The organism is Corynebacterium gallinarum (assembly GCF_014837045.1).
GTDB classification, from domain to species: domain Bacteria; phylum Actinomycetota; class Actinomycetes; order Mycobacteriales; family Mycobacteriaceae; genus Corynebacterium; species Corynebacterium gallinarum.
In genome coordinates this window covers 1-57,671 of sequence record NZ_JACSPR010000001.1, presented here as the reverse complement: position 1 = coordinate 57,671, position 57,671 = coordinate 1, and the positions used below count along the sequence as shown (strand labels likewise).

Below are 57,671 nucleotides of genomic sequence, written 5' to 3'. Positions count from 1 at the left end.
TGCCCTGCGTGATGGTCACGTTCGACCCGCACCCGATCTCGGTGTTCCTCCCGGGCCGTCAGCCCACCCGGTTGGCGCCGCTGGACTACCGCATCACCCTTGCCGCCTCGCAGGGGGTGGAGGCGGTGCTGATCATCGACTTCACCCAGGAACTCGCCGGGTTGTCGCCTGAGGAGTATTTCCGCGTGATGGTCGTCGACGCACTGCGGGCCCGGAGTGTGGTGGTGGGGGAGAACTTCACCTTCGGCACCCACGGCGCCGGCACCGAGGCCACCATGCGTGAACTGGGTGAACAGCATGACGTGGATATCACCATCATGCCCCTGCTCCACGATGATGACCTCTGCATCTGTTCCACCCTGGTGCGCGAATTCCTCGTCGAGGGCGATGTGGCCCGTGCCAACTGGGCGCTGGGGCGTCGCTACTCCGTGCGCGGGGAGGTGGTGCGTGGGGCCGGCCGGGGAGGCAAGGAACTGGGGTACCCGACCGCGAACCTCTACCTCCCGGAGACCGTGGCGCTGCCGGCCGACGGGGTGTACGCCGGCTGGTTCACCATCACCGATGACCGCGCGATCGACAGGGAGATCTCCCGCGAGATCGACGGCGATATGGTTCCCGGTGTCCGCTATCCCACCGCGGTATCGGTGGGGACCAACCCCACCTTCGGTGATGAGCGGCGCAGCGTGGAGGCCTTTGTCCTGGACCGCGAGGCCGACCTGTACGGCCACCACGTCATGGTGGAGTTCGTCGACCGCCTGCGTCCCATGGTGAAATTCCACGGTGTGGAGGAACTCCTCGAGGCGATGGCCAACGATGTGACGCAGACGAGGGAGATCCTCGCCCGGGACAGGGAGCTTCTCGACGCACCACCCACCCCCGCTGATTAAGGCCCCGCCCACGGGCCTAGGATGGTTCCCCGAGAAGTGTTTCACCCCACCTGACGGAAAGGCATGTCCCACATGACCAAGAAGGCCATCCTGGACCTGGATACCGGCATCGATGATGCCCTCGCACTGGCCTACGCCCTGGGCTCCCCGGAGCTGGAGGTCATCGGCGTGACCTGCACCTACGGCAATGTCCTGCTGGAGACCGGTGCTGCGAACAACCTCGCGCTGCTGGAACTGTTCGGTGCCCCCGAGGTTCCGGTCTACCTCGGTGAGCCGCACGCGGTGAAGCGCGACGGGTTCGAGGTCCTGGAGATCTCCGCGTTCATCCACGGTGCCAACGGCATCGGCGAGGTCGCACTGGAGAAGGCCCGCGCCGAGGCCCGCGAAGGTGGTGTGGATTTCCTGATTGATTCCGTGCGTGAACACGGTGATGATCTGGTCATCATCGCCACCGGCCCGCTGACCAACATCGCGGCGGCGGCCGCCAAGGATTCAGCCTTCGCCGACAACGCCCACATCGTCATCATGGGTGGCGCGCTCACCGTCCCGGGCAATGTCAGCCCCTGGGCCGAGGCCAACATCAACCAGGACCCGGATGCCGCCAACGACGTCTTCCGTGCGGCTGCCGATGTGACCATGATCGGCCTCGATGTCACCCTGCAGACCCTGCTGACCACCAGGCACACCGCGCAGTGGCGTGAGCTGGGCACCCCGGCCGCCACCGCGCTGGCCGACATGACCGATTTCTACATCAAGGCCTACGAGACCACCGCCCCGCACCTGGGTGGCTGCGGTCTGCACGACCCCCTGGCCGTGGGTGTGGCCGTCGATCCGTCCCTGGTCACCCTGCTGCCGATCAACCTCAAGGTGGATGTGGAGGGCGAGACCCGTGGCCGCACCATCGGCGATGAGGTCCGCCTCAATGATCCAGTGCGCACCGCGCGTGCCGCCGTGGCCGTGGACGTCGAGCGGTTCCTGTCCGAGTTCATGACCCGCGTGGGGCGCGTGGCAGTGGGGAACTAGCCATTTGGGTGGTTCGGCCTGCCGGTGTTAAGCTGACGGACGGTTTTGTGACTGTGGTCCGCAACAGTTACAGAAAGTACATCACCTGCCTGCTTGCCAGGGGTGCGTGGTGAAAACACTTCATGCGGACTGAAATAACTAGGAGATATCCTCATGGCTCTCACTTCAGAGCAGAAGAAGTCCATCCTCGCCGAGTACGGTCTGCACGAGACCGACACCGGTTCCCCAGAGGCACAGATCGCGATGCTGACCAACCGCATCAACACCCTGACCGAGCACCTGAAGTTCCACAAGCACGATCACCACTCCCGTCGTGGTCTGCTGCTGCTCGTCGGTCGTCGTCGCGGCCTGCTGAAGTACCTGGCCGACAACAACGTCGACCGTTACCGCGACCTGATCGCACGCCTCGGCCTGCGTCGCTAATTCCCTCCTATTCCCGGCCCTTTGGCCGGGAATAGGAAGGCTCACCGCCCCGTTTCCCCGCCGTTATGGCAGGGAGGCGGGGTGGTTTTCGTGTTCCGCTACCCGGTTTTCGTGAATATAACACCATTGTCCACACTGAAAACTGGTACTGGGGTTATCTTGTTGGAGCTGGTAGAATTTCCAACGTTGTATGAAGACAGCATTAACGGTGGCACCGATGATCACCGAAAGAACTAAACATGAGGAGAACAACTCGCATATGAGCGAAGTTAAGTATTTCGAAGACACCGACTATGGCGTTATTGAAGCCATTGTCACCATCGACAACGGTGACTTCGGAACCCGCACCATCCGTTTCGAGACCGGCCAGCTGGCCCGCCAGGCAGATGGTGCTGTGACCACTTACCTCGACGATGAGACGATGCTGCTGGCCACCACCACCGCATCCAATCAGCCCCGTGAAGGCCTCGATTTCTTCCCGCTGACCGTGGACGTTGAAGAGCGCATGTACGCCGCCGGCCGCATCCCGGGGTCCTTCTTCCGTCGTGAGGGCCGCCCCTCCACGGAAGCCATCCTGGCCTGCCGCCTGATTGACCGCCCGCTGCGCCCGACCTTCGTCAAGGGCCTGCGCAACGAGGTCCAGGTCGTCATCACCGTCATGTCGGTCAGCCCCGAGGACAGCTACGATGTCGTGGCCATCAACGGTGCCTCCGCAGCCACCCGTATCTCCGGTCTGCCGGTCTCCGGTGCCGTCGGTGGTGTCCGCATGGCCCTGATCGCCGATGAGAACCACCCCGATGGTCAGTGGGTGGCCTTCCCAACCGCTGAGCAGCAGAAGGCCTCCGTCTTCGAGCTCGTCGTCGCCGGTCGTCTGGCTGAACGCAAGCGTGGAAACAAGACCTTCTCCGATGTCGCCGTGATGATGGTGGAGGCCGGTGCCTCCGAGAACGTCATCGAGCGCATCAAGGAGGGTGCTCCCGCCCCGACCGAGAAGACCGTTGCTGAAGGTCTCGAGGCCGCCAAGCCGTTCATCGATCTGCTGTGCCGTGCACAGGAGGGTCTGGCGGAGCGCGTGGCCAAGGAAGCCAAGCAATTCCCGCTGTTCCCCGCCTACTCCGATGAGGTGTACGCAGCGGTGGAGAAGCAGGCCTCCGCGAAGCTGACCCAGCTGATGACCATCAAGGGCAAGAACGAGCGCGAGAACGCCACCAACGATTTCATGGTTGAGGTCGAGGAGAAGCTGATCGGCCGTTTCGGGGATGACCTCGGTGCAGCTGTCGCCTCCAAGGAGATCCGCGCCGCCTACAACGCCCTGATGAAGAAGATCGTGCGCGGCAAGATCCTCTCCGAGGGTTTCCGCATCGACGGCCGCGGTGTCTCCGACATCCGTGACCTCGGCGTGGAGGTCGAGCTGATCCCACGTGCACACGGCTCCTCCCTCTTCGAGCGCGGCGAGACCCAGATCCTCGGTGTCACCACCCTGGACATGCTCAAGATGGAGCAGCACATCGATTCCCTGGCTCCGGTTGACACCAAGCGCTACATGCACCATTACAACTTCCCGCCGTACTCCACCGGTGAAACCGGTCGTGTGGGTTCCCCCAAGCGTCGCGAGATCGGCCACGGTGCTCTCGCCGAGCGCGCCGTGCTGCCGGTGATCCCGTCCCGCGAGGAGTTCCCGTACGCCATCCGCCAGGTCTCCGAGGCACTGGGGTCCAACGGTTCCACCTCCATGGGTTCCGTCTGCGCCTCCACGCTGTCCCTGTACAACGCAGGTGTGCCGCTGAAGGCACCGGTGGCCGGTATCGCCATGGGTCTGGTCTCCGATGAGGTTGACGGCAAGACCGAATACGTCGCCCTCACCGACATCCTCGGCGCCGAGGATGCCTTCGGTGACATGGACTTCAAGGTCGCAGGCACCGCGGAGTTCATCACTGCACTGCAGCTGGACACCAAGCTCGATGGCATCCCCTCCAATGTTCTCGCCGATGCTCTGGAGCAGGCCCGTGACGCCCGCACCGCCATCCTCGAGACCATGGCCGAGGTCATCAACGGCCCGGATGAGATGAGCCAGTTCGCCCCGCGCATCACCACCATCCAGATCCCGGTCTCCAAGATCGGTGAGCTGATCGGACCGAAGGGCAAGAACATCAACGCCCTGACCGAGGAGACCGGCGCGAACATCTCCATCGAGGATGACGGCACCGTGTTCATCTCCGCGTCCAGCGGTGAGGCTGCCGAGGCTGCGATCGAGAAGATCAACGCCCTGGCCAACCCACAGCTGCCGAAGGTCGGCGAGCGTTTCCTGGGCACCGTGGTCAAGACCACCGCCTTCGGTGCGTTCGTGTCCCTGCTGCCGGGCCGTGACGGCCTGGTCCACATCTCCAAGCTGGGCAACGGCAAGCGCGTGGAGAAGGTCGAGGACGTGGTCACCGTCGGTGAGAAGCTCCAGGTGGAGATCGCCGACATCGACAACCGCGGCAAGATCTCGCTCGTTCCGGTTGTTGAAGAGGATTAATTTTCTCCTTGAACGGAACTGACGGTGGCCCCCGGGGATAGATATCCCGGGGGCCACCGTTGTACTGCTTCCAGCGTTATCTCAGTGCATCAGGTGTGTCAGTGCATGAGGTCCACCACCACGCGGGTTGGTTCCTGCAACAGCGTGACGGAATAGTTGCGGGGTGGTCCAGACATACCGATGAAGAACTGGGCACGGGCCTCGAAGATGGTGGTGAGTACGACCTCATCCACGATGCCGCCGCCGCCGAAGGAACCGAATTCCACCCCGGGGACCGCGGCATCCGGTGGGAGGGCGATGCCATCGAGACTGATCTCGAGGAAGGAGTCGCCGGCGACCTCCACGGGCAGGCCAGAGGCCTGTTGTGCCGGCTGGGCGCTGTAGTTCGTCCACCAGCCGGGCATCCCGGTGCCACTGAAGTCGAAGACCACACGGGTGAAGGTGTCATGTTCCGCCATGCGCACATTGGTGACCGACAGGTCATAGGCACCCTCCGGGTACCGTATCTTCCGTTCCATGTCCGGATTTCCCAGCGGTTGGGTGGCAGGTGGGGTGGGGTCAGGCTTGTCGACGCTCGTCCCCGGCGTCTGTGTCGCCGTCACCATGCTGGTGGTTGTGGTCACCGACGGGGACTCGGATGGCGTTGTCGGTGAGGGGGCCGCCACGGTGCTGGTCGGGGCCGTGGTGGTGATCGTCGTCGGCCCGGTTGAGCCACCATCACCGCTGCAGCCGGCCACGCCGGACAGCAGGGCGGTGGTGAACAGTGCAAGGGTTATGGTTTTGGTATTCATAACCTAACCCTATGCTTTTTATGAGGCGTTAAAAAGGGTGTGGCCTCAACTGTTGAGGAATTGTTAGGTAGGCGCAGTGGTGGGGTCACTGCCACTGTCGGATGCCGTGGCGCTCGCCGGGGCGGTTGGGCCACCGGTCTAGACTGGTGGGGATAAACCACACAACGAGAAGGAGTTTTCATGGCAATCAAGGTTGGCGTCCTGGGCGCGAAGGGCCGCGTGGGTCAGACCATCGTGGCTGCGGTTAATGACACCGATGATCTCGAACTGGTGGCAGAGGTCGATCACGACGATGATCTTTCCATCCTGGTGGACAACGGTGCCCAGGTGGTGGTCGATTTCACCACGCCGAACGCGGTGATGGGCAACCTTGAATTCTGCATCAACAACGGCATCTCCGCGGTGGTCGGGACCACCGGTTTCGACGAGGAGCGACTCGCGCAGGTCCGTTCCTGGTGTTCGGCTAACGAGGGCGTCGGCGTGCTCATCGCCCCGAACTTCGCGATCTCCGCGGTCCTGACCATGGTCTTCGCGCGACAGGCCGCCCGCTTCTTCGAATCCGCCGAGGTCATCGAGCTGCACCACCCGAACAAGCTGGATGCACCCTCCGGTACCGCCATCCACACCGCGCAGGGCATCGCCGAGGCACGCCGTGAGGCCGGTATGGCTGACCAGCCGGACGCCACGGAACAGGCGCTGGACGGCTCCCGCGGGGCCGATGTTGACGGCATCCCGGTTCATGCCGTGCGCATGAGCGGCATGGTCGCCCACGAGGCCGTCATCTTCGGCACCCAGGGACAGACCCTGACCATCAAGCAGGACTCCTACGACCGCAACTCCTTCGCACCCGGTGTGCTGGTGGGTATCCGCAACATCGCCCAGCACCCGGGGCTGACCGTCGGCCTGGAACACTACCTGGATCTCTAAACCGGTCCGCCCATCACCACACACTGGATTTTCCCGAGAATCAAGGAGTCGAACAAGCGTGGCCGAACCGGTCGAACTGTCAGTTGAGCTCATCGCCTGCTCATCGTTCACCCCACCCGTTTCCGTGGTGTGGGACACGGACACAGACGGGGCGGAGGCACTCGTGGAGTTCGCGGGCAGGGCCTGTTACGAGACCTTCGACAAGCCCAACCCCCGGACCGCAACCAACGCGGCCTACCTCCGCCACATCATGGAGGTCGGGCACACGGCACTTTTGGAGCATGCCAGTGCGACGATGTACATCCGGGGCATCTCCCGCTCCGCCACCCACGAACTGGTGCGGCACCGCCATTTCTCCTTCTCTCAGCTCTCTCAACGCTTTGTGCATGAAGGTGAGCAGGAGGTGATCGTCCCGGACCTCATCAACGAGGATCCACAGCTGCGTTCCCTGTTCCTCCGTGCGATGGATGAGAACCGGTTCGTTTACAATGAGCTGCTCACCGCCCTCGAAGAGAAACTCGAGGGTGAGCCCAACGCGCTGCTGCGAAAGAAGCAGGCTCGACAGGCCGCCCGGGCGGTGTTGCCGAATGCGACCGAGTCGCGCATCGTGGTCACCGGAAATTTCCGATCCTGGCGTCATTTCCTGGGCATGCGCGCCAGCGAGCACGCCGACGTGGAGATCCGCGCGGTGGCGGTAGCGTGCCTGGAGAAACTGAAGGGACAGGCCCCGACGGTGTTCGGCGATTTCCAGGTGGAAACGCTTGCCGACGGAACCCAGATGGCCACCAGCCCCTACGTGACCGATTTCTAGATCCCGGTTCCTCCCGGGCGGCGGGTATCATTCCAGGTAACGCAGTCCGGCCGGAACCGGGGAGTGCCCCCGCCCGCCCGTGGGGGACAATATTTTTACAAACAGTACAAGAATTACGGGGTTGGTGAACCCCAACATTAGAGAAGAAGGTAACCTTGGTGTCCATGAGCACAGGTTTAACAGCGAAAACCGGAGTTGAGCATTTCGGTACGGTCGGAGTGGCCATGGTCACCCCGTTCACTGAATCCGGCGACCTTGATGTCGCCGCGGGCCGCGAGGTTGCGGCACACCTGGTGGACAACGGGGTGGATGCCCTGATCCTGGCCGGAACCACCGGCGAATCCCCGACCGTCACCACCGCTGAGAAACTTGCCCTGCTCAAGGCCGTCCGCGAGGAGGTGGGTGACCGCGCCAAGCTCATCGCGGGTGCCGGCACCAACAACACACGCTCATCCATTGAGCTCGCTGAGGTCTTCGCCGAGGGTGGCGCAGACGGCCTTCTGGTGGTCACACCCTACTACTCCAAGCCGAGTCAGGAGGGTCTGGTCCGTCATTTCACGGAAATCGCACAGGCCACTGATCTGCCGATCTGCCTCTATGACATTCCAGGACGTTCAGGTATTCCCATTGAGTCTGATACCATCAGACGTCTCAGTGAATTACCGACGATCCTCGCAATGAAAGATGCGAAGGGTGATGTCGTTGCAGCTGCGCCTCTGATTGAGGAAACCGGTCTCGCCTGGTATTCGGGTGATGATCCGCTCAATCTCGTGTGGCTGGCCCTGGGAGGGTCCGGCTTCATCTCCGTCATCGGACATGCCGCCCCCAATGCTCTGCGTGAGCTGTACACAAGCTTCGAGGAAGGCGACCTCGCCCGTGCGCGGGAAATCAACGCCACACTATCCCCGCTGGTAGCTGCCCAGGCCCGCCTGGGTGGTGTCAGCATGGCAAAAGCCGCCCTGCGTCTGCAGGGCATCAACGTAGGGGATCCCCGACTTCCGATTGTTGCTCCCACTGAGCAGGAACTCGAGGATCTCCGTGCAGATATGAAAAAAGCTGGAGTTCTATAAATATGAATGAATCCCGAAACCGCCCTCGGAAGGTCACCCGCAAGGCGGGCCCGCCGGAGGCAGGCCAGGAAGCCGTCGCGGAAACCCCCGTATTCCAGGCGCCTGAAGCATCAAACAGCCAGACCGCCCAGAAGGAACAGCCCACCGGTAAAGAGGACCGGGAATCCACCGGATCCGACTCGTCGAACAGGGGTGGCAACAACTCCGGACGGGGACGCTCGTCGTCCAACAGCCGTGGTGGCCGTAGCCGCCGTGGTGGCAATCAGGGCCAGGAGGGCCAGGGTAACCGCGGTAACCAGGGTGGACGCGGTCAGCGGAACCAGGGCGGACGTCGTAACGTGGTCAAGTCCATGCAGGGCGCTGACCTGACGCAACGACTGCCTGAACCCCCGAAGGCACCCGCCAACGGCCTGCGCATCTACGCACTGGGTGGCATCTCCGAGATCGGTCGCAACATGACCGTGTTCGAGTACAACAACCGCCTGCTCATCGTCGACTGTGGCGTGCTGTTCCCCTCCTCCGGTGAGCCGGGCGTGGATCTGATCCTCCCGGACTTCGGACCGATCGAAAACCACCTGGACCGCGTGGAGGCCCTCGTGGTCACCCACGGCCATGAGGACCACATCGGTGCCATCCCGTGGCTGCTCAAGCTGCGCCATGACATCCCCGTCATCGGATCCCGCTTCACGCTGGCGCTCATCGCCGCGAAGTGCAAGGAACACCGCCTGCGCCCGAAGCTCATCGAGGTCAATGAGCAGTCCAATGAGAACCGCGGACCGTTCAACATCCGCTTCTGGGCTGTCAACCATTCCATCCCAGACTGCCTGGGCCTGGCCATCAAGACCCCTGCGGGTCTGGTCATCCACACCGGTGACATCAAGCTGGATCAGACCCCGACCGATGGTCGCCCCACCGACCTGCCGGCTCTGTCCCGCTTCGGTGATGAGGGTGTCGATCTCATGCTCTGCGACTCCACCAACGCCACCACCCCGGGTGTGTCCGGTTCCGAGGCGGAGATCGCCCCGACCCTGAAGCGTCTGGTCAGTGAGGCCAAGCAGCGCGTCATCCTCGCCTCCTTCGCCTCCAACGTCTACCGCGTCCAGGCAGCTGTCGACGCCGCGGTCGCCGCGAACCGCAAGGTTGCCTTCAACGGTCGATCGATGATCCGCAACATGGAGATCGCGGAGAAGATGGGCTACCTCAAGGCTCCCCGCGGAACGATCATCTCCATGGATGATGCCTCCCGCATGGCGCCACACAAGGTCATGCTCATCACCACCGGTACCCAGGGCGAGCCGATGGCGGCACTGTCGCGCATGGCACGTCGTGAGCACCGCCAGATCACCGTGCGTGACGGTGACCTGATCATCCTGTCCTCCTCGCTCGTCCCGGGCAATGAGGAAGCTGTCTTCGGTGTGATCAACATGCTGGCCCAGATCGGTGCCACCGTGATCACCGGACGTGACGCCAAGGTGCACACCTCCGGCCACGGCTACTCCGGCGAGCTGCTCTTCCTGTACAACGCAGCGCGTCCGAAGAACGCCATGCCGGTCCACGGCGAGTGGCGCCACCTGCGCGCCAACAAGGAACTGGCCATCTCCACGGGTGTCGATCGTGACAACGTGGTGCTGGCACAGAATGGTGTGGTTGTTGACCTGGTCAACGGTCAGGCCAAGGTTGTGGGCCAGATTCCAGTCGGTAACCTTTACGTCGACGGTGTCACCATGGGTGACATCGACGCCGATATCCTCGCCGACCGCACCTCCCTCGGGGAGGGTGGACTGATCTCGATCACCTGTGTCATCGACAACCGCACCGGCCGTCTGCTGGAGCGCCCGAAGGTGGAGACCACCGGTTTCTCGGAAGATTCCAAGGCCATGATGCCTGAGGTCGCCGAGCTCGCGGAAACCACCATGAATGACCTGGCCGCCGAAGGGGAGAATGATCCCTACCGCATGGTTCAGCAGATGCGTCGCAGGCTCTCACGCTTCGTGGAGCAGAAGTGGAAGCGTCAGCCGGTCATCATGCCGACCGTCATCCCGATGACCTCGGATAATGTCGTCGTCGACGACAACGATGTCCTCGCCTCACGCGAATCCCTCTGATCCCGCGTCTGACGTAACCGTCTGACCCCAGCCTGGTGCCCGAAAAGCACCTAGGCTGGGGTCATGACTTTTTCCAGCAGTGAACGTTCAGCGCTTGCACAGACTCTCCTTGATAAGGGACCGGATGCGCCGACCCTGTGCGGGGACTGGACGACCAGGGATCTCGCGGTGCATCTGTGGATCCGGGAGAACAGGCCCCTCGCGCAGGTGAAAACCATGCTGCCGGTTGGTGGGGACGCTGTGGAGGCGGAGACCGAGAAGGCCCTGACGCGCCCCTATGAGGAGACAGTCCGGAAGTGGGCAGAGGGTCCACGGGCGTTGAGTCCATGGAAGATCCTTGACCCGGTGGCCAACGGGGTGGAGCATTTTGTCCACCACGAGGATGTCCTGCGGGGACATCTCAGCCCGGGTGACCCGGTGGAGGAACGCGACCTCGAGCCCGAGCACCGCGCATATCTCCACCGCGCGATCAAACTCGTGGCCGGGCGCGCAATCAAGGCTGATCGCCCCGTGATCATCGATCCCGATGGTTTCAGCCGAATAGTCATCAACGACAAACCGGGTGTCTCGCCCGACGGTGAGGCGGTTGTCCGGATCTCCGGTGGGGTGGGGGAGATCGTGATGTGGCTCCTCGGCCGCGACGTGGTGAACCTGACCATCTCCGGTGACGATTCCTCGGTGGAACGCCTCAACATATAACCGTGGCTGAGGCGGGGAAGCACAGAATTTCCCCACCGAGGGTGTGGTGCAGCTGTGATACGTGTGGTTGATGCGACTACTCTTAGGGCCATGACTGTCAGAAACGGCGCACCCAAGCGGGGCAGCTCACGATCAACGGGGAAGTCAACAGGACCGAAGACCACCACGACGACCCGGAGAACCAAGCCAGCCCAGAGAACGGACAGGGCCGACACCACGGCCCTCACGACCTCGATGACCGCTCGTCGCGCTGCCGAGACCTCTGATGAGAGGACCGGCAGCGCCTTTCGTGCTGTGGGCACCGGCATCGGCAGCCTGTTTTCCGCCACGGCGAACGGCCTGGGGAAGATGACCCGGTCCATCGGGGATCTCGCCCGTCGCCGGGATGATGATGACGACTTTGATGATTTCGACGATTTTGAGGAGGAGATCTCTACGAAGCCCAAGGCTCGCGCAAGCAGCAGGCGGACCACCAGGGCGGCCACCGAGGATGTGTATGAGGAGGGCGAGGCGGATTCCTCGCCCCGCACCTCCTCCTGGGGACGTGCCGGAACATTCATGGATGAGCACGCCGACGGCATTGCGCTGACCCTGGTGGGTATCGCGATCGTTCTCGGCGCGGCGGTCTGGCTCGGTGTCGGAGGTCCCGTGGGTACCTTCATCGCCGATATCGTCCACCTGACCATCGGTGCCGGTGCGTGGGTCCTCCCGGTCGCGCTCATCGCCGCGGCGGTGGCACTCATGCTCAACTACACCCCCAATCCGGAATCCCGCACCCGGGTCGGCATCGGGGGCAGCATCATCCTGCTCTGCATGCTCGGCCTGATCCATCTGTTCGCCGGTAACCCCTCGGAATGGGCGGGCAGGAAAAATGCCGGTGGTGCCATCGGTGCCTGGGTGGGAACCCCACTGGAACTGGGTTTCAGCGTGTATCTGGCCGTCCCGATCCTCCTTCTTATCCTCTTCTACGGCGCCCTGAAGACCACAGGCATCACCATCCGCGAATTCGGTGGATTTGTCACCGGATTCTTCGGCTTCGGTAACCGAGCCGAGGATGATGACGAGGATGACGATGATCTCTACGGCCATGTGGACCGCGAGATCGAGACCAGGGCTTCCGGGCGGTCCCTGCCGCCTGCAGAGCCCCGTCCCACGCGGGTCACGCCCCGACGTACCACCTCCTCGACTCCCCGGCGCGCCGCGGCGTCGTTGGACAGGTACCCGGCGGATGAGTCGGCCACCCCGGCCGGCCCCCCACCCAGCGTGGCACCCACCGGGTCGCGTGAGCGGAAGCAGACGGAGGCGTCGACAAGCACCGAGTCCGCCCTGTTCCCCGAGCCGGAACGCCGTACACCGTCGGTGAGTGAAACCGATGAATTCCCGGCGGTCAAGACCCCGGAGAAGCCTGCGGCCGAAGCTCCGGCTCCGGCGAAGGAATCCGCCAGGGATGCCGTGGCGGCATCGCGGGAGAACCTCCGCCAGGCCATGATCCAGCGATCCGGCATGGATCCACAGGGGCCGCCGAAGGAGGAACCGGAGGTCAACCCCGGTGTGGTGGTCAGCGACGGCGACAGCACCTATGTGCTGCCGAGCGCGGATCTGCTGATCCCGGGAGCCCCGGCCAAGACACATTCGGAAACCAATGACCGCATCATCGAGGCGATCACCGATGTGTTCCGCGAATTCAATGTCGATGCCGCGGTGATGGGGTATTCCCGTGGGCCGACGGTGACCCGTTATGAGATCGAGTTGGGGCCTGGTGTGAAGGTCTCCAAGATCACCAACCTGCAGTCCAACATCGCCTACGCCGTGGCCACCGAGAATGTTCGACTGCTGACCCCGATCCCCGGTAAATCCGCCGTGGGTATCGAGGTACCCAACGCCGACCGTGAGATGGTCCGCCTGGGCGATGTGCTCAATGCACCGGCCACCGTGGACAACCTAGATCCGATGCTGGTCGGTCTGGGTAAGGACATCGAGGGTGATTTCGTGTCCTATTCCGTGCAGAAGATGCCCCACCTGCTCGTGGCGGGCTCCACCGGTTCGGGTAAATCCGCCTTCGTCAACTCGCTGCTGGTTTCCCTGCTGACCCGTGCGACCCCGGAGGAGGTGCGCCTGATCCTCGTTGACCCGAAGATGGTGGAGCTGACCCCCTACGAGGGCATCCCGCACCTGATCACCCCGATCATCACCCAGCCGAAGAAGGCCGCCGCGGCACTGCAGTGGCTGGTGGAGGAGATGGAACAGCGCTACATGGACATGAAGCAGACCCGTGTGCGCCACATCAAGGACTTCAACCGCAAGATCAAGTCCGGGGAGATCGAGACCCCATTGGGATCCAAGCGTGAGTACCGGGCCTACCCGTACATCATCTGTGTGGTCGATGAGCTCGCCGATCTCATGATGACCGCGCCGAAGGAGATCGAGGAGTCGATCGTGCGCATCACGCAGAAGGCGCGTGCCGCCGGTATCCACCTGGTACTGGCCACCCAGCGACCTTCTGTGGACGTGGTCACCGGTCTGATCAAGACCAACGTGCCCTCCAGGCTGGCATTCGCAACCTCCTCGCTGACCGACTCCCGCGTCATCCTCGACCAGGGCGGTGCGGAGAAGCTCATCGGCATGGGTGATGCACTGTTCATCCCACAGGGTGCGGGTAAACCACAGCGCATCCAGGGAGCCTTTGTCACCGATGAGGAGATCCAGGCTGTTGTGGAGGCATCGAAGGTCCAGGGTGAACCCGACTACACCGACGGTGTGACCGAGGACAAGGCCGGGGAATCCAAGAAGATCGACGCTGACATCGGTGATGATCTCGAGGACCTCCTGGAGGCCGTTGAACTGGTGGTCACCTCCCAGATCGGTTCCACCTCCATGCTGCAGCGCAAGCTGCGCATCGGTTTCGCCAAGGCCGGTCGCCTCATGGATCTGATGGAGACCCGCGGGGTGGTGGGCCCCTCTGAGGGATCCAAGGCCCGTGAGGTACTGGTCAAGCCCGAGGAACTGGACACCATCCTCTGGATGCTTAAGGGCGCTGACCCCGCCGATGCCCCGAAAGAGGAACAGTGGGGCGATGACGGCTATGCCGAGCCGGTGGGCGGGGCATCCGGGGACGGAAGCGACGGTTCCGCCTCCGGTTCGGACGGCACCACCGTTGTCCGCGCTAATCCCTCGGGTGGGGTGTTCTGACCGGGATGTAGTGACCCGGGGCTGACGGACGGGGTCCGACGGGCAGGGTCCGGCGGGCAGGGTCCGGCGGGCACAACCGGAATGAAATGGGGCTGAAAACCACAGTAATATGTGGTTCTCAGCCCCATCGTTATTTGAAACGGAGATAACCAGAAGTATGTTGCTAGCGTTTTGCCAGCGTCGAGGCTGGCGGTTAGGGAAGGATTAGGTTATAGTTTCCTTTCGTAATGGAGGGGAGTACCCCGTTCACGGCATTGATCGTCAACACGGCAATCAACATCTGGTTCACCTGTAGTGGCCGGATGGATGGTTCCCGGTCATGCCGGCCCACCGGAAACGCGGGTGGGGGAGACCTCCGGTTCTTAAACCTCAACCAAGAACCGGAGGTTCTTTTTCTATGGAAGTAAATCTGACAGTGTGGTTGATCACCGGCGCGGTGATCCTAGGCTTCTTCATCTTCGACTTCTACTCCCACGTGCGCACCCCGCATGAACCAACCATGAAGGAATCAGCGTGGTGGAGCCTGTTCTACGTGGCCCTCGCGTGTGTGTTCGGTGTGTTCCTCTGGTTCACCTGGGGTGAGCCGGGCAACCCGCACCAGCACGGCATTGAGTTCTTCACCGGTTATGTCACCGAGAAGGCGCTCAGCGTGGATAACCTGTTCATCTTCGCGCTGATCATGAGCTCCTTCAAGATCCCGAGGAAGTACCAGCAGAAGGTGCTGCTCATCGGTATCGCCATGGCGTTGGTCTTCCGTCTGGTGTTCATCCTCCTGGGTGCCGCAGTCATCGAGGCCTGGTCCGATGTCTTCTACATCTTCTCCATCTGGTTGATCTACACCGCGGTGAAGCTTCTGTGGGACGAGATCCGGGAGACCCCGGATACCGACCCGAACGACATGTTCATCATCAAGTTGCTGCGCAAGGTCATTCCGGTCACCTCCGGGTACCACGGTGACAAGCTGACCCACCGTGTCGGTGGCAAACTCAGTCTGACCCCGCTGTTCGTGGCGATCATCTCCATCGGCATGGTCGACTTGATGTTCGCCCTCGATTCGATCCCGGCGATCTACGGTATTACCACCGAGCCGTACATCGTCTTCACCACCAACGCCTTCGCGCTGCTGGGCCTGCGACAGATGTACTTCCTGCTCGACGGACTGCTCGACCGCCTGGTCTACCTGCCCTACGGTCTGGGACTCATCCTGGCCTTCATCGGCGTCAAGCTGGGCCTGCACGCCCTCCACGAGAACAACCTGCCGTTCATCAACGGCGGTGAGAACGTCGCAGTGCCTGAGGTGGAGACCACCTTCTCCCTGGTGTTCATCCTGGGTGTCCTGGTGATCACCGTTATCGCCTCCATCATCAAGAACAAGCGCGACGAGAACATGGGTGGTGTGCCACCGAAGTGGAACACCGCCAAGTACCTCGGTGACACCTGGCCCACCGGCGAGAACGGTAACGGCAACGGAGCCACAGGCACCGCCGATTCCGCACATACCGCAGGCACCCCAGCGGATGGGGAGACCCCCACCGGTACCTCCACCCGCGTTGATCTCTCCGGGGACCAGAACGACAGGACCTAGGCTTTTCAGTTCCTCACTCCTGGTAACAGGGTGTGACACAGTATGACAAAGGGCGGCTGCTTCCCATCATGGGGAGCAGCCGCCCTTTTTGATGATTCCCGGCTGATGAGTGAGGCGGGGTTGCTATCCGCCGAAGGTGCTGATGACGGGGTTCCACTGGCGGATGGAGCGACCGTCCAGGACACCCCCGGTGTGGAAGGGATCCTGATTCATGATCTGTTCGGCATCGGCGAGGGTGGAGCCATCCTCTAATTCGATGACGATCAGTGCGCCACCCTCACCGTCGGTGAAGGGGCCGGATCCAACGATTTGGCCCTTGTCTTTCAGGGAGCCGATGAATTCACGGTGCACCGGACGCAGGTTGACGATCTCCTCGCTATCCGGGTTGTAGGTGTAGGTTACTGCGAAGTAGGTCATGGGTAACGATTGTAGGCAACCGTCCGCCAGCCCACCCTCGGGTGGCCTGAGATTGTCGAAACTGCGACGAAGGGTAGGGTAGACAACCGTGAGTGATGTTTCAGCAGGCGCAATGGGCGCACCAGAAGGCCGGTCGGATGCCACGGTGTCCGACGGCGTGTCTCCGAAACCATCAAACTGGAATCTGCCCAATTTCCTGACCAGTCTGCGCATCCTCGTGATTCCGCTGTTCGCCTGGCTGACGCTGGAGGGGCAGGCGGAGAACAACGCCCACGCCTGGTGGGCTCTCGTGGTCTTTATCTTGCTGATGATCACCGACAAGCTTGATGGGGATATCGCACGTGCCAGGGGACTGGTCACCGACTTCGGTAAGATCGCGGACCCCATTGCAGACAAGGCTCTGATGACCACGGCCTTTATCTGCTTCAACATCATCGGCATTCTTCCGTGGTGGGCCACTGCCCTCATTGTGATCAGGGAATTCGGGATCACCATTTGGCGTTTCTTCCAGCTGCGTCAGGGCACCGTGGTGCCAGCCAGCAAGGGTGGCAAGATGAAGACCGCCCTGCAGACCCTGGCCGTTGCGCTCTACCTCGCGCCCCTGCCGGGATGGATGGACATTCCGAGCCAGATCGTCATGTACGCCGCGGTGGCGGTCACGGTGTTCACCGGAATCCAGTACATCGTGGATTCCCGGAAGTCCTCCAGCTAGCGAATGTCGGCCACATCAGCCACCCCGATGCCCCCGGCCCGGTTGCTCCTGGAGTTGCTCATCGATGCCGGTCAGACACTGTCCTTCTGTGAATCCCTTACCGCCGGACTGGCCGCCGCCACGTTCGCGGGTGTGCCGGGGGCCTCGAAGGTCCTGCGGGGAGGTCTGGTCACCTACGCCACGGAACTGAAGATCGAGTTGGCTGGGGTGCCGCGGGAGCTCGTCGACAAGCACGGGGTGGTCTCACCCGAGTGTGCGACGGCCATGGCCACCGGTGCCCGGCAGCGTTGTTCGTCGGACTGGGCACTTTCGCTGACCGGGGTCGCCGGCCCGGACAGTCAGGACGGCCGTCCCGTCGGTGAGGTGTGGATCGGTCTGGCTGGCCCAGCGGGACGTAGTGAATCCATCGCGGCGTTCACTTCGCAGGAGCAGGTACGCTTGGCTGAACTCGTCCGGCGGTCGCCGCTGGAGGGGCGACAGGAAATCCGCGAATCTGCAGTTCAACGGTGTTTTGAGATTCTGATTGAGCGTCTCACCGGCACTATTGAGCCCTGAGGACTCAGGATCCAAGGTAAACTGGGAACAAATTTGAGGGAAAGAGAGTTAAACCTAGTGATGGTTACTTACACAGCCCTTCTCGATAAACCACTTACCGAGGCAACCAAGCGGACCGCACCGGAACCGCTACTTCGTGAGGCCCTCGGCGCAGCCCTTCGTTCCTTCCGTGCGGATCAGGGAATCACCCTGCGTGAACTGGCGGAGGCATCCCGTGTCTCGCCGGGATATCTCTCAGAACTTGAGCGTGGCCGGAAGGAAGTCTCCTCCGAGCTGCTCGCCTCCGTCTGTCACGCGCTGGGTGCAAGCGTCGCCGATGTCCTGATCGAGGCCGCCGGTTCCATGGCACTGCAGGCAGCCCGGGAAGACCTGGCGCGCGTCTAGGATCTGACTTGCCCCCTGCGGGAATAACCCCGGGGGCAGTGCCACCTTGACCCCCGCATCAGGGAGTCCAGACAGCTACTATGGTGACAACGTATACATAGGACAGCTGTCGGGCCCGGTGCCGCATGCTAGAAATGTAGACAGCGATAATATCTGTTAAAGAGATTTAGGAAGGCTCGACTTCATCATGGCTAACCCATTTACAAAGGCATGGAAGTACCTGATGGCTCTGTTCGACTCCAAGATTGAGGAGAACGCGGACCCGAAGGTACAGATCCAGCAGGCCATTGAAGATGCCCAGCGTCAGCACCAGGAGCTGTCGCAGCAGGCGGCGGCGGTGATCGGTAATCAGCGTCAGCTGGAGATGCAGCTCAACCGTCGACTCGCTGAGATCGAGAAGCTGCAGAGCAACACCCGTCAGGCCCTTCAGCTGGCTGACAAGGCCCGCGCCGAGGGTGATGTGCAGAAGGCCACCGAGTATGAAAATGCCGCGGAAGCCTTCGCCGCACAGCTGGTCACCGCTGAGCAGAGCGTCGAGGACACCAAGCAGCTGCACGACCAGGCCCTGCAGCAGGCTGAACAGGCCAAGAAGGCTGTTGAGCGTAACTCCATGGCCCTGCAGCAGAAGGTGTCCGAGCGCACCAAGCTGCTCAGCCAGCTGGAGCAGGCCAAGATGCAGGAGAAGGTCTCGGAGTCGCTGAAGTCGATGAACTCCCTGACCGCCTCCGGCAGCACCCCGAACCTGGATCAGGTCCGGGAGAAGATCGAGCGTCGTTACGCCAACGCCCTGGGCCAGGCGGAACTCGCCCAGAACTCCGTCGAAGGCCGTATGGCCGAGGTGGAGCAGGCTGGCGTTCAGCTCGCCGGTCACTCCCGCCTCGAGCAGATCCGCGCCGAGATGGCCGGTGGCGGTCAGCTCACCGGTGGACAGCAGCAGGGTTCCATTGAATCCGGGAACGCTCCCTCCAATGCCACCGATGACGCTGTAGCCCAGCGCATGCGCGAACTGCGCGGCGAGGCTTAAAGCACTGAACACATGGCCCCGGCGCCCGCCGAACCCAGAGGGCGCCGGGGGCGGTTGCGTGGCCCCGGGGGGCACGATGCTTTACGACGGGTGATACTCCCCGCCCCGTTTTAGTCTCCCGCCCCGCGGGCGAGGAGGGCATCACCAATATTGCGTGCCCGGCGGATGGACCGGATCAACACCGGGGTGCCGAAAGCCACCACCGAGAACCCTGCACCGCGGGCCTTGCGGGCATCCAGTACCTCGGTGACGGTGGCGAGCTGGAGGGGGATGAGACGGATCGTCAGGGAGATCGCGAGGGTGATGGACTCCACCGGGAGACCGAAACGCGCCCAGGGCTGCAGCATCTTCTCCACCGCCTCCATCAGTGCCTCCAGCCTAGTGGTGAGGGTGAGCAGCATCGCCGCCATGACCGCGGAGAGGATCACCGCCACCGTGGTGACGGCCAGGTCAAGACCACGCTGCCACCACTGGAAAACACCCAGGACAAGCAGCACCGGCAGGACCGGCCACCACTGGTTCCATGCGGTGCGCGCAGGGATCCGCGCAATGACATAGGTGATGAGGACGATGACGATCAGGCCGATCGCAGTCAGGGGTGTCCGTGCCACCAGGGGGCCTGCGATGATGAAGATCAGCAACAGGGGAAATTTCCAGATGGCGGGCAGCCTGTGGACCGGGGAATCGGTGTTGACGTAGACACCGAGTGGAATGGAACGCATCTCAGACCGACTCCATCATCAGATTGACATAGTGGGGGATCACATCGGAGGGGTCTCCGTCGGCGGCGATGCGGTGATTGTCAATGCAGATCACCCGGTTGAAGTCGGAGAGGAAGTCGAGATCATGACTGACCACGATCAACTGCTGTGGAAGGGTCCGGAACACCTCCCGGATCAGCATGCGGTTGCGTAGATCCAACAGGGTGGTGGGTTCATCGGCGATGACCACCTCCGGTTCGATGATGAGAACAGCCGCCAGCGCCAGGAGCTGTTTCTGCCCGCCGGACAAGGTGTGCGGCGACTGGTCGGCATGGGCCGTGAGATGGAAGCGGTCCATCATCTCCTCGACCCGGCGTTGTTTCTCCGCCCGGGGTATCTTGTGACGACGCAGCGAAAAGGCGATGTCCTCCCTGACCGTGGGCATCACGATCTGGTTTTCGGCATCGGAGAAGACAAAACCCACTTTCTTCCGGACCTGGCGACCGTTGGCGGCCACGTCGAGACCATCGACCAGGACACGTCCGGAGCTCGGCTCGCCCAACCCGTTGATCATTCTGATGAGGGTGGATTTACCACCTCCATTGGCGCCGATGACACCGATACGCTGTTCGCGCAGGGTGAGAGACAGTGGTTCCAGTACTGGCGTGCCCTCATAGGACACCGCCGCGGAGTCGAAGATGATCTCGGGCATGATTATCAATTCTATGGGTCAGGGTCTGCCCGGGGTATCCGCCCTGGGCAGCGGGTATAAACGGAAAAGAAACCAACCCCTCTTCTTCTCAGGGCTGGTTTCGGGATTTCACAGGGTGCTGCGGCGTGAGAACGGGTTAGCGTCCGCGACGTCGCAGGTCCGGGATGGCTGCGTGGACTCCCGCGGCGATGACCACCATGAGAGCGAACTTGCCCAGGTCCGGGAGGATGAAGGGTACCTGCGCGATGGTGGCCTCGGTGAAGCTGAGCCCACCGCGCAGCACCATGCCGACGATCCCCGACAGATACTGCGTGGCCAGGCCCGCCAGGGCGGCAAGACCGAGCACCGCGAACATCCCCGCGCCGCGCTTCCGTGGGGCGCGCTCAGCGATGAGGCCGGCGATGAAGGCCGAGATGAGATATCCCACGATATAGCCGACTGTGATTCCAGCCAGCGCCGCGATCGTCGTACGCCCACCGGCGAGGACCGGCAACCCGATCATGCCGAGACCCAGGAAGAGCAGAACAGCGAGGAAACCGCGTCGGGCACCGAGCACCAACCCCCCCAGTACCACGGCGGCGTTCTGCAGAACGAGAGGCACGCCTGCGGTGCCCACAGGGATCTGAACGAACGCCAGCACAATGATCAAAGCCGCGAAAACCGCAATGAGAGCAAGATCCTGGAGACGGTTCCTGCTGGAAGCACGATTGGACTGCTCGGGCCGGGCCGAGGTCGGGGAAGTATCGGTATGCATGGACGAAGTATACAACTGAACAGTGTTCAACATGCAAGCGGACGGTTTCGAACCGCGTCAGACCGGGGGTGTATCCGGTGCCTGTAGGATCAACCCCATGCGTTTATCGGAGTTCCGGCAGTTGATCGAGGATGAATTCGGTGAAGCCAGGGGGGAGTGGATCGCCCACTCCCACACCCTCGCCACCTTGGGGATGACAGCTGATGAGGCTGTCGAATCCGGTGTGGATCTCAGGGATGTGTGGCTTCAACTCTGCACCGATTTTGATGTCCCGGAGGACCGCCGCCTGGGCCGGGATGACCCCCGTTCCTGAGTGCTTTCGGCCCATGTTCAACAATTCGATTTCGAACAGTTGTGCGTGTAAGGTGTGGAACATAATTATTCGGTTCCGGGGCATGTCTTAGACTTCCTCCACAGACAGACAAACTTGGTGCGGATAGGGACCCTAATCCCGGTTTGCGGGGTCTAACTACAATGGATCCCCTCAATATCCCTCCTCCACAACATCGGCGGTGGGATTCCACCCCCCTTCAAGACCTCAACGGACAGGACACGACAATGGCTACGAAGAAAACCACCAAGGCAGCTTCCAAGGGTGATGACCGCCAGAAGGCGCTGGACGCGGCGCTTGCCCTCATTGAGAAGGATTTCGGAAAGGGCGCTGTCATGCGCCTGGGCGATGAAAACCGTCCGCCGATCCAGGTGATCTCCTCCGGCAACACCGCACTGGATATCGCCCTGGGCATCGGAGGTTTCCCCCGTGGCCGCGTCGTCGAGGTCTATGGTCCGGAATCCTCCGGTAAGACCACCGTGGCGCTGCACGCCATCGCGCAGGCGCAGAAAGCCGGCGGTATCGCCGCCTTCATCGATGCGGAGCACGCACTGGATCCGGATTACGCCCGCAAACTCGGTGTAGACACCGACGCGCTGCTGGTATCCCAGCCGGACACCGGTGAGCAGGCACTGGAAATCGCCGATATGCTCGTGCGATCCGGTGCCATCGATGTCATCGTCATCGACTCCGTGGCGGCCCTGACCCCCAAGGCGGAGATCGAGGGTGAGATGGGTGACAGCCACGTCGGTCTGCAGGCCCGCCTGATGTCCCAGGCCCTGCGCAAGATGACCGGCGCCCTGTACAACTCCGGCACCACCGCGATCTTCATCAACCAGCTCCGTGAGAAGATCGGCGTGATGTTCGGTTCCCCGGAGACCACCACGGGCGGTAAGGCGCTGAAGTTCTACGCCTCCATCCGTATTGATGTCCGCCGCATCCAGACCCTCAAGGACGGTCAGGATGCGATCGGCAACCGCACCCGTGCCAAGATCGTCAAGAACAAGGTGTCCCCACCGTTCAAGATCGCCGAGTTCGACATCATCTACGGTGAGGGTATATCCCGGGAATCCTCCATCATCGACCTGGCGGTTGACCATGGCATCGTGAAGAAGTCCGGATCGTGGTTCACCTATGAGGGTGATCAGCTGGGTCAGGGTAAGGAGAAGGCACGCCTGTTCCTCAAGGAGACCCCGGAGCTCGCCGATGAGATCGAGGAGAAGATCTTCCGCAAACTCGGGGTCGGGCAGTTCGCGCAGACCGCCGATGAACTCACCGATGACCCGGTTGAACTCATCCCGAACGTCGATTTCGACGATGACGATGAGGATGACAACTTCGAGGCCTCCACTGCACCGGCCGGGACCCTCACCGAGTCCTCCACCGAGAACTAGGCAGATGACCTTCACCACCTCTCCCAGGCATGGGGGAGGTGGGCACCACCGGAGTACACCCATTACCCATGACTGATCCGATCACACCCAATCCTGAGGAGAGCCAGGCCGCGAAACTGGACAAGCTCCGCACCGCACTGGAGGAGTTCAGCAGACGCCAGGAGGAGGGCGCGCCCAGTACCCTCTTCGACCGGGAAGCGGAGGAGAAGAAGGCTGAAGTCCGCCGACGCGCCCTGCTGCTCCTCGACCAACGCGCCCGTTCGCGCTCCGAGTTGAGGGAGCGACTCCTTGCTCTCGAGCTCGACCCTGAGGTCATCGATGAGGTTCTCGGTGATCTCACCCGGGCCAACCTCATCGATGATGAGGCCTTCGCGCAGGAATGGGTCCGCCAACGGGCCCAGCGCCGCGGCAAGTCCTCCCGTGTGTTGGATCGGGAACTCCGGGATAAGGGCGTGGACGCAGGTATCCGGGCCCGTGCACTTGAGCAGATCGACGCCGATGATGAACGGGCCACCGCCCGTGCCGTCGCCGTGAAGAAGGCACGAAGTGAAACACGGATCCCCGCGGACCGCACCGACTATGACAAGGCGTTGCGCCGCGTGGTCGGGGCTCTGGCCCGTCGTGGATTCCCGGCGGGGATATCCATGGACCTGGCCCGGGAGGCCCTCGATGAACGCATAGAGGACCTCAAACTCAGGTGAGACACCACAAAGACCGGTTGTCACCCAGATATATCTGGGTGACAACCGGTCTCTGTCTTGTGCAGGCACCTGCACCGTTATCGGTCAGAATGACGGACCGGGGTGCTTGACTTCCTTGTAATCGGGATCGTGCCAGTCCACGTTCACATTATCCTTGGTGTCCAGACCCTGATCGGGTTCCTCCGGCACCTTGGCGATGATGTTCCTGCGGGCACGTCCGGCACGCAGCTGGCGCTGGATACGCTCTGCCAGGGCGGTCAGTGCGAAGTTGATCAGGATCATGATGATCGCGACCACGGCGAGGGCAGCCAGGTAGTTGCGGTTGACGGACGCGGACTGGATACCGGAGCGGACCACTTCGATGTAACCGATCTGGTAACCGAGGGCGGAGTCCTTCAGGGCGATGACCATCTGGGCGATCAGGGCGGGCAGCATGGCGGCCACGGCCTGCGGGAGCAGGATCGACCAGGTGGTCTGGCGGGTTGACAAACCCAGGGCGATGGCCGCTTCCTTCTGCCCCCTGGGCAGGGAGGCGATACCGGATCGCAGGATCTCCGCGATGACGGAGCCGTTGTACATGGTGAGACCGAAGACCACCGCGGCGAAGGCCAGCTGACGTGAGGGGACGAGCTGATAGCGGGCGAACAGCTGGTAGGCGAAAATCATGAGGATCAGCACGGGGATGGCACGGAAGGTCTCGATGATGATCGCGCAGAACCAGCGCAGGAGCCGGATTTCAGAGATGCGGCCCAATCCGAGCAGGGTGCCCATGACCAGCGCGAGCAGGATGGAGGCGACCGCCGCCTTCAGCGTTCCCCACAGGCCGGGGAGGAGGTAGGTCGTCCACGTCTGGGGATCGATGAACGGGGTCCATTTATCGCCATCCAGCTGTCCGTTTTCCTGGAGAACACTGCCCACCCAGAAGAGCACGGCCAGGGCCACCAGGGTGGTGACGACGGTGATGATGGTGTTGAGTCTGCGTCCCCGGGGACCGGGGGCATCGTAGAGGACTGTTGCGCGTACGGAGGAGGACATTATTTCTTCACCGCCATTTTCTCAGCGAGTTTTCCAAGCCCCAGGCCCATGGGGAGGGTGAGGACCATGAAGCCGGCGGCGAAGATCGCGAACACGACGAACAGCATATTGGCATGGTTTTCGATCGTGGACTTCATCAACAGGGATGCCTCACCCACACCGATCACGGATGCGATCGTGGTGTTCTTCGTCAGTGCGATGAGGGTGTTGCCCAGCGGGACGATGGCGGCACGCAGTGCCTGGGGGAAGATGATGGACCGGAAAATGTCGCTGAATCCGAGCCCGAGGGACCGGGCGGCCTCAGCCTGACCGAAGTGGACGGTGTTGATGCCCGACCGGAGTGATTCCGCCACGAAGGAGGATGTGTAGAGGATGAATCCGAGCACCGCGAGCCGGAAGTTGTTATCGGCGAGGAAGGTCGAACTGTCGCGACCGGCGAGGGTGAGACCGAGGTTCTGGTACAGGCCGAAGGAACAGAACAGGATCACCAGGGTCAGCGGGGTGTTGCGGACCGTGTTGATGTAGGCGGTGGACATGGTGCGCAGGATCTTCACCGGGGACACCCTCATGGCGGTGAGGATGGTACCGAGGATCATGGATCCGATGGCGGAATAGACGGTGAGTTGGATCGTCACCCAGAACGCGGGTAGTAGTGACGGACCCAGATCCGCCCATAATGTACTCATGGGGAAGTTCTCCTCGGTAGGGGATCAGTGGTGGAAGTGATGATGCGTGGCACCCGGGATGCGGGGGCCACGCATGGTCATCGGGCGTTCGGCCCCGTCAGGTCACTCCTCCAGGAAGGAGAGGTCACCCGGGGTGCCCTCCTGGACAACCTGGGAGTCCTCGCCGAGGTTCTCGGTGAGGAAACGCTGGAAGGAACCGTCGGCGTACATGCGCTCCAGTGCGGCGTTGATCGCATCGGTGGCTTCGGTGTCGTCCTTGGTGATACCGATGCCGTAGTACTCGTTGGTGAACGGTTCGCCGTCCTGCTCCATCTCCACGACGCGGAATTCACCCTCGCGCTGCTGGGAGTAGCCGAAGAGGATGGTGGCGTCGGTGGTCATGGCATCGACGTTGCCCTGGCTCAGTGCCTCCACACAGGAGGAGTAGGTGTCATATTCCTGCAGCTGCACGCTGGGGAGGACATCCTTGACCTTCTGGGCGGGGGTGGATCCGGTGACCGAGCACAGGATCAGGCCGTCGTCGAGGTCTTCGAGGGTCTGGATGCGGTCGTCGTCCTCGCGCACCAGGAGGGCCTGGTGGGTGAGCAGGTATGGTCCGCCGAAGTTCACCGACTCCGAGCGGCCCGGGTTGATGGAGTAGGTCGCCGCGATCATATCCACCTCACCGTTCTGGATGAGGGTCTCGCGCTGGGCGGAGGGGGTCTCACGCCATTCCACGGTGGGGTGGTCCCAGCCATTGTCATCGGCGATGGAGTTGGCCACATACTGCGCGACGTCAACATCCAGTCCGCTCATGGAGTTGTCCGGGTTGCGCAGCCCCAGGCCCGGCTGGTCGTACTTGGTGCCGATGGTGACATTGCCGGACTCGATGGCGGCGAGCAGGCCGTCACCGCCCTCGGAATCACCACAGGCGGTGAGGGTGACGCCGGCGAGGACAGCTGCGCTGGTGGTTGCGGCGAGACGAGTGAACATGCGTTTGTACGACATGGATGCTCCTGTTGGTCTTATTCGCTGATCTTGGCCAGCGGGGGAGGGGGAGAGTGTACGGGGAGGTCAGTGGGCGAGAATCTTGCCCAGGAAATCCTTCGCCCGGTCGGTTTGCGGATTGGTGAAGAAGGATTCCGGGTCGGAGTCCTCCACGATGGCGCCGTCGGACATGAATAGAACACGATCCGCGGCCCTGCGTGCGAAACCCATCTCGTGGGTGACGCACACCATGGTCATGCCTTCCTTGGCCAGACTCGCCATGACGTCCAGGACCTCGTTGACCATCTCGGGGTCGAGGGCGGAGGTCGGTTCGTCGAAAAGCATGATCTTGGGGTTCATCGCCAGCGCGCGGGCGATGGCCACGCGCTGCTGCTGCCCACCCGAGAGCTGCGCCGGGTATTTCTCGGCCTGGTTGGCGATGCCGACGCGTTCCAACAGCTTCATGGCCACCTCATTGGCCTGGGACTTCTTCATCTTCCGGACCTTCATCGGCCCGAGGGTGACGTTGTCCTTGATGGTGAGGTGGGGGAAGAGGTTGAAGGACTGGAACACCATGCCCACGTCGGCGCGGATCTTGGCCAGTTCGCCGCCCTCCTCCGGAAGCAGCTTCCCGTCGATCTCGATGGTGCCCTCCTCGATGGTTTCGAGGCGGTTGATGGTGCGGCACAGAGTCGACTTTCCGGAACCGGACGGGCCCAGTACAACAACGACCTGTCCCGCCGGGACCTCAAGATCGATATCGGTCAGGGCCTGGAAGTCATCGAAGAACTTCTGCACTCCCGTCATCTTGATCATCGGATGATTTGTGGTCTGCGTCATAGGGACAGCATAAAACAATGTTGGGTCATGTGGGGTATATTCTGTGATTGAGTCCAGATTGAAATGCATTTCCCTGGATTTTCACCCTTTTCCGCTGGTCAGTTGGGGTGATTTGTGGGGGTGATTTCCATTTCCGCCCGGATTTTATCAATAGCTCAATAGGTAAAGAAGTGTGAAGTGGGACTCCACACTCTGCTAGGTCGTCACCACGAGGCTGCACTCCCGAACCGCCCCACCCACAGCGACTGCTCGTACCCCGGATGATCCGTTTATGTCAGGGTGCCCACGGCCGATACAATTACCTTCCGTGACGCAGCAGATTGATATCCAGCAGATGAACACCCATCCAGCCCACCCGGACAACACCGCCGTGCCCCTTCCGGCCGGTCAGAACCCGGCTGGGGAGAACCGGGATGGCACCACTGCCCGCACCTATGAGGTGCGTACCTTCGGCTGCCAGATGAACGTCCACGACTCCGAGCGCCTCTCCGGTCTGCTCGAGGAGGCCGGTTACACCGCGGTGGGGGAGAGTGACACCCCGGATCTCATCGTCTTCAACACCTGCGCGGTGCGTGAGAACGCCGATCAGCGTCTCTACGGCACGCTGGGTAACCTGCGCGCGGTGAAGGAGAACCACCCCGGCATGCAGATCGCCGTGGGGGGCTGCCTCGCGCAGAAGGATAAGGACACCGTGGTGAAGAAGGCCCCGTGGGTGGATGTGGTCTTCGGTACCCACAACATCGCCTCGCTGCCGACCCTGCTCAACCGCGCCGAACATAACCAGAAGGCCGAGGTGGAGATCGTCGATGCGCTCGAGCAGTTCCCCTCCGTCCTCCCGGCCAAACGTGAATCCGCCTACGCCGGATGGGTGTCGGTCTCGGTGGGCTGCAACAACACCTGCACATTCTGCATCGTGCCCAGCCTGCGCGGTAAGGAGCAGGACCGCCGGCCGGGGGACATCCTGGCCGAGGTGCAGGCCCTGGTCGATCAGGGTGTCTCCGAGGTGACCCTGCTCGGTCAGAACGTCAACGCCTACGGCGTGAACTTCGTCGACCCCGAACTTGAGCGTGACCGTTCGGCCTTCTCCAAGCTCCTGCGCGCCTGCGGTGACATCGAGGGCCTGGAGCGTGTCCGTTTCACCAGCCCGCACCCGGCTGAATTCACCTCCGATGTCATCGACGCGATGGCGGAGACCCCGAATATCTGCCCGCAGCTGCACATGCCGCTGCAGTCCGGGTCGGACCGGGTGCTCAAGGAGATGCGTCGCTCCTACCGGTCGGCGAAGTTCCTCGCCATCCTGGATGAGGTCCGGGCGAAGATCCCGCACGCGTCGATCACCACCGATATCATCGTTGGTTTCCCGGGGGAGACGGAGGAGGATTTCCAGGCGACCCTGGATGTCGTCGAGAAGGCGCGCTTCACCTCCGCCTACACCTTCCAGTACAGTCCCAGGCCTGGAACCCCGGCGGCGGACTATGACAACCAGGTGCCCAAGGAGGTCGTTCAGGAACGCTATGAGCGTCTCATGGTCCTCCAGGAACGCATCTGCGAGGAGGAGAACCAGACGTTCATCGGTCAGACGGTGGAGCTGCTCGTCCAGGCCGGCGGTGGCCGGAAGAACGACACCACCAAGCGCATGTCGGGCCGTGCCCGGGATGGCCGTCTCGTCCACTTCGCACCTGCCGGTGCCATCGACGGAGAGATCCGCCCGGGTGATGCCGTGACGGTTGAGGTCACCGAGGCCAAGCCGTTCTTCCTCATCGCCGATGCCGGTGTGCTCACCCACCGCCGCACCCGGGCGGGCGACAACTCGGCCATCGGGCAGGTGCCCACCACCGCGCCGATCGGTGTCGGTCTCGGACTGCCCCGGATCGGTGCGCCGGCCCCGGCCCCCGCAACCCAGGAGAACGCCTGCGGCTGCTGACCCACACGTCGTGAAGTCCCCACCCATCTGCCCGTCGGCCACTTCGGGAAACACCGTCCCGACCGGCTACGATTGGTTACTGAACCCAACAAGGAGATGAACAGTCAAGTGAGTGAACAGAAGCTGAGCGGTCGGGAACTGGCGGCGCTGGAAAAGGATGCGGCGAAAACCCTGGAACTGGGCGACAAGAAGGGCTTCCTCATCGCGGCGGTGGTCCTGTATGTCATCGGCCTCGTACTGCCACACATCCGCGGGGTGGCAGGCTGGCAGGTGCTGTTCCTCACCGACACCGCCTCCGATGCCGGCATCCGACTCGCCGAGTACGTCTTCTACATCCTGGGCGCCATCGGTGTGTTCCTGTTCACGCTGGGAACCCTGACGCTCAGGCGCACCTGGATGGCCTGGGTGGCCTGGATCTTCTCCTGTGTGACCCTGGTGTATTCCGTGTTCGCGGCGTGGATGCGCCAGACCTCCACGGGCACGGATGAGACTATCGTGCACATCGGCATGATCGTGAGCACGGTGGCAGCCGGTGCCGCGGTGTGGGGTCTGTCCAGCATCATCCTCGCCCGCAGTGACCGCCAGCGCGACATCGCGCAGATGCGTGCGGAGGCCGGCGATCTCGATGCAGTGTCCGCCGCCCAGGGTGAGCTGTTGCGTCAGCAGCAGAACAACCCCGAGAACAACCCCCTGCTTGTCGACGACCGCCGCGCCCGCGTCAACCGCCGTCGTGCCGCGGCGTCCGGTGAGCAGGAGACCACCGAAGAGAAGGACAACGACACCGGGGATCCGTCCTAGAGCACCTTTTCCCACAGCGTGGTCCGGGAGACCTCCCGTGCGCCGAGAGCGCGGTTGATGGCCAGCATTGCCTGGTTGTCAACCGCGTTTGACGTTGCCACCCGACCCACCCGGGGATGGGTGTCGCGCAGCAGGTCCAGGCAGGCCAGTTTCACGGTGTGACCCAGGCGTTGACCCCGGGCGCGGGAATGGACGATGGTCAGCCCCTGCTCCGCCGCCTCCGGGTTCGCGCCGGGTGGCAGTGAGATGGTGCTGAAGGCCACCACGCCGTCCGCGTCGGTGATGATCACGGTGACCAGCTGCGCGCCCGTCTTGTTGATCCGTTCCGACTGCTCCGCCAATCGACGTGGTGACCAGCGTGCGGGATCGGTGGTGAGGCTGCCGTGGGGGACATCCGTGGCGGCGATGTCCTGGAGTTCGACGATGCCCGCGATGAGCCCCTCGGGGAAGGAGGTGCCGGTGATCCGGTGGACGTGGAATCCACTGCTTTCCAGGCTCGTCCGCCCGGTGGGGAGCTCATCCAGATCGAGCACCTGCTGGATCTCCTCGTGGGCGCGGCGGTACCCGGCACGGTCCAGCACCGCGCAGTAGTCGCACCCGGTGGTGGGTGTGGGCGGGTGCATGTGGGCGGTGTGCAGGATGCGGCGTGACCACGGTGCGGCACCCGCGGTGGTCCCGGCGTGGGTGAGGAGGGCGTCGACAAGCGTGGTGGCTTCGGGGGTCAGCGCCTGGCCCGGCAGGGGTTGGTGGCCGGCGTCGAGCACGATCTCGATGGCGGCGGAATCCCGGTCGTCGATGAGGGGGAGGTTGATCTTCACCCAGCCCTCGGCCTCCACCCAGGGCTCATCATCGCCCAGGCCAGGCGGGACCGTGGCGGTCAGTTCCACCGGTTGATCCCGGGTGGCCACAAACAGGATGGATGCCAGCTCGGGGGACCCGGCGAGATCGGTGATGATCCGCTCGACGGACACGGACACATCCCGGTCCCCGGAGGCCTCCTGGGCGGCCAGGTTGGACATGAACACAAAGGAACGGACCTGGTCGCCGGGCTCCTCGCCAGCAACCGGGTCCGCGATCCGGATAATCTGCACCCGTGTGGACCTTAGAGCTTGTCCACTGCCTCATGGGCGGTCTTGGCCCACTCGGCCCACTGCTGTGCCTGCGCACGCAGCTTCTCGGCCTTCTTGGTGTTGCCCTTGGCCTCGGCGGCGTCGGCCTGGGCGTTGAACTCCTCGGCCTTGGCGGTGAACTGGTCGGCACGTGCCTGGGCCTCGGGGTCGGTGCGACGCCACTGGGTCTCCTCGGCCTGGGAGACACGCTTTTCCAGAGCACCGATCTTATCCTCGAACTCCCGGACCTGACCGCGTGGCACGAATCCGATCTCCTCCCACTTCTCCTGCAGTTCACGCAGCTTCGCGCGGGCGCCGTCGAGGTTCTTGGCGGGATCGATCTGGGCATCGTACTCGGCCAGCAGGGCGTTCTTGGCCTCGGCGTTGGCCTCGAATTCCTGGTCGCGTTCCTTCGCCACCGCATTGCGCTTGTCGAAGAAGTAGTCCTGCGCCCCCTTGAAGGCGGCCCACAGCTTGTCATCGACCTCGCGTGGTGCACGGCCTGCGGCCTTCCACTCCTGCATCAGGTCACGGAAGGAACGGGCGGTGTCATTCCAGTCGGTGGATTCCTTCAGGGCCTCGGCGCGTTCGACGAGGGCCTCCTTGAGCTTGCGGGCGGTGGCCCGGCCACGGTCCAGGTCGGCGAAGTGGGCACCACGCCGGCGGTTGAAGGCGTCACGGGCGCGGGAGTAACGCTTCCACAGCTCATCATCGGTTTTGCGTTCAATGCCGTGGATGGTCTTCCACTCATCCAGGATGGTGCGGATGCGGTCGCCGGCGACCTTCCAGTCGGTGGCGTTCTCCGCGATGTCCTCGGCCTCGGTGGCCAGGGCCTCCTTGCGGGTGATGGCCTCCTCGCGGCGCTTCGCCTTCTCCTCCCGGGCGCGCTCGTTGGCCTCCTCGGAGGATTCAACGATGGTGGTCAGACGGGTTTCCAGGGCGTCCAGGTCACCGATGGCGGCCACGGTGGACAGGGAGGCACGCAGCTCCTCGGCCTTGGCGCGGATGGCGTTGGCATCATCGGGGTGGGAGACCAGACGCTGCTCCAGAAGCTCCACCTCGGTGGCCAGGTCATCGAAGCGGGTCGCGTAGTGGACGAGTCCCTCCTCCGGGGTGCCGGCCTGCCAGGAACCGATGAGGCGTTCGCCGGCGGAGGTGATCACGTAGGCGGAACCGTCGTCCTCCACACGACCGAACCGGGAGGGGTCGCTGACCCGGGTCACCGGTGCGGGTGTGACCACAGCACCAGGGGTGGCACCCTTGGCCGCCTGAGCACCGGGGCGCGGTCCGGGACGGGGTCCCGGGCGTGGACCCGGCTTCGGAGCGGTGGTGGAGCTGGAGGTCTGGTTCTCAGTCATGGACGGTCCTTAATCACTTGCATCGTCGTAGCCGCGCGACACGGCTGCCGAAAATCGAATTACGTTCTACAAACATACCGCGCACACCCAGGGGTGTCAGGTAGATAGGGTGGGCTATCCACCAAAACACCACCTTAATGCTGATTCTCCCGCCCACCCGCCAGGCATGTCCGTGGTGCGGGAGTCAGCAGGATAGGGTGGAAGCCGTGAAAACCACGCTCATCATCATGTCGGGAAGTCCTGCCCTGGTCAGCGAACTCGCGCCGCTGGATACCGCGGGTGCCCACCTCCTGGGGCAGGTGCGCGACCTCTTCGACGATCATCTGGGCACCACCGACACCCCGGTGGACCTGGTGGGTTCCCGTGCGCCGGAGTGGTACACCGGCCACACTGGCAGCTTCCGGGCCTGGGGTGCACCACAGGTGCAGCTGGGTGGGGGGAATCACCTCCCCGAGCTGGTGCAGCGGTACGCCCTGGGACGGTACGCGGACCGGGTACGTGGGGTACGTGACAACCTGGCGTCGATAAGCACCGATGCCCTCACCGTCGTGGCGGTGGACGGTTCCACCGGCCTGACCCAGCGCGCCCCCTCCTCCCTCGTCGAAGGTGCTGCCGAGGTGGACGGGTGGTGCCGCGCGCTGCTGGGCGGCCAGTGTGAGGCCAGGACGGAACAGGAGCTTGTCGACGCCGCCGTACGCGAGCCGCAACTGTGGCTGGAGCTGGCCGACCTTGCCGGCCGGGTGGAGACCGCCGAACTCATCGCGGCCGACACCTCCCACGGCGTGGGCAGGTACGTGGCGGTCTGGACGGTTGCCGGATGATCACACCGATTGCGGTCGTCGGTCCCACCGCCTCCGGGAAATCAGCGCTCGGCATCGAGCTGGCGCAGCGCCTCGACGGTGAGGTGGTCAACGTCGACTCCATGCAGCTCTACCGGGGCATGGACATCGGCACCGCGAAACTCACCGTGGAGGAGCGGCAGGGCATCCCGCACCACCAGCTCGATGTCCTTGACGTCACGGAAACCGCCTCGGTGGCCCGCTATCAGCAGGAAGCCGTCGCCGACGTGGAGGAGATCCTCTCCCGCGGGAAAACACCGATCCTGGTCGGCGGATCAATGCTGTACGTCCAGTCGCTTGTCGACGACTGGCAGTTCCCCCCGACCGACCCGGAGGTGCGGGCCCGGTGGGAGGCATGCCTGGCGGAGGTCGGGGTGGCGCGTCTGCACGAGGAGCTGCGTGCCCTGGACCCCGAGGCCGCGGCGATCATCGAGGACAACGATCCCCGGCGCACCGTCCGCGCACTGGAGGTGATCGAACTGACCGGTCAGCCTTTCAAGGCCAGCCAGCCCCCGAAGGACGCACCCCCGCGCTGGGGGACCACCATCCTGGGGTTACGGACCACCGCCGACTGGCTCAACCCCCGCATCGAACTGCGCACACACCTGATGTTCGAACACGGTTTCATCGAGGAGGTGGAGGGCCTGGTCAAGGATCATGGCCTGATTGCCGAGTCCACCGCAGGGCGGGCCATCGGTTACGCCCAGGTCCTCGACGCCCTGGCCGGGGAGTTGACCGTGGATGAGGCCATGGAGCGCACCATCACCGGTACCCGTCGCTATGTGCGCAGGCAGCGCGCCTGGTTCAACCGTGATCACCGCATCCGGTGGATCGACGCGGCCGGGGACACCACCGCACAGGCATGGGAGATCCTCGGTCTCTGACAAGTAGCGGGCGCGGGTCTAGACTGATCCGGGTGAAAAAAGAGATCGCCTTCGCCAAGGGACACGCCACCGAGAATGACTTCATCATCATCCACGACCCGGATGGCTCGATTGACCTGACTGCCGATGAGGTCACGCGACTGTGCGACCGCCGCGCCGGGCTGGGGGCCGATGGGGTGCTGCGCGTCGTGCGGGCCGGCAAACTCGGCGTGGAGATACCCGGCGTGGACCCTGCGTGGTGGTTCATGGACTACCGCAACGCGGATGGCTCCCTGGCAGAGATGTGCGGCAACGGGGTGCGGGTGTTCGCCCACTGGCTGGCCGCACACCAGCTGGTGGACATACCGGATTTCACCATCGGGACCCGCGCCGGGGCACGGCCGGTGACGGTTGTCTCCGCCGACCGCGATGACGCAGTGGTGCGTGTGGACATGGGACCGGCTGAGATCACCGGGATCTCCACCTGCATGATCGGGGACCGGTCCTTCGCCGGCATGGGCGTGGACCTGGGCAACCCGCACCTGGCCTGCGTGGTGCCGGGCCTGACCCCCGCGGCTCTGGAGATCATGGCGTTGCAGGCACCCGTGTTCGATACCTCCTTCTTCCCGCACGGCGTCAACGTCGAGCTGGTGACGGAACTGGCCGCTGGGCCCGATGGTGCCACCATCCACATGCGTGTCTGGGAACGCGGGGTGGGGGAGACCCGTTCCTGTGGCACCGGAACCGTCGCCGCCACCCGCGCCGCCCTCGCTGATGCCGGGCACGCTGAGGGCACGGTGACGGTGCGGGTACCCGGTGGTGCTGTGGAGGTGGAGATCCTGGGGGACACCTCCACCCTGACCGGCCCGAGCCGGATCGTGGCCACGGGCACGGTGCGGATCTGATGGTGCTGTGTCCGCGGTCCGTCCGTCGTCGGCGGGGTCAGCTCTCGATGTCCCCGTCGGGGCCGTAGTTCGGCCCGATGTGGTGAGCGGCGCGCCGGGCGGCGAGCCAGGTTTCCCGCAGGTCCAGCGCACGGGCGTCGGTGACCTGCAGGATGCCCTCCAGCTGCGGAACCGTCAATTCACCCTGCAGGCGGGCCTCGAGCCGACGGATGAATCTGCGGGCACTGTTGAGGGTGAAGTGGAACCGCTGGATATCCGGGTCGGCGCAATCGGGATCGGCCAGTGCCGGCCTGTGCAGGGTGCGGTCCGCCAGGGCATCCGTTGCAGGGTCGTTGAGGAAGGTCTCCCATTCCTCCTGCACATCCCTGATCTCATCAGCGGACAGCTGGATGGAGGTGATCAGAGAGGAGATCTCCGGGGAGTGGGTCCGCATCTGCCGGATGCTGTAGACCAGGGCGATGATGAGACCGGCCAGCACCAGTCCCGGCAGCTTCAGCCAGATGACCAACACCAGACAGCACAACCCGATGACCACGAATGGCCATCGGGGCATCTGTGACCCCTGTTCATAGGGTGCGAGATCCGGCATGGGTGATATTGGTCCTGAAGGTTGGGGAAGGGGGGCATCGGGGCCGTAGCTGTGGGGCGATATCTCACATCACACTAATGATGATCCGCGGGTTGTGCAGAAACCACCCCGATCGGTGGCGGGTTCACCCCGCCCGGACTAGTGGCCGCCGCAACCGCAAGATCCGGAACCGCAGCCGCCACCATCGCTGCCGCAACCACCGCCGGCCTGGGGGATCACGGAGGCGGCCAGCAGCACCTTGCCCGACACGATGGAATCACGTGCGGGGAGCTCCGGGGCATCCGGAAGGCACAGATCGAAGGCGAAATAACCATCCACGGTGGCGTGGATGAACCGCTGGCCGGTCAATGCGTTGGTGCGGTACTCGGAGGAGAGCACACGTGCGGAGAACTCCGCGGAGGCATCCGGGACGGTGGCACCGCTGCCACTGGCCACCTGCAGGGCACCCTCGGAGGTGAGCATGCCCACCACCTCACCACCGTTGAGCAGGTACTCATCGGCGCTGGCATCCACCTGGACATCCACGCCGAGGGCGGTGACGGCGAGCATCTGCCACCGCTGGACAGGTTCGTCGACAAGCAGGGGGCCCTGCGCGAGATTGGCGGTGACGGTGGTGACATTGTTGCCGAAGGGATCGATGATGTCGATCAGTGCCAGCACATCATTGATCATGCTGACATGACCGTAGGCCACCGTGGAGGAGGAGAAACCGACGTAGGTGGCAAACGGCTCCACCGCCAGGATGTTGATCTGGGCACCGGACTCATCCGAGAACCGGATGAGCTGCCCACCGCGTACCTCACCGGTCACCTCCAGTCGCTGGGAGGCGATGGCCGCCTCCACCGCATCCTGCCAGCGGGCGAAGTCCATGCCGATACTCTTCAGGTCACTAATCATGCGAAACAGTGTATCCCGCGCACCGGGCGTGAGTCACGTTGCGGGCGGATGATCTGTCACCACCACTTTCCCGGGAATATCACCGCTCCCCACGTTGTTCAGGGAGTGGTAGCCCACCCCGGGGTGGATGCGGATGCCGTGTGTTCGCTACCAGCGTTGGGAAAGGTCTGGCCACCCGGGTCAGATACATGGAACAATGGTGAACAATGGATGAAAAGAACAAGATTAACCACGAGGACCTCCTCGCCCAGGCTTTCCACGACCATGTCAAGCGTGAGCCGATTACTGAAACCACCGGTTTCGACCTCTCGGGTCTGATCCCCGCCGAGCCTCCCCGTCGTGGCGCTGACCAACGGCCCACCCAGGACGGTGACGCCCCCTCGGTCGGTGAACTCGACCTCGAGGACCGCGAGGCCATCAGGCGCCGCGAAACCACCATCCACTCCGACGATGCCGCGGACATCTACGAGGTGGAGTATCGAAAGCTCCGCTTGGAACGCGTCATCCTCGTCGGGGTGTGGACCGAAGGCACCACCGCCGAGATCGATGCCAGCCTCGCCGAACTCGCCGCCCTGGCTGATACCGCCGGCGCCGAGGTCATCGAATCGCTCTACCAGAAGCGTGACAAGCCGGACCCCGGCACCTACATCGGCTCGGGTAAGGTCCGTGAACTCAAGGAGATTATCGAGGCCACCGGCGCGGACACCGTGGTCTGTGACGGTGAACTCAGCCCCTCCCAGCTGGTCGCGCTGGAACGTGAACTCAACATCAAGGTCATCGACCGCACGATGCTGGTGTTGGACATCTTCGCCCAGCACGCCAAATCCCGTGAGGGTAAGGCACAGGTGGCGCTGGCCCAGATGGAATACCTCATCACCCGTGTGCGTGGCTGGGGTGGCAGCCTCTCGCGCCAGGCCGGTGGTCGCGCCGGTTCCAACGGTGGTGTGGGCCTGCGTGGTCCAGGTGAGACGAAGATCGAGGCGGACCGCCGTCGACTGCGTTCCGACATGGCGCGTCTGCGCCGTGAACTCTCCGGCATGGACACCGCCCGTGGGGTCAAACGCTCACAGCGTTCGGAATCACTCGTCCCACAGATCGCCATCGCGGGGTACACCAACGCCGGCAAGTCCTCCCTCATCAATGCGATGACGGGCGCCGGTGTGCTCGTCGAGGATGCGCTCTTCGCCACCCTGGACCCCACCACCCGCAAGGCGGAACTCGCCGATGGACGCCACGTTGTCTTCACCGACACCGTCGGGTTCATCCGCCACCTGCCGACCTCACTGGTGGAGGCATTCAAGTCCACCCTGGAGGAGGTCGTGGAAGCTGACCTCATGCTGCACGTGGTGGACGGTTCCGACCCGTTCCCGCTCAAGCAAATCGAGGCGGTCAACAGTGTCATCAGTGACATCATCCGCACCACCGGGGAGACCCCACCCCCGGAGATCATCGTGGTGAACAAGATCGACCAGGCCGACCCGCTCGCCCTGGCCGAACTGCGGCACGCCCTCGATGATGTGGTGTTCGTCTCCGCTTTGACGGGTGAGGGCATCAAGGAGCTGGAGGCACGCATCGAGTTGTTCCTCAACTCCCGTGACACCCGCCTGACGCTGTCCATCCCGTTCACCCGGGGAGATATCGTCTCCCGCATCCACCAGTACGGAACGGTCCTGTCGGAGGACTACTCGGTGGACGGCACACTCATGGATGTGCGCATCCCGGCGCAGCTGGCTGCAGAGTTGAAGAAGTACGCGGTGGACACCGACCGCGGGGATGCCCCACACGATGAAGCCGCAGCGAGTTAAGCCTCTCATCTGAGCCCTCACGGCGGTCGCGCCGGGTCACGATCGCCCAACGATCAGACCTCCCGATTTCCCCGCAGCGCCTGCGTAGCAGATAATGAGTGCTCGTGACTTCAACTTGGGGATGGACCGTCCACGGAGACGGCAGAAAAATTGAACCCGGCGCAGTAGTCGCTCCTCGTGAGCGACTCAGCTGGGGGCGCACCATCGGCATCGGAATGCAGCACGTGGTCGCCATGTTTGGCGCCACCCTGCTGGTTCCCACACTCACCGGATTCCCGGTCAACACCACCCTGCTCTTCTCCGGTCTGGGAACGATCTTCTTCCTGCTGATCACCAGAAACCGCCTTCCCTCCTATCTCGGCAGCTCCTTCGCTTTTATCGCGCCACTGACCGCCACCCAGACACAGGGCATCAGCGTCCAGATCGGTGGTGTGCTGGTTGCGGGCCTCGTCCTCGTCGGTATCGGCTTCCTGGTCAAGGCGGCGGGTCGACGCGTCATTGACGCCGTCATGCCCCCGACCGTCACCGGTGCGATCGTCGCCCTGATCGGCCTGAATCTCGCGCCCACCGCGGCGGCCAACTACCAGGCCCAGCCCCTCGTGGCCACGGTGACCCTGATGGTGATCCTGCTGGCCACCGTGGCGGGCCGGGGGATGGTTGCGCGCCTGGGCATCCTCATCGGTGTCGTGGTCGGCTGGGTGTTTGCGGCCCTGACCGGGAATCTGGCGGATGGCTCCGTCGAGGCGATCCGCTCCGCGGCCTGGGTCGGCCTGCCCGAGTTCCACACCCCGGTGTTCCAGCTCTCGGCGATCCTGGTGACACTGCCGGTGGTCATCGTCCTGGTGGCCGAGAACATCGGGCACGTCAAGGCCGTGTCTGAGATGACCGGTGAGAACCTCGACGACCTGGCCGGCAACGCCCTCATCGCCGATGGTCTGGCCACCACCGTCGCCGGTGGGTTCGGCGGTTCCGGTACTACCACCTACGCGGAGAACATCGGCGTCATGGCCGCCACCCGTGTCTACTCCACCGCGGCCTACTGGGTGGCGGCCTTCACCGCGATCGCCCTGGCGTTCATCCCCAAGTTCGGTGCCCTCATCTTCACCATCCCCGTCGGCGTGCTGGGGGGTGCGACACTGGTGCTCTACGGTCTCATCGGCATGCTGGGTATCCGCATCTGGCAGGACAACAAGGTCAACTTCAACAACCCGGTGAACCTCACCATGGCCGCGGTCGCCCTGGTGGCCGGCATCGGCAACCTCACCCTCACCATCTTCGGCGTGACCCTGGAGGGTATCGCCTGGGGTTCGGTCGGCATCATCGTGCTGTACCCGATCATGAAGCGACTGTATGTCACCGTCGGTGAGGGCAAGGGGGCGAAGTTCAACCACTGACCTGTCCAGCCCTGAGGTTCATCAGGCGAATGCCCTGTTCATGACGGGATCGGGAGGTTTCCGACCCGGGGCGGTTTTGTCTGGCGCCAAAGGGGTGTACTCTACTCTTCCATCACCCGATCGAATGATCTGATCGGCCCCCGCACACCACCGAGGTGGCGGGAACGGCACGAGTTAGCTTAGGAACCGCCAACATTGCTCACTGATACCCGGTTTGAGAAGATTCCCGCCCATGATGTGGTGGGCATCCGAGTGATCATCTCCTCCGATGAGATCACCGATCTCTTTGATCGTGGTTTCTCGGAAATCCGCAAAATGCTCACCATTGAAGGTATTGAACCGGTCGGGCCCGGCCGCGCCTACTACTTCGGTGAGGTCTCCGACACGGTGGACATCCTCGTCGGTTTCCCCGTGTCCCCGGTCCACGCGGAGACCCTGCGCAGAGGTGCACTCAGCCAGTCCGGCGGGGACATCGATGATGTCGCCCTCCACCACTTCCGCGGCATGAAGACCTTCCACAGCCGTCACACCGGAGCCTACGACGGCCTGGAGGAGACCTGGAACCAGGCGTTCACCGACATCGAGGAGTTCGGGTGCAGGATGCCCGCCATCACCGTCGGCTGGGAGGAGTACGTCACCACCCCGTCCTCCCTCCAGAGCCCGGAGACCATGATCACCGATGTCTACGTGCAGGTCTGCCAGGTGCCGGCCCACGTGTAGCGGAACAGCACCGCCTAACTCTTCGCTACGATAAAACTGATCCCGGTCGGAATCCGGACAGCTCTCCATCACTGGTGGGGCTGCTCGGATCCCGACCGGGATCATTGTTGTTGCCGGGGGTGTCCGGTGTTATTCGGCGTCCAGATCCTGCTCGATCATGGCGGCGATCTTCTCCACGGCCTCGGCGTTGTCGGAGGTGACGGTGACCTGATCACCGTTCTCCGCGCCCAGCGCCATGATCATGAGGGAGGAGGAGGCGTCGGTCTCCTCGTCATCGTCGGAACCAACGAGGGTCAGCAGGATCTCCTCATCGAATCCTGCGGCGGCCTCGGCGATGAGCGAGGCGGGGCGTGCATGCAGGCCGACGGAGGAACCAACGGTAACGGTCTTGGAAGCCATGGAAAATCCTTTCTCTGCACCCGGGATACCGGACGGGATCCGACAGTTGAGGTGCGGTTGGTGGCCCCACCCGCTGGGGGTGTGGGGGCCGGTATGTTGTGTTTCAAGTCTAGTGATGCCCGAACAGGGGCGCCACGACCGCCCGGGTAAACCCGGACGGCGGGTATCAGACGGTGGCGGGGGTGGAACCGGCAGTTCCGGCAGTGCCTGTCCTGGCGGCCGCGGCCACGGCCGCCTCGGTGGCCTTGTTCGGCCAGAACTGCTTGAGCGCCACCACCGCGATGGTGGACACCACGGTGCCCGCGGCCAGGGCGATCAGCCAACCCCACCACGGATCAATCGCCCAGACCACGAAGATGCCGCCGTGTGGGGCGCGGGATCCCACGCCCAGGGCCATGGAGATCGCACCGGTGGTGGCACCACCGAGCATCATCGACGGAATCACGCGCAGGGGATCAGCCGCGGCGAACGGGATGGCACCCTCGGAGATGAAGGCGAGTCCGAGCAGCCACGAGGACTTGCCGTTCTCCTGCTCGGCCGGGGTGAACAGGCGGGCGCGCAGGAGGGTGGCCAGGGACATCGCGATCGGCGGCACCATACCCGCGGCCATGACGGTGGCCATGATCTGCATGGAGGCCTCATCGCCGGTGGAGAGTCCGGCGGTGGCGAACAGGTACGCGGCTTTGTTGACCGGGCCACCGAGGTCGAGGCACATCATGAGACCTAGGATGATACCGAGCACCACGGCGGAGGAACCGGACATGGAGCTCAGCCAGTCCTGCAGGGAGATCATGATCCAGGCCAGCGGACGGCCGAGGAGCAGGTACATCACCAGACCGACCACCAGGGAGGTCAGCAGCGGGATGATCACCACCGGCATCAGCGACTGCACCACGCGGGGAACCTTCCAGGAACCGATCCACGCAGCGATCAGACCGGCGAGGATACCGGTGACCAGACCACCGATGAACCCGGCGCCGATGGTCACGGAGATCGCACCGCCGACAAAACCCGGTGCGATGCCAGGGCGACCGGCCAGGGCGTAGGCGGTGTACCCGGACAGTGCGGCGACGATGAAGCCCATCGCCGCCTGGCCGGTGGCGAAGAGCACGGCACCGATGTAGAGCAGGAACCCGGACCGGGCGAAGTCCATCATCTCACCGTCAACTTCGACGGTATTGCCCGGCAGGTTGGTCAGCGAGTGATCGGTGACGATGGCGGACCAGCCGTTGGACATGTCGTAACCGCCGAAGAGGAAACCCAGGGCGAGCAGCAGACCACCGGCGGCCACGAACGGCACCATGTAGGACACACCCGTCATCACCGCCTGTTGGATGCGCTTGCCCCAGCCGAGCTGGGCACCGGTCTCCTCGCCCGGGGACGCGACGGACCTGGTACCGGACACACGGCGGGCATTCGGGTTGCGCGCCGCGGCGATGGCCTCATCGAGCATCACGGCGGGTTCGTTGATGGCACGTTTGACACCGGATTCGATGACCGGTTTCCCGGCGAAACGCTCGCGGTCCTTGACACCGACATCGGTGGCGAAGATGACGGCATCCGCCTGTTCGATGATGGCGGGATCCAGCGGGGTCACCGCTGAGGAACCCTGGGTCTCCACGTGGAAGTCCACATCATCGCGGCTGTCGGCGTTCTGTTTCAGGGCGTCGGCGGCCATGTAGGTGTGGGCGATCCCGGTCGGGCAGGCGGTCACCGCCACGATGCGGGTGGTGCTTGTCGACGCCTCCGTGGCCACCGATTCCCGCACCGGTGCGGTTTCCTTCGGGGCGGGGTTGAGGACGGCGTCGACCAGTTCGACGATCTCCTCCTCGGTCCGGGCGGTGTTGAGCGCGTCGATGAAATCCTTCTTCACCAGGTTCCTGGCGAGTTTGGACAGGATCTTCAGGTGCTCCTTGCCGCCGCCGGCGGGGGCGGCGATGAGGAAGACGATGGTGGCGTCCCCGTCGGGACCGCTGAAATCAACCGGTCGGCTCAGGCGGGCGAACGCCAGGGTGGCGGTCTCCACGGCCTCGGAACGGCAGTGGGGGATGGCCACACCACCGGGGACACCGGTGCCCGATTTCGCCTCCCGCTCCAGGGCATCCGCCGCCAGGGCCTCCGCGGAGCTGGCACGGCCGGCCGATTCGACGACGGAGGCGAGATTATTGATAACCTCGGTGGTGGTGGCACCGAAGTCGACATCCAGCCTCACCAGTGAGGCGTTAATGACGTTATTCATGAGTGGTTTTCCTCAACAACTTTCTTGACCTCGGCACCCTTAGTGGTGATCTGATCGGGACGTGGAATGGTGGTGCCCGGCAGGGCGGCGGCGGTGGAGCCGTAGGCGACCGCCTGGAGGACGGAATCGGGGATGGACAGCCCCCGGGTCCGGGCGAGGACGAAACCGGCCAGGGCGCAGTCACCCGCACCCACGGTGGACACCGCGGTGATCTCCGGGGTGGAGGACACCCAGGCGCCCTCTGCATTGACCAGGACCGCCCCGGCCTCGCCGAGGGTGACCAGCACCTGCTCAATGCCGCGTTCGACCAGCAGCGTCGCGCAGTCAATGATGGGGGCGTAGTCCCCGTTGCGTGCTTTGTTCTCCAGTTCCTGGCCATCGACACCGACCAGCTGACCCAGCTCCCGGCCATTCGGCTTGATCAGGTTCGGGGCGGCACCGGGCTCGTCGAGGTGCCGGCCCAGTTCCTGCAGCGGCGCATCGGAGGTGTCCACCGCCACGCGGGCGGTCGGGCATTTCCGGTGCACCAGCGCCGTCAGGCGCGAGTACCAGTCGAGGGGAGCTCCCGGGGGGAGCGAACCGGCCAGCACGACCCAGGTGACGTCGGGGACGAGGGCGTCGACAAGCGTTCTCTCCAACCGGGTGACGTGCGCCTGGCTGAGGGGGGCTCCCGGCCCGTTGAGTTTGGTGGTCGTGCCGTCCGGTTCCGTGATGGTGCTGTTGGTGCGGACATTGGTGGGGATGAGGACGGTCTCGATGGGGAAACCGACCTCCCGGACCAGGGGGACGAATGGATCGAGGCGTCCCGCGGGGAAGATCGCCACGGTATCCACGCCGGCGAGGAAGACCGCGTGCGCGACGTTGATGCCCTTGCCACCGGCAACGGCGGTGACAGATTCCAGACGTTGTACCTCGCCGCGGGTCAGTTCGCCCCCGAGGGCGAGGGTTGAATCGATACTGGGATTGGGGGTCAGTGTGACAATCAAGGAGTAACCACCTGAATATTGCTAGCGGACGGGAACATGAGCGGGGGTGTAGCGGGATCGGCGTCGGTGACCACCACATCGGCCTCGGAGAGATCGCCGAAGGTGATGCCCCTGGGTTGTCCCAGGGAGGCCGCGGGGAGAATCATCACGGTTAACGAGGAGTTGGTGATCATGGCCCGCCGGGTCGCCCCGGCTGCCGGATCAAGTGCGGTGACACTGTGGGCATCCACCAGACCATCTGGACAGACGAAGGCGATCTCGGCGCGCATGGCCGTGATCATCTCCACGGCTGTCCTGCCGGTGAGGGACTGGCTCACCCGGGACACCCGGCCACCGGTCATGGTGATCCGGGGCAGGCCCGCCCGGGCGAGAATCATGCCGGCGGCCGGGGAGGTGGTGACCACCGTCCACCTGCCATCGCCGTGGATCTCCCCGAGAACAGCGGCGACGGCCAGGGCCACCGGACCGGAGTCCAGGAAGATGCCCCGGGTGTCCGGTTGGATGAAGTCGACGGCCAGCCGGGCGAGGGCGATGACATCGGTGGTGGGGTCGGGCTGGGGGGTTGTGGTGTGGACCCCCTTCCCGGGTGGGATGGCGCCCCCGTGGACCCGCTGGAGCTGGCCACGGTCCTCCAGCACCCGCAGATCACGCCGGATGGTTTCGGAGGTCACCCCGAAGTGCTCGGCGAGCATGCCGACCCCGACCCGGCCCGTGTGCGCCAGGAGCGCGAGGATCTCAGTCTGTCGCCCGCGAACGGAGACCATGCCCACCTCCGGGATTGGATGAGTTGTGCGGAGCTGTTGGGAGAGCAGTAGGGGAACCCCGGTTGTTCATGGGTGTTCCCGTTGGGGGACCAGGTCACCCAACCCGCGGCGTCGGCTGTTGTCATGTGACCGGAGGTGTTTCCGGACACTGGCGCCCACCGATGCCAAACATAAACGGATATGCAATGTGTTACAGATCTCATTAATTGAAGAAGTGTGACGCATTAACTGTTAATTTATGTTGGTACATGTTTGTTTGTCAATATGGGCGTGTTGGATTTGTTGCGAAATTGTGGATTTTATGGTGATCTTGAGAGAAAGAGATGTCTACCGTGAGGGCAGGTGGTTAACGTGGCCGATGTGAGTCATGACACTTCATTCAAGGGCACCGGTGTGGTCGGGGGAATCCGATATGCCAGTGCTGTGTGGATCACTCCACGACCAGCGCTGCCCACCGCCGGGGCGGAAATCCCGGAGGATAACCGGGAGAATGAGCAGAACCGTTTCACCGTGGCGGCGGACACTATCTCGTCCCGTCTGCTCACGCGGTCCGAATCCGCGACCGGGGCGGCCTCCGAGGTGCTGAAGGCCACCGCCGGCATGGTCGATGACCGTGGGTGGCGCAGGGCCGTGGCCAAGAACGTCAAGGCCGGTCACCCGGCCGAGTATGCCGTGGTCCTGGCCACGGATAAGTTCATCGCGATGTTCGAGAAGGCCGGGGGGATCATCGCGGAGCGCACCACGGACCTGCGTGATATCCGGGACCGCGTCATCGCCGAGCTGCGCGGGGAGTCCGAGCCCGGCCTGCCCGCCGTGGATGGTCAGGTGATCCTGTTCGCCGAGGATCTCTCCCCGGCGGACACCGCCGCGCTGGACACCGATCTCTTCGTCGGACTGGTCACTGAACTCGGTGGACCCACCAGCCACACCGCCATCATCGCCCGCCAGCTCAACGTCCCCTGCATCGTGGCCACCGGCACCGGCATCAACCGGATCAGCTCCGGAACGAAGGTGCTTATCGACGGTTCCCTGGGCACCGTCCTGGTCGACCCCGATGAGGACACAGCCCTGGCGCAGGTGGAGGAGTCCCGCGCACTGGCTGCAAAGATCGCACAGTGGACGGGGCCCGCGCAGACCCGCGACGGCCACCGCGTCCAGCTGCTGGCCAATGTCCAGGATGGCGCCACCGCCCGGACCGCCTCCACCACCGCGGCCGAGGGAATCGGTCTCTTCCGCACAGAACTGTGTTTCCTGTCCTCCACCGAGGAGCCATCGGTGGAGGAACAAGCGGATATCTATGCCCGGGTCCTGGAGGCATTCCCCGAGTCCAAGGTGGTTGTCCGCACCCTGGATGCAGGTTCTGACAAGCCGGTTCCCTTTACCTCCATGCCGGAGGAGATGAACCCCTCCCTCGGTGTCCGCGGTCTGCGCATCGCCTTTGACAATGAGGGTCTGCTCACCCGCCAGCTCGACGCGATCGCGCGTGCCGCCACGGAGTTGGGCCGGGATGACACGGCCCCCACCTGGGTGATGGCACCGATGGTCGCCACGGTCGGGGAGGCGAAGTGGTTCGCCCGGCTGTGCCGTGAACGCGGGTTGATCCCGGGTGCGATGATCGAGGTCCCGGCCGCGGCCCTGATGGCGGACAAGATCATGCCCCACCTGGACTTCGTCTCCATCGGCACCAACGATCTCACCCAGTACGCGATGGCTGCCGACCGCATGGCCCCCGGGTTGGCCTCCCTGACCGATCCGTGGCAACCCGCGGTCCTGCGTCTGATCAAGATGACCTGTGATGAGGGCCAGCGCCAGAATGTGCCCGTGGGTATCTGTGGTGAGGCCGCGGCCGACCCACTGCTGGCAGTGGTGCTCACCGGCCTGGGTGTGAACTCCCTGTCGGCCGCGTCCACCGCACTCGCCGGGGTGGGGGCTCAGCTGGCAGAGGTTGACCTCGCCACCTGCCGACAGGCTGCGGAGGCGGCCCTCGATGCGGAGGACTCACAGCAGGCCCGCGATGTGGTGCGGGCGGTCATCGCCGCAGGTTAGAAGGAATTGATCCCGGCACCCCTTGGGGGCCGGGATCAACTATGTACTGCAGGTTTCGTGATGTTTGGTGGTGCCTAGGGCTGCCGGACCGTGGCTACCTCGCCGGGGCTGACACGATCAGGGGTGGGGATGAAGTTGTCCCATTCACTGCCCGGTGCGTTGGCATAGGCCATGGCGTAGGACAGCCGTTCCTCGGGGGTGCGTTCCTGCTTGGCCGCCGACAGGAAACCCGCCACGAAGGATTCCCTCCAGGACACCCCCTGCTTACCCGGGGTGCCCGTGAAGGTGGAGACATAGACCTCATCACCGGTGATGTGGATGGCTTCGCCCCGGTTGACCATGACGAGCAGTTCAGAGATGCCCTTGTTGATCAACCCGCGTGCGACATCCACCACCGTGGCGATGTCACCGTTGCCCCACGCAGTCCTGAGTTCACCCGGTTCCTTGCCACAGCTGATCTCCAGGTCCTCACCCGTGAGCACCAGCAGGTGGGGTTGGGAGGCGGCCAGTTGTCGGACCACCGCCCGCAGCGGAGCCCCGGTGGTGGAGATGGCCACCCTGACCTGCGGGTGGTACAGGGTCAGTGATCTGACCACATCGACGAACCAGGCCGCCGGAGCGATTGAGGGGAGTTCACCCCCGAGGAGCACCCAGGCCGCGTCCTCGGCCTTCCTGACGACCAGATCCCGCAGCATCGCCAGCTGCGAGACATCCAGGGGCATGGGTGCGTTCTTGAACTCGGTTTCCGCACCCTCCTGATCGCGCATGGTCAAATGCATCGGGATGGGGCCGGCGACCGGGATGATCTCATGGGGGAGACCGGACATCTTCACCAGACGCAGGTAATGGGAGATCTCCGGGGCGGGGAAGATGCTGAGCGTTTCCATGCCACCGAGGAACAGTGTGTTGGCCACCCCAGCGCCGAATCCACCGGCCACGGTTGATGCCTGCGACATGTCGTTGATCCCCCCGATCTCGATGGGGCGGGAGAGATCATTGGTGCTCAGCAGGTAGGGGCTGGCCGTGACGGTGAGGATCATTCCGCGATCACCACCTCGACATCGCGCTCGCGCAATTGCTGCACGAAGGATTCCGGTGCGCCGGAGTCGGTGACCACCACGTCGATATCATCGACGGAGCCGAAACTGACCAGGTAATCCGTGCCCATCTTCGTGGAATCACAGAGCACCACCACCTTGTGGGCATTAGTGATCATCGCCGATTTCATCGCCGCCTCCTGGGAGTCCGCGGTGGACAGTCCGTGATCCAGGGTGAGGGCGTTGGTGCCGATGAACACCACATCAGCCCGCATCAGCGCCAGTGTCCTCAGGGCGGTGTCGCCGACCACCGCCTGGGTGATCGCGCGCACGCTGCCTCCCAGCAGCTGAACCTCGTCGAGGCCCGCATTGGCCAGACTGAGCGCGATGGGCAGGCAGTTGGTGACAATCGACCACTGCTTGGCGTTGGGGTGCTCCGCAATCAGGTCTGCCAGCGCGGTGACGGTGGTTCCGGCATCAAGGAACATGCCACCGTTGGCCGGGGGCAGAAACTGCATGGCGGCCTTCGCGATGGAGTACTTGGCTGATGAGGCGGACCGGAAGCGGGTGTCCAGGCTCAATTCAGTTGTCTGGAAGGACTGGGTGGCGACCGCGCCACCGTGCACACGGTGGACGATGCCCTCCCTGTCCAACACCGCGAGATCCCTGCGGATGGTCTCGGCCGTCACGTCGAACCGCCCCGCCAGCTCAGTGACATTTACCCGGCCTTCAACCGCCGTCAGTGAGGCGATTTGACGACGTCGTTCCTCTGCGTACATGCCACTCCTTAAAGCAAAAAGACATTTTAAAATATATGCCCGTTATTGTTTTCCATTATCGCACTATCCAACACCCGAATCCCATGAAAAGTTACCGCCCCGGGGTGGGAAGCAGGGAAAATCTCACTAGATCGGGCAGGAGTAATGCTGAAAACAGTCCAAGACCACGCCAAACCCACAATAAAACCACTATCGGGTCTGAATGCCCGACTTTCCCTGGCCACCCCCGAATGTGGTCAGGACGGCAAGAACCCCGTTCGCGACAACAGGGGTCGGGCGAACGGGGTGGTCCGTTGGTGGGGGTTAAAGCTTGCGCATCACCGAGACGACCTTGCCCATGATCTCCGCATTCTCCGCGGGGATCGGGGCGAAGGAATCATTGTGGGGCAGCAGCCAGATGCCGGATGCATCCTTGTGGAACTCCTTGACGGTTGCCTCGCCCTCGATCATGGCGGCGACGAATTCACCCTGTTCCGCGACCGGCTGGGACCGCACCACAACCCAGTCACCGTCGAGGATGCCGGCGTCCCGCATGGACTCGCCGACCACCTGCAGCATGTAGAGTTCCCCGTCGCCGACGATCTCGGCGGGCAGGGGGTAGTACTCCTCGATGTTCTGCTCAGCCAGGATGGGGTTGCCGGCAGCGATCTTGCCCACCACGGGGATGAATGAGGTGCTGCTGGCGAGCTCCGGTTGCGGGGAGCCACCTGCGGCGGATCGGGCCTTCGCCTTCGGGCCGGCCTTGATGCGGTTGTCGGTGTCCGGCAGATGCCTGACATCGACCGCACGGGGCTTGTTCGGATCCCTGCGGAGAAAACCCTTCTTCTCCAGTTCCTTCAGCTGGTAGGCCACGGACGAGGTGGACTGCAGACCAGCCGCGTCACCGATCTCCCGGATGCTCGGTGGATATCCCCGGAGCACGACCGCATCCCGGATGACTTCGAGAATCCTGCGCTGACGGTCGGAGAGGCTGGCGGGATCGGGTTTACCGTTGGGCAGCATCGTCACCGTGCGGCTGCCCCGACTGCCTCGGGCCTTGGGAGTCTTCTCGGTGGCCATGGGGTAAGGGTCCTTCCAGTTGGTTGTAGACGGTGTCCGGGTGGTTTCGACCATCAGTCCGAACCTGGGATGCAGCCGGGTCGACGGATAGGTGGTGCGAAGCGGGGGACTGTTCGAACCGTTTTTACGGGTTCTGTTGCCTCAACCATACATGCTCTCCTGGGGAAATGGTACGGGTGTTCGACTTTTTCGGGCTGGTTGTAGACATCATTCTTCCTGGGTGCTATAAATCAGAAAGAGGACTTAGTCGAACATGTGAACGAAAACGATGTTCGATTGTGGCGGGTCGGCTTTGTAAAATGTGTGCAGGTGAAAGGGGCAGGGTCATGGCGATTTCCATAACAGCAGGTCACAATGGTCGAGATGGAGAAGTTCGAGGGGGTGTGGTGGTGCCGCCTGCAGCTGTGTGGGGAGGTGGCCGGGCACAGATCTTCCAGTCGAATCCAGTACATGTTCGAACGCTTAAGGATTCGAATAGGGCGATTCACCTCCGGGGATTGCAGGGTCATCCAGCGCCGGGAATCCATTCGAACACCCCGGTACGCTCCGTGCGAGAGACACACGCGGCAGATTTTGCGCTCGAGGCGGACCACCATCTGGCGCGTTCGATTAGTGACAACCTCAAACAATGGGCGGGCGGGGCCTTTTTCGGACTGGTGATCTTCGCCGGGATCCTTCTGTCCCAAACCGGGCAGGAGGAATCCCTGCCCACCTACAGCGAAACCCAGATGGTGGGGCTCGATATTGAACCCCACACCCTGGGCGGGCAACGGTGAGGGTGGGGAACGGCTGGCCCGGTGACCTAGACTGACTGTAAGCGTCTTTCTCCACCGGAGTGAGGAAGATGCGGAGGGAAGGAAAACACCGCATGTACTGCCCGTTTTGTCAGCACGGTCATTCCAGGGTCATTGACTCCCGCGTCATCGAGGCGGGGAGCGCGATCCGTCGCCGGCGGGAATGCAGTCAGTGCCAGGGACGGTTCACCACCATTGAGAAGGCCGTGCTGCTGGTGCTCAAGCGCAACGGGGTGACCGAACCATTCAGCAGGGAGAAGGTGGTCACCGGTGTGCGGCGGGCCTGCCAGGGGCGGGATGTCTCCGATGACTCCCTCAAACGCCTCGCCCAGCAGGTGGAGGAAACAGTCCGCAGCAGTGGCAGCTCCCAGGTTCGCGCCAACGATATCGGCCTGGCCATCCTTGATCCCCTCCGCGAGCTGGATGAGGTGGCCTACCTCCGTTTCGCCTCGGTATACAAGTCATTTGAGAGCGCCGACGACTTCGAGAAGGAGATCCGGTTGATGCGGAGGCAGGGCAGGGACAGCCAGACCCAACCGGGCTAGATCAGCGCAGTTTGTCGACCATCTTCCGCACCCGCTGAGCTGACACCGGTTTGGGGGTGCCCAGGCGCTGGGCGAACAGACTGACCCGCAGCTCCTGAATCTGCCACCGGATGTCCTTGACCTCGCGGGTGTTACGGCGATTGGCCGGCAACTTGGCCAGGCGATCATCCAGATACTTCTCCACCTCCTGGATCTCATCCTGCCGGTCGGCATCCCGGTCCGGATCCCGGTTCATCTCCTCCAGACGGATGGTCATGGCATGGAGATAACGGGGGAGGTGACGCAGGCGCTGGGCCCCGTGGATACTGATCGCCTGCGCGGGCAGGAGGAACTCCAGTTGGGCGGTCATGTCATCGATCGCCGGTCCCGTCCACCCCTCAAGCTCCGAAGCGATGTGGGCAAAGCGCACCAGGGCGGGGGCCAACTCGACGATGGTCCGGCGCACCTCACCCGCCACGGCGGGTTTGACCGCGGCCAGCAGCTTCTCAAAATCCTCCGGGGTGCGCACAGCTCCGCCGTGGGTGAACATGAGATCACGGATGGTCGCGACGCGGGCGTCGGCGACCAGACCCTCGGAACCACCGTGGGGATAGTTGTCCACGGCAACCCTCTGCTGCAGGGGCAGACCCTTGAGCATCTGTTTGGGATTGACCTCGATCTCCCGCATCAACAGGGTGAGGGTGGAGGTGATCATCGAGGCGTCGGCGGCAGCGCGGGTGGGGAACACCCTGACAGACACACCCGTCGGGGTCACCACCAGTGCGGGGAAGGCCGTGACCTTCTGGCCGTCCACGGTGGTCTCGATCTCCTCGTCGATCGTGCCCAGGGTCTCCCGGGTCCAGGAGGCAACCTCATCCTGCTCCGAGGTACGCGCCACGCGGGACACGGATGCCCGGATCTGGGAGGACCGCCTGTCCTTCAGTGCGTTCAGGTCCTTGTCCCGGTCGATGATCTTTCCCCGTTTGTCCACCGCGGCGTAGGTGATCCGCAGGTGGTCGGGGAGCCTCTCCGGGGAGAAGTCCGAGGCGTTGATTCCACTGCCACCGAGGGACCGCAGGGCATCCGCCAGCTGGAAGGTCAGCGGGGATGCGTAGGGGTGCAGCAGTGGTAGCGCACGACGGGCGAATTCCGGGGCGGGGACAACGGTGCGTCGTAAAGCTTTGGGCAGGGTGCGGATGAGCTCGGTGACCAGGTCGAGACGGACGCCGGGGACGAGCCAGTCGAAGCCCTCGTCATCCAAGCCGCCGAGAACCGGCACGGGAAGGAGGACGGTGACACCATCGTCGCGGTGTCCCGGCTCGAAGTGGTAGCTCAGATCGAAGATCAGGCCGTTCTTGTGCCACTTGTCGGGGAAGGCCTCCTCCGGGATGGCTTCCGCATCCGCGTTGACCAGCTTGTCCGGATCGAAATCCAGCAGGTCCGGTTCTGTCCGGGATGTCTTCTTCCACCAGGAATCGAAATGCCGGGAGGTGGTGATGGTGTCCGGCAGACGGGAATCATAGAAATCAAAGAGGGTGTCCTCATCGACGATGATGTCACGGCGCCGGGCCTTAGCCTCCAGCTCGGCGATATTCTCCAGCTTGGCCGCGTTGTCATGGAAGAACCGGTGATGGGTGGTCCACTCGCCCTCGACGAGGGCATGACGAATGAACATGTCGCGGGCAGCCGCCGGGTCCACCCGGTGATAGGGCACCACCTTGTCGGCGATGATCGTGACGCCGTAGAGCGTGGACTTCTGGTGCGCCATCGCAGCACCCCGCTTGGTGGACCAGTGCGGTTCGGAGTACTGGTGTTTCATCAGGGAGCCGGCGATCTTCTCCACCCAGTCGGGCTCGATCTTCGCCACATCGCGGGCCCACAGGCGTGAGGTCTCCACCAGTTGTCCCGCCATGACGAACTGGGGTGGTTTCTTCGACAGGGGCGACCCGGGGAAGATCATGAACTTCGTGCCACGGGAACCGGTGAACTCCCGGCTGTCACCGTCACGGGCACCGATCTGGGACAGCAGACCGGACAGGAGTGACTGGTGGATGATGTCGGAGCTGGCGGTGCTGGCCACATTCTCCTTGGCTGACCACCCCAGCTGCTGGCCGACCTGCTCCAGCTGGCGGACCAGATCCCACCACTCGCGGATACGCATGTAGTGGAGGAATTCCTTCTTCATCTGCTTGCGGAATGCGTTGCCACTGGTGTTATCGCGTTGGTCGCTGATGTACTCCCACAGTTTCAGGTAGCTGAGGAAATCACTGGTGATCTCCTTGAACCGTGCGTGGGCCTGATCCGCCTGGGCCTGGAACTCCAGGGGGCGTTCCCGGACATCCTGGATGGTCATGGCGGCCACGATGATCATGACCGGGTGCAGCGCCCCGAGCCTGTTGGCCTCGACCAGCATGCGGGCCATGCGCGGATCAACCGGGATCTGTGCCAGGTCCCTACCGACCGGGGTGAGCTGCGGTGAGCCGTCCTCCGCGGCATCCTCGGCGAGTGCACCGAGTTCGTGGAGCAGCAGCAGACCATCACGGACCGCGCGCTGTTCGGGGGCCTGGACGAAGGGGAAATCGCTGATATCACCCAGGCGCAGCGACGCCATCCGCAGGATGACACTGGCCAGGTTGGTGCGGATGATCTCCGGGTCGGTGAATTCCGGACGGGACTGGAAATCCTCCTCCGAATACAGTCGGATGGCGATGCCGTCGGCGACACGACCACAACGACCCGACCGCTGGTTCGCGCTGGCCTGCGAGATCGGTTCGATGGGCAGGCGCTGCACCTTGGTGCGCACGGAATAACGCGAGATACGGGCCGTGCCGGTGTCCACGACATAGTGGATGCCCGGGACAGTCAGTGACGTCTCCGCGATGTTGGTGGACAGCACGATACGACGGCCTGAATGGGGGCGGAACACACGGTGCTGTTCCTCATTGGACAGCCGCCCGAACAGGGGAGTGACCTCCACGCCCTTCCATTTACGTCCCTCGATGACCTCCATCGCATCGCGGATGTCGCGTTCGCCGGGGAAGAAACAGAGGATATCCCCCGAGCCTTCCAGCATGAGTTCCTCGATGGCATCACACAGACCATCGAGCGGGTCGATGTCGATGACCTTGTCGCCCTGTACCACCTCGAGCGGGCGGTAACGGACCTCCACGGGGAAGGTACGTCCCGACACCTCGATGATCGGGGCGGGCTTGCCGTCGGCATCGGCGAAGTGGGTGGCAAAACGCTCCGGATCGATCGTCGCGGAGGTGATGATCACCTTGAGATCGGGGCGTTTCGGCAGCAGCTGCCGCAGGTATCCCAGCAGGAAATCGATGTTGAGGGAACGCTCATGTGCCTCATCGATGATGATCGTGTCATAGGCATTAAGGAAACGGTCGCGCTGCATCTCCGCCAGCAGGATACCGTCCGTCATGAGTTTGACCGCGGTGGAGGGGGACACGCGGTCATCAAAACGGATGGCATAACCGACGGTCTCACTGATGCTCTGCCCCAGCTCATCGGCGATGCGCTCGGCGACGGTGCGTGCTGCTAGTCGACGCGGCTGTGTGTGGCCGATCAGACCCCTGCGCCCGCGTCCCAGCTCGAGACAGATCTTCGGGATCTGGGTGGTTTTACCCGAACCGGTCTCACCGGCGATGATGACCACCTGGTTCTCCCTGATCGCCTCGGCAATGTCCTCCCGGCGCGCACTGACGGGCAGTGACTGCGGGTAGGTGATCTCAGGAACGAGGGCGGCGCGGGCATCGACCCGCTGGCGGGCCTTGTCGATATCCGTCCGGATGGCTGTCAGTGCCCGGGGGGACCGGGCCTTCTGGAGCCGGCGACGGAAAGACCGTTCATCGGTGAGCGAAACCCCGTCGAGGAGTTCATAAAGTTCAGCTCGCGTGGGAGCGTTCTCAGGTGTAGTCATGGCTAGCTGGTCATTCTACTTGCTCCCCGCTGCTCATTCGAGTTCGGCTGCGAGTACCCTGAAATCAGAATGCGTCGTACGCCACGGTTGCCCCGACCCCCGGTGAGCGAACCTGGGCGGCCCCGGGGTGAGCCTGGCGACAGTCGAGGAAGAGGAGAGATGGACAACCATGACCCGCGATGACAACACACCGGGCCAGGGCCCGGAATCAGATCCGGAGTTCGGGGACAACCAGAACAATCACGGTGCTTCTGATCCAGCCGGCAGTGGTGAACAGACACCCTCTCATGATCCTGACGGCTACCAGCACGGTGAGGGACACAACCGCGGTGATGGCGATGTTCCCAAGCGCTACCACCGCACCAGCCACCCGGAGGATGCCCCGGGCGGGTTCAATCCCGGATATGGCGCTGGCTATCCCCAGGGCGGCTACCCGCAGGGTGGTGGGGATGCCGGGGGACCGGCGTATTCCGGTTACGAACCCTATCCGGGTGGTGGTTACCAGGGCTACAGCCCTCGTGATGATGCCTACACCGGTTACGGTCAGGGAACGTTCGGGCAGTACACCGGGCAGGATGAGGGTGGCACCCCACTGGAGACCACCAACGGTCAGGTGAATATCATGCGTGCCGTGCGGTTCGGGTTCAAGGCGGTCTTTGCCAACCCGGCGGTTTGGATCCTGGGCACCGTCCTGGTGGGCCTGTTGTTCATCCTCCTGTCCACGCTCCTGGGCTTCCTGATGTTCGCCATCGACCCGGATGCCGCGATGAGCAACGACCCGCTGTCACCGGCCAATGTCATTCTCAACCTGGTGACATCAGTAATCATCTGGGCGATCGCCATCTGCGTGATCCGGGGCGCGCTCATCGAGACCGACGGGCGGCGCGCCAGGATTCCGGAGTTTTTCCGACCCATCAATGTGGGGCAGACGGCCCTTCTGCTGTTCATCATGACGGTGGTGGGGCTGGTGGTCAGCACCGCCATCCAGGGTGATGCTGTGGAGGCGCTGAGCTTTGATGAAGGAACAGGGGAGTTCGCCGTGGAAAGCGCGGTGTTCACCCGCCTACTCGCATTGCTCGTGATCTCCGGTCTGCTCGGCCCGTTGTACAGCTACTGGATCTACTACACCTCCGACGGCCGGGAGACCGCGGTCGGCGCTGTCACCCACGGTGTGGCGGATGCGGCTCGCAACTACCCCAAGCTGCTGCTCTACAGCATCCTGTCCACGGTGGTCATCATGATCGCCGTGCCACTGACGCTGCTGCTCGGTCTGGTCATCTTCATGCCGGTCAGTGTGCTCATCTCCGCCCACCTGTATCGACAGATGAGTGGTGGGCGGGTGCCGGTGGAACACCGCGCCAGGTAATAACCGTAACCGCCAGGTAACGACCCCCAGAGCCGACAACGCTCCCTCCCTTGTGTCCTGATCACCGATCAGGGCGACAGTACAAGGAAGGGGGCGTTGGGGTATCCGGGCCGCGGTCACCCTACACGGGCAGCGGAATGATCGGATCGTTGTCCTTGAGTTGGATACCGGTGTCCTGGGCGTTTTTCAGAGCCTCGTCGAAGGCGCGCTGCAGGATCTGGGCGAACTGTTCGAATTCCTCCGCACGGGAGGAGGAGGAGCGGTACACCAGCCCGATGCGACGGTTGGCCACCACATCGGGGCCGAAGTTGGCGGTGGCGAGACCGTCGCGGGTGCATTCCCACGGCACGGCACTGACCGGGACCAGGGTGGAACCCATGCCGGCGACCACCAGTTGCATGACCGTGGTCAGGCTGGAGGCACGGGTGACTGCGGTGGTGGAGCTGATGGGGTTGACATCCACGCGTCGGCAGAGATCGATGATCTGATCGTGGAGACAGTGGCCGTCGTCAAGCAGGAGCAGTTCCAGCTCATCGAGCGCGGTCAGCTGGAGGTCCTGGCGTCCGGCCATATCGTGGTCCCCGGGGACGACGACCACGAAGTCCTCATCATAGAGGGGGATCTCCATCATGCCCGGGGTCTCGGAGGGCAGCGCCATGACAGCAACATCGATCGCGCCGTCCCGCAGCAGGGACAGCAGGTGCTTGGTCTGGTCCTCGACGATGTGCGGCTCCAGATCCGGGAACTCGGCGTCCACGATGGACAGCAGTGAGGGGAGGATATAGGGGGCCACGGTCGGGATGATACCGACGGTCAGGGGGCCGGTGAGGGAACCGTTGGCTCCGCGTGCGTGAGCTAGGAAGGACTCGGCGGCATCCAGGGTGGATTTGGCGTAGGGGAGGAGTCTCTCGCCGGCGGGGGTGACGATGACCTTGCGCGTGGAGCGTTCAATCAGCTGCACCCCGAGACCGGTCTCCAGGGCGACGAGAGCCTGGGACAGTGACGGTTGGGAAATGGACAGTTTCGATGCAGCGGTACCGAAGTGTTTGCACTCCGCGATCGTCGCGAATGTACGCAGCTGCGCTAATGTGGGCCGGTACTCCTTATTGCTCATGCCTATAACCATAACCGGAAATGCCATAGAAGGGTAATGAAAAATATCGTTTACGTGGCCGTTATCCTCGGTAAATAGGTAAAACCGCTGAATATCCTGCGGATATGTCAACAACCTCCACCGGCGGGTGGAAATCAGCCCGGGGTCAACCCACCCCCGGGGGGGGGGGGGGGGGGGGGGGGGGGGGGGGGG

At 63.5% G+C, this 57,671-nt stretch carries 52 protein-coding genes (1 of these 52 running past the window's edge); 30 read left to right on the top strand and 22 right to left on the bottom strand.

All coding sequences use genetic code 11. The features are described from left to right. The 4 genes from H9627_RS00260 to H9627_RS00245 all read left to right on the top strand — a co-directional run. A protein-coding gene (locus tag H9627_RS00260; protein WP_191732031.1) for a bifunctional riboflavin kinase/FAD synthetase crosses the window boundary here: on the top strand, nucleotides 1–887 show its 3' portion. The gene continues 139 nt to the left of window position 1, outside the view; the window shows 887 of its 1,026 coding nt (coding positions 140–1,026); its start codon lies beyond the left edge, outside the window; its stop codon occupies nucleotides 885–887. A gap of 72 nt (nucleotides 888–959) precedes the next feature. Beyond that, the gene (locus H9627_RS00255; RefSeq protein ID WP_191732030.1) at nucleotides 960–1,910 is read left to right on the top strand and encodes a nucleoside hydrolase; all 951 of its coding nucleotides are present in this window, start codon (nucleotides 960–962) and stop codon (nucleotides 1,908–1,910) included. 153 nt (nucleotides 1,911–2,063) lie between these two features. Next, nucleotides 2,064–2,333 carry a 30S ribosomal protein S15 gene (gene rpsO / locus H9627_RS00250; protein WP_006767869.1) on the top strand — a complete coding sequence of 90 codons (270 nt, stop codon included), beginning with the start codon at nucleotides 2,064–2,066 and terminating at the stop codon, nucleotides 2,331–2,333. 259 nt (nucleotides 2,334–2,592) lie between these two features. Continuing rightward, entirely contained in the window at nucleotides 2,593–4,851 is a 2,259-nt protein-coding gene (locus H9627_RS00245; protein WP_191732029.1) for a polyribonucleotide nucleotidyltransferase, read from the top strand. A 98-nt stretch (nucleotides 4,852–4,949) separates the two neighbouring features. On the opposite strand, the gene H9627_RS14140 is transcribed toward H9627_RS00245, so the two are convergent. Beyond that, entirely contained in the window at nucleotides 4,950–5,642 is a 693-nt protein-coding gene (locus H9627_RS14140) for an AMIN-like domain-containing (lipo)protein (RefSeq protein WP_225213313.1), read from the bottom strand. A 180-nt stretch (nucleotides 5,643–5,822) separates the two neighbouring features. Here H9627_RS14140 and dapB point away from each other — a divergent pair, with 180 nt between their 5' ends. The 7 genes from dapB to H9627_RS00205 all read left to right on the top strand — a co-directional run bounded on the left by dapB (nucleotide 5,823) and on the right by H9627_RS00205 (nucleotide 16,028). Then, entirely contained in the window at nucleotides 5,823–6,569 is a 747-nt protein-coding gene (dapB, locus tag H9627_RS00235) for a 4-hydroxy-tetrahydrodipicolinate reductase (protein WP_191732028.1), read from the top strand. A gap of 58 nt (nucleotides 6,570–6,627) precedes the next feature. Beyond that, entirely contained in the window at nucleotides 6,628–7,380 is a 753-nt protein-coding gene (gene thyX, locus H9627_RS00230; protein WP_191732027.1) for an FAD-dependent thymidylate synthase, read from the top strand. A 164-nt stretch (nucleotides 7,381–7,544) separates the two neighbouring features. Then, on the top strand, nucleotides 7,545–8,450 hold the full coding sequence (dapA, locus tag H9627_RS00225; protein WP_191732026.1) for a 4-hydroxy-tetrahydrodipicolinate synthase: 906 nt from the start codon (nucleotides 7,545–7,547) through the stop codon (nucleotides 8,448–8,450). Nucleotides 8,451–8,452: 2 nt separating this feature from the next. Next, entirely contained in the window at nucleotides 8,453–10,555 is a 2,103-nt protein-coding gene (locus tag H9627_RS00220) for a ribonuclease J (protein ID WP_191732025.1), read from the top strand. A gap of 63 nt (nucleotides 10,556–10,618) precedes the next feature. Continuing rightward, nucleotides 10,619–11,254 (top strand): TIGR03085 family metal-binding protein, encoded by a 636-nt coding sequence (locus H9627_RS00215; protein WP_191732024.1) that lies wholly within the window; start codon nucleotides 10,619–10,621, stop codon nucleotides 11,252–11,254. Nucleotides 11,255–11,344: 90 nt separating this feature from the next. Continuing rightward, a complete protein-coding gene (locus tag H9627_RS00210; protein ID WP_225213312.1) occupies nucleotides 11,345–14,443 on the top strand; it encodes a DNA translocase FtsK in 3,099 nt (1,032 codons plus the stop codon). 397 nt (nucleotides 14,444–14,840) lie between these two features. Continuing rightward, nucleotides 14,841–16,028 (top strand): TerC family protein, encoded by a 1,188-nt coding sequence (locus tag H9627_RS00205; protein WP_191732023.1) that lies wholly within the window; start codon nucleotides 14,841–14,843, stop codon nucleotides 16,026–16,028. A 123-nt stretch (nucleotides 16,029–16,151) separates the two neighbouring features. Here the strand turns inward: H9627_RS00205 and H9627_RS00200 are convergent, their stop codons facing one another. Beyond that, complete coding sequence (locus H9627_RS00200) at nucleotides 16,152–16,445, bottom strand: YciI family protein (RefSeq protein WP_191732022.1); 294 nt, start codon at nucleotides 16,443–16,445, stop codon at nucleotides 16,152–16,154. An 88-nt stretch (nucleotides 16,446–16,533) separates the two neighbouring features. Here H9627_RS00200 and pgsA point away from each other — a divergent pair, with 88 nt between their 5' ends. The 4 genes from pgsA (at nucleotide 16,534) to H9627_RS00180 (ending at nucleotide 19,120) form a co-directional block, all read left to right on the top strand. Further along, nucleotides 16,534–17,157, top strand: coding sequence for a CDP-diacylglycerol--glycerol-3-phosphate 3-phosphatidyltransferase (gene pgsA, locus H9627_RS00195; RefSeq protein WP_404826180.1), 624 nt, complete (start codon nucleotides 16,534–16,536; stop codon nucleotides 17,155–17,157). 3 nt (nucleotides 17,158–17,160) lie between these two features. Beyond that, on the top strand, nucleotides 17,161–17,712 hold the full coding sequence (locus H9627_RS00190) for a CinA family protein (protein ID WP_191732021.1): 552 nt from the start codon (nucleotides 17,161–17,163) through the stop codon (nucleotides 17,710–17,712). 60 nt (nucleotides 17,713–17,772) lie between these two features. Then, nucleotides 17,773–18,096, top strand: coding sequence for a helix-turn-helix domain-containing protein (locus tag H9627_RS00185; protein WP_191732020.1), 324 nt, complete (start codon nucleotides 17,773–17,775; stop codon nucleotides 18,094–18,096). Between the two features lie 187 nt (nucleotides 18,097–18,283). After that, a complete protein-coding gene (locus H9627_RS00180; protein ID WP_191732019.1) occupies nucleotides 18,284–19,120 on the top strand; it encodes a PspA/IM30 family protein in 837 nt (278 codons plus the stop codon). A 110-nt stretch (nucleotides 19,121–19,230) separates the two neighbouring features. Here H9627_RS00180 and H9627_RS00175 read toward each other — a convergent pair whose 3' ends face one another. From H9627_RS00175 to H9627_RS00165, 3 genes are all read right to left on the bottom strand, one after another. Further along, nucleotides 19,231–19,842 (bottom strand): energy-coupling factor transporter transmembrane component T family protein, encoded by a 612-nt coding sequence (locus H9627_RS00175; protein ID WP_191732018.1) that lies wholly within the window; start codon nucleotides 19,840–19,842, stop codon nucleotides 19,231–19,233. Nucleotide 19,843: 1 nt separating this feature from the next. Further along, a complete protein-coding gene (locus tag H9627_RS00170; protein WP_191732017.1) occupies nucleotides 19,844–20,533 on the bottom strand; it encodes an energy-coupling factor ABC transporter ATP-binding protein in 690 nt (229 codons plus the stop codon). Nucleotides 20,534–20,669: 136 nt separating this feature from the next. After that, complete coding sequence (locus H9627_RS00165; RefSeq protein WP_191732016.1) at nucleotides 20,670–21,287, bottom strand: biotin transporter BioY; 618 nt, start codon at nucleotides 21,285–21,287, stop codon at nucleotides 20,670–20,672. Nucleotides 21,288–21,384: 97 nt separating this feature from the next. On the opposite strand from H9627_RS00165, the gene H9627_RS00160 reads away from it, so the two are divergent. The 3 genes from H9627_RS00160 (at nucleotide 21,385) to recX (ending at nucleotide 23,713) form a co-directional block, all read left to right on the top strand. Then, nucleotides 21,385–21,600, top strand: a complete 216-nt coding sequence (locus H9627_RS00160; protein ID WP_191732015.1) for a DUF3046 domain-containing protein — start codon at nucleotides 21,385–21,387, stop codon at nucleotides 21,598–21,600. Nucleotides 21,601–21,845: 245 nt separating this feature from the next. Continuing rightward, the gene (gene recA, locus H9627_RS00155) at nucleotides 21,846–23,012 is read left to right on the top strand and encodes a recombinase RecA (RefSeq protein WP_191732014.1); all 1,167 of its coding nucleotides are present in this window, start codon (nucleotides 21,846–21,848) and stop codon (nucleotides 23,010–23,012) included. A 68-nt stretch (nucleotides 23,013–23,080) separates the two neighbouring features. Continuing rightward, complete coding sequence (gene recX, locus H9627_RS00150; RefSeq protein ID WP_191732013.1) at nucleotides 23,081–23,713, top strand: recombination regulator RecX; 633 nt, start codon at nucleotides 23,081–23,083, stop codon at nucleotides 23,711–23,713. Between the two features lie 84 nt (nucleotides 23,714–23,797). On the opposite strand, the gene H9627_RS00145 is transcribed toward recX, so the two are convergent. The 4 genes from H9627_RS00145 to gluA all read right to left on the bottom strand — a co-directional run bounded on the left by H9627_RS00145 (nucleotide 23,798) and on the right by gluA (nucleotide 27,216). After that, the gene (locus H9627_RS00145) at nucleotides 23,798–24,748 is read right to left on the bottom strand and encodes an amino acid ABC transporter permease (protein WP_191732012.1); all 951 of its coding nucleotides are present in this window, start codon (nucleotides 24,746–24,748) and stop codon (nucleotides 23,798–23,800) included. Continuing rightward, nucleotides 24,748–25,434 (bottom strand): glutamate ABC transporter permease GluC, encoded by a 687-nt coding sequence (gene gluC, locus H9627_RS00140; protein WP_191732011.1) that lies wholly within the window; start codon nucleotides 25,432–25,434, stop codon nucleotides 24,748–24,750. Before gluC ends, H9627_RS00145 begins: the two co-directional genes overlap by 1 nt. A 102-nt stretch (nucleotides 25,435–25,536) precedes the next feature. Then, nucleotides 25,537–26,421: a glutamate ABC transporter substrate-binding protein GluB gene (gene gluB, locus H9627_RS00135; protein ID WP_191732010.1), complete on the bottom strand. Its 885-nt coding sequence runs from the start codon at nucleotides 26,419–26,421 to the stop codon at nucleotides 25,537–25,539. 66 nt (nucleotides 26,422–26,487) lie between these two features. Further along, nucleotides 26,488–27,216, bottom strand: a complete 729-nt coding sequence (gluA, locus tag H9627_RS00130; RefSeq protein ID WP_191732434.1) for a glutamate ABC transporter ATP-binding protein GluA — start codon at nucleotides 27,214–27,216, stop codon at nucleotides 26,488–26,490. 331 nt (nucleotides 27,217–27,547) lie between these two features. On the opposite strand from gluA, the gene miaB reads away from it, so the two are divergent. Both miaB and H9627_RS00120 read left to right on the top strand, forming a co-directional pair. Next, nucleotides 27,548–29,164: a tRNA (N6-isopentenyl adenosine(37)-C2)-methylthiotransferase MiaB gene (miaB, locus tag H9627_RS00125; RefSeq protein WP_191732009.1), complete on the top strand. Its 1,617-nt coding sequence runs from the start codon at nucleotides 27,548–27,550 to the stop codon at nucleotides 29,162–29,164. Between the two features lie 96 nt (nucleotides 29,165–29,260). Then, complete coding sequence (locus H9627_RS00120) at nucleotides 29,261–29,962, top strand: Rv2732c family membrane protein (RefSeq protein WP_191732008.1); 702 nt, start codon at nucleotides 29,261–29,263, stop codon at nucleotides 29,960–29,962. Here the strand turns inward: H9627_RS00120 and H9627_RS00115 are convergent. Both H9627_RS00115 and H9627_RS00110 read right to left on the bottom strand, forming a co-directional pair. Then, nucleotides 29,959–31,053 carry a GNAT family protein gene (locus tag H9627_RS00115; protein WP_191732007.1) on the bottom strand — a complete coding sequence of 365 codons (1,095 nt, stop codon included), beginning with the start codon at nucleotides 31,051–31,053 and terminating at the stop codon, nucleotides 29,959–29,961. The genes H9627_RS00120 and H9627_RS00115 overlap by 4 nt on opposite strands. 11 nt (nucleotides 31,054–31,064) lie before the next feature. Further along, the gene (locus H9627_RS00110) at nucleotides 31,065–32,429 is read right to left on the bottom strand and encodes a DUF349 domain-containing protein (protein WP_191732006.1); all 1,365 of its coding nucleotides are present in this window, start codon (nucleotides 32,427–32,429) and stop codon (nucleotides 31,065–31,067) included. A 197-nt stretch (nucleotides 32,430–32,626) separates the two neighbouring features. Here H9627_RS00110 and H9627_RS00105 point away from each other — a divergent pair, with 197 nt between their 5' ends. Genes H9627_RS00105 through dapF form a run of 3 tightly spaced genes read left to right on the top strand, consistent with a single transcriptional unit; the run spans nucleotide 32,627 to nucleotide 35,036 of the window. After that, complete coding sequence (locus H9627_RS00105; RefSeq protein ID WP_191732005.1) at nucleotides 32,627–33,250, top strand: hypothetical protein; 624 nt, start codon at nucleotides 32,627–32,629, stop codon at nucleotides 33,248–33,250. Beyond that, complete coding sequence (gene miaA / locus H9627_RS00100) at nucleotides 33,247–34,152, top strand: tRNA (adenosine(37)-N6)-dimethylallyltransferase MiaA (protein ID WP_191732004.1); 906 nt, start codon at nucleotides 33,247–33,249, stop codon at nucleotides 34,150–34,152. The genes H9627_RS00105 and miaA overlap by 4 nt, the downstream gene beginning before the upstream one ends. 32 nt (nucleotides 34,153–34,184) lie before the next feature. Beyond that, nucleotides 34,185–35,036 (top strand): diaminopimelate epimerase, encoded by an 852-nt coding sequence (gene dapF / locus H9627_RS00095; protein WP_191732003.1) that lies wholly within the window; start codon nucleotides 34,185–34,187, stop codon nucleotides 35,034–35,036. A gap of 37 nt (nucleotides 35,037–35,073) precedes the next feature. Here the strand turns inward: dapF and H9627_RS00090 are convergent, their stop codons facing one another. After that, nucleotides 35,074–35,625, bottom strand: a complete 552-nt coding sequence (locus H9627_RS00090) for a hypothetical protein (RefSeq protein WP_191732002.1) — start codon at nucleotides 35,623–35,625, stop codon at nucleotides 35,074–35,076. Between the two features lie 138 nt (nucleotides 35,626–35,763). Next, entirely contained in the window at nucleotides 35,764–36,522 is a 759-nt protein-coding gene (locus H9627_RS00085; RefSeq protein WP_191732001.1) for a hypothetical protein, read from the bottom strand. A 206-nt stretch (nucleotides 36,523–36,728) separates the two neighbouring features. On the opposite strand from H9627_RS00085, the gene hflX reads away from it, so the two are divergent. From hflX to H9627_RS00070, 3 genes are all read left to right on the top strand, one after another. Next, complete coding sequence (hflX, locus tag H9627_RS00080; protein WP_191732000.1) at nucleotides 36,729–38,327, top strand: GTPase HflX; 1,599 nt, start codon at nucleotides 36,729–36,731, stop codon at nucleotides 38,325–38,327. 98 nt (nucleotides 38,328–38,425) lie between these two features. Further along, nucleotides 38,426–39,721 carry a uracil-xanthine permease family protein gene (locus tag H9627_RS00075; RefSeq protein WP_191731999.1) on the top strand — a complete coding sequence of 432 codons (1,296 nt, stop codon included), beginning with the start codon at nucleotides 38,426–38,428 and terminating at the stop codon, nucleotides 39,719–39,721. A 195-nt stretch (nucleotides 39,722–39,916) separates the two neighbouring features. Then, nucleotides 39,917–40,441 (top strand): hypothetical protein, encoded by a 525-nt coding sequence (locus tag H9627_RS00070; protein WP_191731998.1) that lies wholly within the window; start codon nucleotides 39,917–39,919, stop codon nucleotides 40,439–40,441. Between the two features lie 129 nt (nucleotides 40,442–40,570). Here H9627_RS00070 and H9627_RS00065 read toward each other — a convergent pair whose 3' ends face one another. The 4 genes from H9627_RS00065 to H9627_RS00050 all read right to left on the bottom strand — a co-directional run bounded on the left by H9627_RS00065 (nucleotide 40,571) and on the right by H9627_RS00050 (nucleotide 44,829). Continuing rightward, nucleotides 40,571–40,840 carry an HPr family phosphocarrier protein gene (locus tag H9627_RS00065; RefSeq protein WP_191731997.1) on the bottom strand — a complete coding sequence of 90 codons (270 nt, stop codon included), beginning with the start codon at nucleotides 40,838–40,840 and terminating at the stop codon, nucleotides 40,571–40,573. Nucleotides 40,841–41,006: 166 nt separating this feature from the next. Further along, nucleotides 41,007–43,079, bottom strand: coding sequence for a PTS fructose transporter subunit IIABC (locus H9627_RS00060; protein WP_191731996.1), 2,073 nt, complete (start codon nucleotides 43,077–43,079; stop codon nucleotides 41,007–41,009). Next, on the bottom strand, nucleotides 43,076–44,065 hold the full coding sequence (locus H9627_RS00055; protein WP_191731995.1) for a 1-phosphofructokinase: 990 nt from the start codon (nucleotides 44,063–44,065) through the stop codon (nucleotides 43,076–43,078). Before H9627_RS00055 ends, H9627_RS00060 begins: the two co-directional genes overlap by 4 nt. After that, nucleotides 44,062–44,829, bottom strand: coding sequence for a DeoR/GlpR family DNA-binding transcription regulator (locus H9627_RS00050; RefSeq protein ID WP_191731994.1), 768 nt, complete (start codon nucleotides 44,827–44,829; stop codon nucleotides 44,062–44,064). Before H9627_RS00050 ends, H9627_RS00055 begins: the two co-directional genes overlap by 4 nt. A gap of 351 nt (nucleotides 44,830–45,180) precedes the next feature. Here H9627_RS00050 and ptsP point away from each other — a divergent pair, with 351 nt between their 5' ends. Further along, a complete protein-coding gene (gene ptsP, locus H9627_RS00045; RefSeq protein ID WP_404826179.1) occupies nucleotides 45,181–46,875 on the top strand; it encodes a phosphoenolpyruvate--protein phosphotransferase in 1,695 nt (564 codons plus the stop codon). 74 nt (nucleotides 46,876–46,949) lie between these two features. Here ptsP and H9627_RS00040 read toward each other — a convergent pair whose 3' ends face one another. From H9627_RS00040 to lexA, 3 genes are all read right to left on the bottom strand, one after another. Further along, on the bottom strand, nucleotides 46,950–47,915 hold the full coding sequence (locus H9627_RS00040) for a 1-phosphofructokinase (RefSeq protein ID WP_191731992.1): 966 nt from the start codon (nucleotides 47,913–47,915) through the stop codon (nucleotides 46,950–46,952). Next, nucleotides 47,912–48,691: a DeoR/GlpR family DNA-binding transcription regulator gene (locus H9627_RS00035; RefSeq protein WP_191731991.1), complete on the bottom strand. Its 780-nt coding sequence runs from the start codon at nucleotides 48,689–48,691 to the stop codon at nucleotides 47,912–47,914. Before H9627_RS00035 ends, H9627_RS00040 begins: the two co-directional genes overlap by 4 nt. A 303-nt stretch (nucleotides 48,692–48,994) precedes the next feature. Next, entirely contained in the window at nucleotides 48,995–49,750 is a 756-nt protein-coding gene (gene lexA, locus H9627_RS00030; protein WP_191731990.1) for a transcriptional repressor LexA, read from the bottom strand. A gap of 548 nt (nucleotides 49,751–50,298) precedes the next feature. Between lexA and H9627_RS00025 the strand changes: the two genes are divergently transcribed. Both H9627_RS00025 and nrdR read left to right on the top strand, forming a co-directional pair. Further along, nucleotides 50,299–50,526: a hypothetical protein gene (locus tag H9627_RS00025; RefSeq protein WP_318247732.1), complete on the top strand. Its 228-nt coding sequence runs from the start codon at nucleotides 50,299–50,301 to the stop codon at nucleotides 50,524–50,526. A gap of 92 nt (nucleotides 50,527–50,618) precedes the next feature. Next, a complete protein-coding gene (nrdR, locus tag H9627_RS00020; protein ID WP_191731989.1) occupies nucleotides 50,619–51,089 on the top strand; it encodes a transcriptional regulator NrdR in 471 nt (156 codons plus the stop codon). A gap of 1 nt (nucleotide 51,090) precedes the next feature. Here the strand turns inward: nrdR and hrpA are convergent, their stop codons facing one another. Beyond that, nucleotides 51,091–54,999 (bottom strand): ATP-dependent RNA helicase HrpA, encoded by a 3,909-nt coding sequence (hrpA, locus tag H9627_RS00015; protein ID WP_191731988.1) that lies wholly within the window; start codon nucleotides 54,997–54,999, stop codon nucleotides 51,091–51,093. A gap of 169 nt (nucleotides 55,000–55,168) precedes the next feature. Here hrpA and H9627_RS00010 point away from each other — a divergent pair, with 169 nt between their 5' ends. Beyond that, complete coding sequence (locus tag H9627_RS00010; protein WP_191731987.1) at nucleotides 55,169–56,365, top strand: DUF2189 domain-containing protein; 1,197 nt, start codon at nucleotides 55,169–55,171, stop codon at nucleotides 56,363–56,365. A 121-nt stretch (nucleotides 56,366–56,486) separates the two neighbouring features. Here H9627_RS00010 and H9627_RS00005 read toward each other — a convergent pair whose 3' ends face one another. Beyond that, nucleotides 56,487–57,479 carry a hydrogen peroxide-inducible genes activator gene (locus H9627_RS00005; RefSeq protein ID WP_191731986.1) on the bottom strand — a complete coding sequence of 331 codons (993 nt, stop codon included), beginning with the start codon at nucleotides 57,477–57,479 and terminating at the stop codon, nucleotides 56,487–56,489. Between the last annotated feature and the right edge of the window lie 192 nt (nucleotides 57,480–57,671).

Bases quoted from the DNA above. Each gene is read 5' to 3' on its own strand.
- H9627_RS00255 (WP_191732030.1), top strand. From the start codon at position 960: ATGACCAAGAAGGCCATCCTGGACCTGGATACCGGCATCGATGATGCC.
- rpsO (WP_006767869.1), top strand. From the start codon at position 2,064: ATGGCTCTCACTTCAGAGCAGAAGAAGTCCATCCTCGCCGAGTACGGT.
- H9627_RS00245 (WP_191732029.1), top strand. From the start codon at position 2,593: ATGAGCGAAGTTAAGTATTTCGAAGACACCGACTATGGCGTTATTGAA.
- H9627_RS14140 (WP_225213313.1), bottom strand. From the start codon at position 5,642: ATGAATACCAAAACCATAACCCTTGCACTGTTCACCACCGCCCTGCTG.
- dapB (WP_191732028.1), top strand. From the start codon at position 5,823: ATGGCAATCAAGGTTGGCGTCCTGGGCGCGAAGGGCCGCGTGGGTCAG.
- dapA (WP_191732026.1), top strand. From the start codon at position 7,545: ATGAGCACAGGTTTAACAGCGAAAACCGGAGTTGAGCATTTCGGTACG.
- H9627_RS00220 (WP_191732025.1), top strand. From the start codon at position 8,453: ATGAATGAATCCCGAAACCGCCCTCGGAAGGTCACCCGCAAGGCGGGC.
- H9627_RS00215 (WP_191732024.1), top strand. From the start codon at position 10,619: ATGACTTTTTCCAGCAGTGAACGTTCAGCGCTTGCACAGACTCTCCTT.
- H9627_RS00210 (WP_225213312.1), top strand. From the start codon at position 11,345: ATGACTGTCAGAAACGGCGCACCCAAGCGGGGCAGCTCACGATCAACG.
- H9627_RS00205 (WP_191732023.1), top strand. From the start codon at position 14,841: ATGGAAGTAAATCTGACAGTGTGGTTGATCACCGGCGCGGTGATCCTA.
- H9627_RS00200 (WP_191732022.1), bottom strand. From the start codon at position 16,445: ATGACCTACTTCGCAGTAACCTACACCTACAACCCGGATAGCGAGGAG.
- H9627_RS00190 (WP_191732021.1), top strand. From the start codon at position 17,161: ATGTCGGCCACATCAGCCACCCCGATGCCCCCGGCCCGGTTGCTCCTG.
- H9627_RS00185 (WP_191732020.1), top strand. From the start codon at position 17,773: ATGGTTACTTACACAGCCCTTCTCGATAAACCACTTACCGAGGCAACC.
- H9627_RS00180 (WP_191732019.1), top strand. From the start codon at position 18,284: ATGGCTAACCCATTTACAAAGGCATGGAAGTACCTGATGGCTCTGTTC.
- H9627_RS00175 (WP_191732018.1), bottom strand. From the start codon at position 19,842: ATGCGTTCCATTCCACTCGGTGTCTACGTCAACACCGATTCCCCGGTC.
- H9627_RS00170 (WP_191732017.1), bottom strand. From the start codon at position 20,533: ATGCCCGAGATCATCTTCGACTCCGCGGCGGTGTCCTATGAGGGCACG.
- H9627_RS00165 (WP_191732016.1), bottom strand. From the start codon at position 21,287: ATGCATACCGATACTTCCCCGACCTCGGCCCGGCCCGAGCAGTCCAAT.
- H9627_RS00160 (WP_191732015.1), top strand. From the start codon at position 21,385: ATGCGTTTATCGGAGTTCCGGCAGTTGATCGAGGATGAATTCGGTGAA.
- recA (WP_191732014.1), top strand. From the start codon at position 21,846: ATGGCTACGAAGAAAACCACCAAGGCAGCTTCCAAGGGTGATGACCGC.
- recX (WP_191732013.1), top strand. From the start codon at position 23,081: ATGACTGATCCGATCACACCCAATCCTGAGGAGAGCCAGGCCGCGAAA.
- H9627_RS00145 (WP_191732012.1), bottom strand. From the start codon at position 24,748: ATGTCCTCCTCCGTACGCGCAACAGTCCTCTACGATGCCCCCGGTCCC.
- gluC (WP_191732011.1), bottom strand. From the start codon at position 25,434: ATGAGTACATTATGGGCGGATCTGGGTCCGTCACTACTACCCGCGTTC.
- gluB (WP_191732010.1), bottom strand. From the start codon at position 26,421: ATGTCGTACAAACGCATGTTCACTCGTCTCGCCGCAACCACCAGCGCA.
- gluA (WP_191732434.1), bottom strand. From the start codon at position 27,216: ATGATCAAGATGACGGGAGTGCAGAAGTTCTTCGATGACTTCCAGGCC.
- H9627_RS00120 (WP_191732008.1), top strand. From the start codon at position 29,261: ATGAACAGTCAAGTGAGTGAACAGAAGCTGAGCGGTCGGGAACTGGCG.
- H9627_RS00110 (WP_191732006.1), bottom strand. From the start codon at position 32,429: ATGACTGAGAACCAGACCTCCAGCTCCACCACCGCTCCGAAGCCGGGT.
- miaA (WP_191732004.1), top strand. From the start codon at position 33,247: ATGATCACACCGATTGCGGTCGTCGGTCCCACCGCCTCCGGGAAATCA.
- H9627_RS00090 (WP_191732002.1), bottom strand. From the start codon at position 35,625: ATGCCGGATCTCGCACCCTATGAACAGGGGTCACAGATGCCCCGATGG.
- H9627_RS00085 (WP_191732001.1), bottom strand. From the start codon at position 36,522: ATGATTAGTGACCTGAAGAGTATCGGCATGGACTTCGCCCGCTGGCAG.
- hflX (WP_191732000.1), top strand. From the start codon at position 36,729: ATGGATGAAAAGAACAAGATTAACCACGAGGACCTCCTCGCCCAGGCT.
- H9627_RS00065 (WP_191731997.1), bottom strand. From the start codon at position 40,840: ATGGCTTCCAAGACCGTTACCGTTGGTTCCTCCGTCGGCCTGCATGCA.
- H9627_RS00060 (WP_191731996.1), bottom strand. From the start codon at position 43,079: ATGAATAACGTCATTAACGCCTCACTGGTGAGGCTGGATGTCGACTTC.
- H9627_RS00050 (WP_191731994.1), bottom strand. From the start codon at position 44,829: ATGGTCTCCGTTCGCGGGCGACAGACTGAGATCCTCGCGCTCCTGGCG.
- H9627_RS00040 (WP_191731992.1), bottom strand. From the start codon at position 47,915: ATGATCCTCACCGTCACGGCCAGCCCCTACCTGCTGAGCACCAATGAT.
- H9627_RS00035 (WP_191731991.1), bottom strand. From the start codon at position 48,691: ATGTACGCAGAGGAACGACGTCGTCAAATCGCCTCACTGACGGCGGTT.
- lexA (WP_191731990.1), bottom strand. From the start codon at position 49,750: ATGGCCACCGAGAAGACTCCCAAGGCCCGAGGCAGTCGGGGCAGCCGC.
- nrdR (WP_191731989.1), top strand. From the start codon at position 50,619: ATGTACTGCCCGTTTTGTCAGCACGGTCATTCCAGGGTCATTGACTCC.
- hrpA (WP_191731988.1), bottom strand. From the start codon at position 54,999: ATGACTACACCTGAGAACGCTCCCACGCGAGCTGAACTTTATGAACTC.
- H9627_RS00010 (WP_191731987.1), top strand. From the start codon at position 55,169: ATGACCCGCGATGACAACACACCGGGCCAGGGCCCGGAATCAGATCCG.
- H9627_RS00005 (WP_191731986.1), bottom strand. From the start codon at position 57,479: ATGAGCAATAAGGAGTACCGGCCCACATTAGCGCAGCTGCGTACATTC.